Annotated in this window: 58 protein-coding genes, 1 tRNA gene and 1 other RNA gene (2 of these 60 running past the window's edge); 34 read left to right on the top strand and 26 right to left on the bottom strand. The window is 61.7% G+C overall.

The window, feature by feature from the left end; translation table 11 throughout:
* From GYM54_RS12500 to GYM54_RS12470, 7 genes are all read right to left on the bottom strand, one after another.
* Positions 1-752 carry the 5' portion of a D-hexose-6-phosphate mutarotase gene (locus GYM54_RS12500; RefSeq protein WP_197445311.1) on the bottom strand. Its footprint begins 145 nt before the window's first position, so the window shows 752 of its 897 coding nt (coding positions 1-752); it begins with the start codon at positions 750-752; the stop codon falls past the left edge of the window.
* A 105-nt stretch (positions 753-857) separates the two neighbouring features.
* Entirely contained in the window at positions 858-1,547 is a 690-nt protein-coding gene (locus GYM54_RS12495) for an ABC transporter permease (protein WP_131651291.1), read from the bottom strand.
* Entirely contained in the window at positions 1,544-2,239 is a 696-nt protein-coding gene (locus tag GYM54_RS12490) for an ABC transporter permease (RefSeq protein ID WP_131651292.1), read from the bottom strand. Before GYM54_RS12490 ends, GYM54_RS12495 begins: the two co-directional genes overlap by 4 nt.
* A gap of 62 nt (positions 2,240-2,301) precedes the next feature.
* Positions 2,302-3,057 (bottom strand): ABC transporter substrate-binding protein, encoded by a 756-nt coding sequence (locus tag GYM54_RS12485; RefSeq protein ID WP_197445310.1) that lies wholly within the window; start codon positions 3,055-3,057, stop codon positions 2,302-2,304.
* A 14-nt stretch (positions 3,058-3,071) separates the two neighbouring features.
* Positions 3,072-3,845, bottom strand: coding sequence for an ABC transporter ATP-binding protein (locus GYM54_RS12480; protein WP_131651294.1), 774 nt, complete (start codon positions 3,843-3,845; stop codon positions 3,072-3,074).
* 223 nt (positions 3,846-4,068) lie between these two features.
* Positions 4,069-6,123 (bottom strand): BCCT family transporter, encoded by a 2,055-nt coding sequence (locus GYM54_RS12475; RefSeq protein WP_181103133.1) that lies wholly within the window; start codon positions 6,121-6,123, stop codon positions 4,069-4,071.
* Positions 6,124-6,337: 214 nt separating this feature from the next.
* On the bottom strand, positions 6,338-7,114 hold the full coding sequence (locus tag GYM54_RS12470) for an ABC transporter substrate-binding protein (protein WP_197445309.1): 777 nt from the start codon (positions 7,112-7,114) through the stop codon (positions 6,338-6,340).
* A gap of 265 nt (positions 7,115-7,379) precedes the next feature.
* Between GYM54_RS12470 and GYM54_RS12465 the strand changes: the two genes are divergently transcribed.
* The 4 genes from GYM54_RS12465 to arsH are packed head-to-tail and all read left to right on the top strand — an operon-like array spanning position 7,380 to position 10,225.
* Complete coding sequence (locus tag GYM54_RS12465) at positions 7,380-7,724, top strand: metalloregulator ArsR/SmtB family transcription factor (RefSeq protein WP_181103129.1); 345 nt, start codon at positions 7,380-7,382, stop codon at positions 7,722-7,724.
* A gap of 19 nt (positions 7,725-7,743) precedes the next feature.
* Positions 7,744-9,027, top strand: a complete 1,284-nt coding sequence (locus tag GYM54_RS12460; protein WP_197445308.1) for an arsenic transporter — start codon at positions 7,744-7,746, stop codon at positions 9,025-9,027.
* Between the two features lie 26 nt (positions 9,028-9,053).
* A complete protein-coding gene (locus GYM54_RS12455; RefSeq protein WP_181103124.1) occupies positions 9,054-9,542 on the top strand; it encodes an arsenate reductase ArsC in 489 nt (162 codons plus the stop codon).
* On the top strand, positions 9,539-10,225 hold the full coding sequence (arsH, locus tag GYM54_RS12450; protein WP_131651299.1) for an arsenical resistance protein ArsH: 687 nt from the start codon (positions 9,539-9,541) through the stop codon (positions 10,223-10,225). The genes GYM54_RS12455 and arsH overlap by 4 nt, the downstream gene beginning before the upstream one ends.
* Positions 10,226-10,427: 202 nt before the next feature.
* Here the strand turns inward: arsH and GYM54_RS12445 are convergent.
* The 5 genes from GYM54_RS12445 to panM all read right to left on the bottom strand — a co-directional run bounded on the left by GYM54_RS12445 (position 10,428) and on the right by panM (position 14,760).
* Positions 10,428-10,503 (bottom strand) — tRNA-Phe (locus GYM54_RS12445).
* A gap of 166 nt (positions 10,504-10,669) precedes the next feature.
* Entirely contained in the window at positions 10,670-10,942 is a 273-nt protein-coding gene (locus tag GYM54_RS12440; protein ID WP_131651300.1) for an oxidative damage protection protein, read from the bottom strand.
* Positions 10,939-12,006 carry an A/G-specific adenine glycosylase gene (gene mutY / locus GYM54_RS12435; RefSeq protein ID WP_197445377.1) on the bottom strand — a complete coding sequence of 356 codons (1,068 nt, stop codon included), beginning with the start codon at positions 12,004-12,006 and terminating at the stop codon, positions 10,939-10,941. Before mutY ends, GYM54_RS12440 begins: the two co-directional genes overlap by 4 nt.
* A gap of 11 nt (positions 12,007-12,017) precedes the next feature.
* A complete protein-coding gene (locus tag GYM54_RS12430) occupies positions 12,018-14,243 on the bottom strand; it encodes an AsmA family protein (RefSeq protein WP_197445307.1) in 2,226 nt (741 codons plus the stop codon).
* Between the two features lie 118 nt (positions 14,244-14,361).
* Positions 14,362-14,760: an aspartate 1-decarboxylase autocleavage activator PanM gene (panM, locus tag GYM54_RS12425; RefSeq protein WP_197445376.1), complete on the bottom strand. Its 399-nt coding sequence runs from the start codon at positions 14,758-14,760 to the stop codon at positions 14,362-14,364.
* A 260-nt stretch (positions 14,761-15,020) separates the two neighbouring features.
* Between panM and hisB the strand changes: the two genes are divergently transcribed.
* The 7 genes from hisB (at position 15,021) to GYM54_RS12390 (ending at position 20,004) form a co-directional block, all read left to right on the top strand.
* A complete protein-coding gene (hisB, locus tag GYM54_RS12420; RefSeq protein ID WP_131651302.1) occupies positions 15,021-15,614 on the top strand; it encodes an imidazoleglycerol-phosphate dehydratase HisB in 594 nt (197 codons plus the stop codon).
* Positions 15,614-16,252, top strand: coding sequence for an imidazole glycerol phosphate synthase subunit HisH (hisH, locus tag GYM54_RS12415; protein ID WP_197445306.1), 639 nt, complete (start codon positions 15,614-15,616; stop codon positions 16,250-16,252). The genes hisB and hisH overlap by 1 nt, the downstream gene beginning before the upstream one ends.
* Positions 16,252-16,512 (top strand): DUF2164 domain-containing protein, encoded by a 261-nt coding sequence (locus GYM54_RS12410; RefSeq protein ID WP_131651304.1) that lies wholly within the window; start codon positions 16,252-16,254, stop codon positions 16,510-16,512. The genes hisH and GYM54_RS12410 overlap by 1 nt, the downstream gene beginning before the upstream one ends.
* Before the next feature lie 36 nt (positions 16,513-16,548).
* A complete protein-coding gene (hisA, locus tag GYM54_RS12405; protein ID WP_131651305.1) occupies positions 16,549-17,292 on the top strand; it encodes a 1-(5-phosphoribosyl)-5-[(5-phosphoribosylamino)methylideneamino]imidazole-4-carboxamide isomerase in 744 nt (247 codons plus the stop codon).
* 66 nt (positions 17,293-17,358) lie between these two features.
* Positions 17,359-18,129, top strand: coding sequence for an imidazole glycerol phosphate synthase subunit HisF (hisF, locus tag GYM54_RS12400; protein WP_181103115.1), 771 nt, complete (start codon positions 17,359-17,361; stop codon positions 18,127-18,129).
* An 81-nt stretch (positions 18,130-18,210) separates the two neighbouring features.
* Positions 18,211-18,954, top strand: coding sequence for an ABC transporter substrate-binding protein (locus tag GYM54_RS12395; protein ID WP_197445305.1), 744 nt, complete (start codon positions 18,211-18,213; stop codon positions 18,952-18,954).
* Positions 18,955-19,257: 303 nt separating this feature from the next.
* Positions 19,258-20,004: an ABC transporter substrate-binding protein gene (locus GYM54_RS12390; RefSeq protein WP_197445304.1), complete on the top strand. Its 747-nt coding sequence runs from the start codon at positions 19,258-19,260 to the stop codon at positions 20,002-20,004.
* Here the strand turns inward: GYM54_RS12390 and GYM54_RS12385 are convergent.
* The 4 genes from GYM54_RS12385 to gpmI form a co-directional block, all read right to left on the bottom strand.
* On the bottom strand, positions 19,995-20,819 hold the full coding sequence (locus GYM54_RS12385) for a divergent polysaccharide deacetylase family protein (protein WP_197445303.1): 825 nt from the start codon (positions 20,817-20,819) through the stop codon (positions 19,995-19,997). The genes GYM54_RS12390 and GYM54_RS12385 overlap by 10 nt on opposite strands.
* A gap of 1 nt (position 20,820) precedes the next feature.
* A complete protein-coding gene (locus tag GYM54_RS12380; RefSeq protein ID WP_197445302.1) occupies positions 20,821-22,155 on the bottom strand; it encodes a S41 family peptidase in 1,335 nt (444 codons plus the stop codon).
* A 33-nt stretch (positions 22,156-22,188) separates the two neighbouring features.
* Positions 22,189-23,448, bottom strand: coding sequence for a murein hydrolase activator EnvC (locus tag GYM54_RS12375; RefSeq protein ID WP_197445301.1), 1,260 nt, complete (start codon positions 23,446-23,448; stop codon positions 22,189-22,191).
* Positions 23,449-23,571: 123 nt separating this feature from the next.
* Positions 23,572-25,110: a 2,3-bisphosphoglycerate-independent phosphoglycerate mutase gene (gene gpmI, locus GYM54_RS12370; RefSeq protein ID WP_197445300.1), complete on the bottom strand. Its 1,539-nt coding sequence runs from the start codon at positions 25,108-25,110 to the stop codon at positions 23,572-23,574.
* A gap of 327 nt (positions 25,111-25,437) precedes the next feature.
* On the opposite strand from gpmI, the gene GYM54_RS12365 reads away from it, so the two are divergent.
* From GYM54_RS12365 to secB, 3 genes are all read left to right on the top strand, one after another.
* A complete protein-coding gene (locus GYM54_RS12365; protein ID WP_181103102.1) occupies positions 25,438-25,851 on the top strand; it encodes a rhodanese-like domain-containing protein in 414 nt (137 codons plus the stop codon).
* A 2-nt stretch (positions 25,852-25,853) separates the two neighbouring features.
* Positions 25,854-26,108, top strand: coding sequence for a glutaredoxin 3 (grxC, locus tag GYM54_RS12360; RefSeq protein WP_131651314.1), 255 nt, complete (start codon positions 25,854-25,856; stop codon positions 26,106-26,108).
* A gap of 86 nt (positions 26,109-26,194) precedes the next feature.
* Positions 26,195-26,689 carry a protein-export chaperone SecB gene (gene secB / locus GYM54_RS12355; RefSeq protein WP_181103100.1) on the top strand — a complete coding sequence of 165 codons (495 nt, stop codon included), beginning with the start codon at positions 26,195-26,197 and terminating at the stop codon, positions 26,687-26,689.
* A 76-nt stretch (positions 26,690-26,765) separates the two neighbouring features.
* Here the strand turns inward: secB and GYM54_RS12350 are convergent, their stop codons facing one another.
* On the bottom strand, positions 26,766-27,743 hold the full coding sequence (locus GYM54_RS12350) for an NADPH:quinone oxidoreductase family protein (protein WP_181103098.1): 978 nt from the start codon (positions 27,741-27,743) through the stop codon (positions 26,766-26,768).
* A gap of 210 nt (positions 27,744-27,953) precedes the next feature.
* Here GYM54_RS12350 and GYM54_RS12345 point away from each other — a divergent pair, with 210 nt between their 5' ends.
* Positions 27,954-28,328, top strand: a complete 375-nt coding sequence (locus GYM54_RS12345; RefSeq protein ID WP_256681259.1) for a flagellar basal body-associated protein FliL — start codon at positions 27,954-27,956, stop codon at positions 28,326-28,328.
* A 22-nt stretch (positions 28,329-28,350) separates the two neighbouring features.
* On the opposite strand, the gene GYM54_RS12340 is transcribed toward GYM54_RS12345, so the two are convergent.
* Positions 28,351-28,800 carry an EVE domain-containing protein gene (locus tag GYM54_RS12340; protein WP_131651318.1) on the bottom strand — a complete coding sequence of 150 codons (450 nt, stop codon included), beginning with the start codon at positions 28,798-28,800 and terminating at the stop codon, positions 28,351-28,353.
* Positions 28,801-28,994: 194 nt separating this feature from the next.
* Here GYM54_RS12340 and GYM54_RS12335 point away from each other — a divergent pair, with 194 nt between their 5' ends.
* Positions 28,995-29,144 (top strand): hypothetical protein, encoded by a 150-nt coding sequence (locus tag GYM54_RS12335; RefSeq protein WP_165914258.1) that lies wholly within the window; start codon positions 28,995-28,997, stop codon positions 29,142-29,144.
* Positions 29,145-29,196: 52 nt separating this feature from the next.
* Here the strand turns inward: GYM54_RS12335 and GYM54_RS12330 are convergent, their stop codons facing one another.
* The 4 genes from GYM54_RS12330 to GYM54_RS12315 all read right to left on the bottom strand — a co-directional run bounded on the left by GYM54_RS12330 (position 29,197) and on the right by GYM54_RS12315 (position 30,538).
* Positions 29,197-29,799, bottom strand: coding sequence for a 5-formyltetrahydrofolate cyclo-ligase (locus tag GYM54_RS12330; protein ID WP_181103094.1), 603 nt, complete (start codon positions 29,797-29,799; stop codon positions 29,197-29,199).
* A gap of 6 nt (positions 29,800-29,805) precedes the next feature.
* Positions 29,806-29,984, bottom strand: a non-coding RNA gene (ssrS, locus tag GYM54_RS12325) — 6S RNA.
* A gap of 30 nt (positions 29,985-30,014) precedes the next feature.
* Positions 30,015-30,332, bottom strand: a complete 318-nt coding sequence (locus tag GYM54_RS12320; RefSeq protein WP_131651320.1) for a cell division protein ZapA — start codon at positions 30,330-30,332, stop codon at positions 30,015-30,017.
* Positions 30,329-30,538, bottom strand: coding sequence for a TIGR02449 family protein (locus GYM54_RS12315; RefSeq protein ID WP_131651321.1), 210 nt, complete (start codon positions 30,536-30,538; stop codon positions 30,329-30,331). The genes GYM54_RS12320 and GYM54_RS12315 overlap by 4 nt, the downstream gene beginning before the upstream one ends.
* Positions 30,539-30,662: 124 nt before the next feature.
* On the opposite strand from GYM54_RS12315, the gene GYM54_RS12310 reads away from it, so the two are divergent.
* From GYM54_RS12310 to gcvP, 9 genes are all read left to right on the top strand, one after another.
* Positions 30,663-31,217: a YecA family protein gene (locus GYM54_RS12310; RefSeq protein ID WP_181103092.1), complete on the top strand. Its 555-nt coding sequence runs from the start codon at positions 30,663-30,665 to the stop codon at positions 31,215-31,217.
* Positions 31,218-31,230: 13 nt separating this feature from the next.
* Positions 31,231-32,562 (top strand): Xaa-Pro aminopeptidase, encoded by a 1,332-nt coding sequence (gene pepP, locus GYM54_RS12305; RefSeq protein ID WP_181103090.1) that lies wholly within the window; start codon positions 31,231-31,233, stop codon positions 32,560-32,562.
* Positions 32,563-32,564: 2 nt separating this feature from the next.
* Positions 32,565-33,743: a 2-octaprenyl-6-methoxyphenyl hydroxylase gene (gene ubiH, locus GYM54_RS12300; RefSeq protein WP_181103088.1), complete on the top strand. Its 1,179-nt coding sequence runs from the start codon at positions 32,565-32,567 to the stop codon at positions 33,741-33,743.
* Positions 33,744-33,872: 129 nt separating this feature from the next.
* Positions 33,873-35,090: a 2-octaprenyl-3-methyl-6-methoxy-1,4-benzoquinol hydroxylase gene (locus GYM54_RS12295; RefSeq protein WP_181103086.1), complete on the top strand. Its 1,218-nt coding sequence runs from the start codon at positions 33,873-33,875 to the stop codon at positions 35,088-35,090.
* A 108-nt stretch (positions 35,091-35,198) separates the two neighbouring features.
* Positions 35,199-36,200: an extracellular solute-binding protein gene (locus GYM54_RS12290; protein WP_181103084.1), complete on the top strand. Its 1,002-nt coding sequence runs from the start codon at positions 35,199-35,201 to the stop codon at positions 36,198-36,200.
* A 150-nt stretch (positions 36,201-36,350) separates the two neighbouring features.
* On the top strand, positions 36,351-37,967 hold the full coding sequence (locus GYM54_RS12285) for an iron ABC transporter permease (RefSeq protein ID WP_181103082.1): 1,617 nt from the start codon (positions 36,351-36,353) through the stop codon (positions 37,965-37,967).
* Positions 37,968-38,105: 138 nt separating this feature from the next.
* Positions 38,106-39,188 carry a glycine cleavage system aminomethyltransferase GcvT gene (gcvT, locus tag GYM54_RS12280; RefSeq protein WP_131651328.1) on the top strand — a complete coding sequence of 361 codons (1,083 nt, stop codon included), beginning with the start codon at positions 38,106-38,108 and terminating at the stop codon, positions 39,186-39,188.
* 81 nt (positions 39,189-39,269) lie between these two features.
* A complete protein-coding gene (gene gcvH, locus GYM54_RS12275) occupies positions 39,270-39,659 on the top strand; it encodes a glycine cleavage system protein GcvH (protein WP_181103080.1) in 390 nt (129 codons plus the stop codon).
* A 60-nt stretch (positions 39,660-39,719) separates the two neighbouring features.
* The gene (gene gcvP / locus GYM54_RS12270; RefSeq protein ID WP_197445299.1) at positions 39,720-42,596 is read left to right on the top strand and encodes an aminomethyl-transferring glycine dehydrogenase; all 2,877 of its coding nucleotides are present in this window, start codon (positions 39,720-39,722) and stop codon (positions 42,594-42,596) included.
* A gap of 224 nt (positions 42,597-42,820) precedes the next feature.
* Here gcvP and yihA read toward each other — a convergent pair whose 3' ends face one another.
* Complete coding sequence (gene yihA / locus GYM54_RS12265; RefSeq protein ID WP_197445298.1) at positions 42,821-43,447, bottom strand: ribosome biogenesis GTP-binding protein YihA/YsxC; 627 nt, start codon at positions 43,445-43,447, stop codon at positions 42,821-42,823.
* Between the two features lie 255 nt (positions 43,448-43,702).
* Here yihA and GYM54_RS12260 point away from each other — a divergent pair, with 255 nt between their 5' ends.
* The 5 genes from GYM54_RS12260 (at position 43,703) to GYM54_RS12240 (ending at position 48,770) form a co-directional block, all read left to right on the top strand.
* Positions 43,703-44,335 carry a cytochrome c gene (locus GYM54_RS12260; protein WP_181103076.1) on the top strand — a complete coding sequence of 211 codons (633 nt, stop codon included), beginning with the start codon at positions 43,703-43,705 and terminating at the stop codon, positions 44,333-44,335.
* 178 nt (positions 44,336-44,513) lie between these two features.
* Positions 44,514-45,143 (top strand): thiol:disulfide interchange protein DsbA/DsbL, encoded by a 630-nt coding sequence (locus tag GYM54_RS12255; RefSeq protein WP_131651333.1) that lies wholly within the window; start codon positions 44,514-44,516, stop codon positions 45,141-45,143.
* Between the two features lie 7 nt (positions 45,144-45,150).
* Positions 45,151-46,020, top strand: a complete 870-nt coding sequence (locus GYM54_RS12250) for an endonuclease/exonuclease/phosphatase family protein (RefSeq protein ID WP_131651334.1) — start codon at positions 45,151-45,153, stop codon at positions 46,018-46,020.
* A complete protein-coding gene (locus tag GYM54_RS12245) occupies positions 46,017-47,846 on the top strand; it encodes a GGDEF domain-containing protein (protein ID WP_197445297.1) in 1,830 nt (609 codons plus the stop codon). The genes GYM54_RS12250 and GYM54_RS12245 overlap by 4 nt, the downstream gene beginning before the upstream one ends.
* A gap of 147 nt (positions 47,847-47,993) precedes the next feature.
* Entirely contained in the window at positions 47,994-48,770 is a 777-nt protein-coding gene (locus tag GYM54_RS12240) for an N-acetylmuramoyl-L-alanine amidase (RefSeq protein ID WP_197445296.1), read from the top strand.
* 7 nt (positions 48,771-48,777) lie between these two features.
* On the opposite strand, the gene GYM54_RS12235 is transcribed toward GYM54_RS12240, so the two are convergent.
* From GYM54_RS12235 to algB, 3 genes are read right to left on the bottom strand one after another with little or no spacing between them, the layout of a single operon-like run.
* Positions 48,778-49,185, bottom strand: a complete 408-nt coding sequence (locus GYM54_RS12235; RefSeq protein ID WP_181103063.1) for a DUF1330 domain-containing protein — start codon at positions 49,183-49,185, stop codon at positions 48,778-48,780.
* Positions 49,186-49,222: 37 nt separating this feature from the next.
* Positions 49,223-51,010: a KinB sensor domain-containing domain gene (locus GYM54_RS12230; RefSeq protein ID WP_197445295.1), complete on the bottom strand. Its 1,788-nt coding sequence runs from the start codon at positions 51,008-51,010 to the stop codon at positions 49,223-49,225.
* Positions 51,007-52,353 carry a sigma-54-dependent response regulator transcription factor AlgB gene (algB, locus tag GYM54_RS12225; protein WP_131651339.1) on the bottom strand — a complete coding sequence of 449 codons (1,347 nt, stop codon included), beginning with the start codon at positions 52,351-52,353 and terminating at the stop codon, positions 51,007-51,009. Before algB ends, GYM54_RS12230 begins: the two co-directional genes overlap by 4 nt.
* Before the next feature lie 309 nt (positions 52,354-52,662).
* Between algB and GYM54_RS12220 the strand changes: the two genes are divergently transcribed.
* The 4 genes from GYM54_RS12220 to GYM54_RS12205 all read left to right on the top strand — a co-directional run.
* A complete protein-coding gene (locus GYM54_RS12220) occupies positions 52,663-53,097 on the top strand; it encodes a PA2169 family four-helix-bundle protein (RefSeq protein WP_197445294.1) in 435 nt (144 codons plus the stop codon).
* Positions 53,098-53,309: 212 nt separating this feature from the next.
* On the top strand, positions 53,310-53,546 hold the full coding sequence (locus GYM54_RS12215; protein WP_131651341.1) for a hypothetical protein: 237 nt from the start codon (positions 53,310-53,312) through the stop codon (positions 53,544-53,546).
* A 74-nt stretch (positions 53,547-53,620) separates the two neighbouring features.
* Entirely contained in the window at positions 53,621-53,791 is a 171-nt protein-coding gene (locus GYM54_RS12210) for a DUF1328 domain-containing protein (protein WP_003282841.1), read from the top strand.
* 486 nt (positions 53,792-54,277) lie between these two features.
* On the top strand, positions 54,278-54,561 hold the beginning of the coding sequence (locus GYM54_RS12205; protein WP_131651342.1) for a nucleoside recognition domain-containing protein. 946 nt of this gene lie beyond the right edge of the window; the window shows 284 of its 1,230 coding nt (coding positions 1-284); the start codon lies at positions 54,278-54,280; the stop codon falls past the right edge of the window.

The raw sequence follows: 54,561 nt of genomic DNA, 5'->3' as shown, positions 1-54,561 counted from the left end.
TTGGCGATCCAGGGATTCCACAGCACGGCCGAGCGCGAACCCTGGGTTTGTAGAGTAATCCGGCGATTCAGCAGCGGGTCGCTCAGGCTCAGCGTAGGCGGTAGGTCCAGGTAGATGCGGTCTGTCTCGCCCTCGTAGCGCAGCTCGCCCTGCTGCTGGCGATGCTGCCAGTTTTCCAGGGTGTCGATATAGCGAGCGCCATCCAGGCCTTCCACGGACACCTGATGGATATCGCCAACGGCAAAATAGGTGTGCAGCGCCTGGCTGAGAGCGACGGGCTGAGCGCCCAGATTGCGGCTGATCAGTGCGATATGCAGGCGCTCGTCGAGGCGGATCTGCAGCGTCAGTTCGACCCTGTGGGGCCAGCCGGGCAGCGCTCCCTGGGCTTGCGGGCAAACGAATTCGAGGACGGCGGTGCCGCCTTCGCAGCGCTGTTGCTCCAGCTGCCAGTCCAGGCCGCGAACCAGTCCGTGGAAGGGTGCTTCGGCTTCGCCCTGATACATCGCTTGCACATCTTCGGGGTTGCGCCCCAGATCGCCGAACCAGGGCCAGCATATCGGCACGCCGCCGCGTACCGACTGGCCTTGCTGGAAGGCCGCTTCCTCGCTGAGCCAGATGAGGGGCGGCGCATCGCCCTGGCGGTAGCTGAGTATCTGCGCGCCCTGTTCGGCGATCAGCAGTTCGTCGTCGCCACGGCGGATGCGCCAGCAGGCGAGCTGGTCCTTTTCGATGCGTTGAATATCGACTGACATGGGCGATCTCGTGGTTGGTTCAGGTGTCCGTCTGACCGCACGGATAGGACAGGATTCAGCTGCGAAAGCCTCTTCGCTCCGTAGGCGAAGAGGCATGTATCGAGATCAGCGCCCCTGGCAGGCATCCACCCGCAGCCAGCGCTCGAGCAGCTTGAAGCCCTGCATCAGCACGAAGGCGATAACCAGATAGATCAGGCCGGCGGTGAGGAACATTTCCTCATGCATATAGGTGCGTGCGGCGATCTTGCGTGCCATGCCGGTCAGTTCCAGCAAGGTGATGGTGCTGGCCAGGGCGCTGGCCTTGAGCATCAGAATCACCTCGTTGCTGTAGGCCGGCAGGCCAATGCGTGCGGCGCGAGGCAGGATGATGTGCCAAAGGGCCTGGGGGCGAGACATGCCCAGCGCCCGCGCGGCTTCGACCTCGCCTGCCGGCACGTTCTGGATCGCGCCCCGCAGGATTTCGGCGATATAGGCGGCGGTATGTAGCGTCATGGTGATGATCGCGCACCAGTAAGGATCACGCAGATACGGCCAGAGCACACTCTGGCGCACGGCCTCGAACTGCGCCATGCCGTAATAGACGAGAAACAGCTGCACCAGCAACGGCGTGCCACGGAAGAAGAAGATGTACCCGTAAGGCAGTGCCCGCACCGCAAGCATGCGCGAGGACCGTGCGATGCCCAGCGGCAACGCGAGAATCAGCCCGGCGATGACCGAAACGCCGACCAGCTGCAGAGTAAGCCAGGCGCCTTCGAGAAAGTCTGGCAGCCACTTGATGAATAATTCCCAGCTCATGCCGCGCTCCTGACAAAGCCGCGTCCGGCACGTTTTTCGAGAAAGTACATGCCGGTCATGGCGATGACAGTCAAGCCGAGGTAGATGAAGGCGGCGACCACGAAGAAGGTAAAGGGCTCCTTGCTGGCGGTCACGGCGATCTGGGAGCTACGCATGATCTCTTCCAGGCCGATCACCGATACCAGCGCAGTGTCTTTCATCAGGATCATGAACAGGTTACCCAGGCCGGGCAGGGCCAGGCGCCACATCTGCGGCAGGATCAAGCGCATGAAGATCCGCCGCTTGCCCAGGCCCAGCGCCAGTCCCGCTTCGCGATGACCCTTGGGAATGGCCAGCAATGCGCCACGGAAGACCTCGGTGGCATAAGCGCCAAAGCAAAGGCCGAGGGCGATGGTGCCGGCGACGAAGGGACTGAGTGCGAGATTTTCGATACCAAAGATCTCACCGATGCCGCGTACCAAGCCGATGGTGCCGAAATAGATCAGCAGTACCCAGAGCAGTTCGGGGATGCCGCGTACGATGGTGGAGTAAGTGCCGCCAATCCAGCGCAGCGTCGCGAACGGAGAGGTCTTGGCGAGTGCACCAAGCAGCCCTAGCACAAGGCCGAGGGCCAGCGCCGCGAGGGCCAGCTGAATGGTCATCCAGGTGCCAGCGATCAGCGCCGGACCGAATCCATGAAGGTCGGGAATCATATGGGCTCAAACACCAAAGCCCGACCTACCAGATCTGGCGGTCGGGCTTCGGTTCAGACGGATCAGTAAATGTTGAAGGGGAAGTACTTGGCGTTGAGTTTCTCGTAAGTGCCGTCAGCGATGATTTCCGCCAGCGCCTTGTTCAGCTTCTCACGCAGTTCATCGTTGCCCTTGCGCACGGCCATGGCGATCTTGTCGTCATCGAATACCGGCTCGCCCTTGAATTCGAAGTCCTTGCCGGCATCGCTCTTGAGCCATTCCCACTGCACGAAGGAGTCGGCGAGGATGCCGTCGACGCGGCCGGAGGCCAGGTCGAGATAGGCGTTTTCCTGGGTGTCGTAGAGCTTGATGTCGACCACGTCGTCCATGTTGTCTTCCAGCCAGGTGCCGGCGATGGTTGCGCGCTGGGCACCGATCACTTTGCCGTCCAGGTAGTCCTTGTCGGTCTTGAAGTCCACCGACTTGGGCGCCACGAACTGCAGCTTGTTGGTGTAGTAGTGGTCGGTGAAATCGACAGCGTTCTTGCGTTCCTCGGTGACCGACATGGAGGCGGCGAGGAAGTCGAATTTGCCGGCGTTCAGCGCGGGAATGATGCCATCCCAATCGGAGGTCACTACTTCGCACTCGACTTCCATCTTGGCGCAGAGCGCGTGGGCGATGTCCAGATCGAAGCCGACCACCTGGCCGCTGGCGTCGATCAGGTTGAAGGGCGGGTAGGCGCCTTCGGTGCCGATGCGTAGCTTGTCGGCGGCAAAGGCATTGGCGCCGAGCATCAGGGTGGCGGCGGCAGTCAGCAGAATCTTCTTATAGCTTTTCATGCGGTGTTGCTCCATTAGCGATGACTGGACATGAACTGTTTACAGCGTGCCGATTGGGGGTTGTCGAACACCTGCTCCGGCGTTCCTTGCTCTTCGACCAGGCCCTGATGGAGGAAGACCACCTCACTGGATACCTGTTTGGCGAAGTTCATTTCATGGGTGACCAGCAGCATGGTGCGACCCTCTTCGGCCAGCGACCGAATCACTGCAAGCACTTCTTGTACCATTTCCGGATCGAGTGCCGAGGTCGGCTCGTCGAACAGGATCACCTGCGGCTGCATCGCCAGGGTGCGCGCAATCGCAGCCCGTTGCTGTTGGCCACCGGAAAGCTGGTTTGGATAGACGTGGCGTTTGTCGGCGATGCCGACCTTGGCCAGCAGCGCCTCAGCCACTTCGGTGGCTTCGGCCTTGCTCTGGCCGAGCACCCGGCGCGGTGCCTCGATGATGTTGTCGAGCACGCTCATGTGCGGCCAGAGGTTGAAATTCTGGAATACGAAACCGAGCTTGCTGCGCATCCGGTTGATCTGTTTGGCGTCTGCCGCAACCAGGTCGCCGTCTTTGGCGCGCTTGAGGTGCAGCTGTTCCCCGGCGACGAGAATTTCGCCTTCGTTGGGGTTTTCCAGCAGATTGATGCAGCGCAAGAACGTCGACTTTCCGGAGCCGGATGAGCCGAGGATAGAAATCACATCGCCGTCGCGCGCAGTCAACGAGATGCCCTTGAGTACTTCCAGATCGCCGTAACGCTTGTGCAGGTTGCGAATTTCCAGGGCGGGTATGGCCTCGGCCATTGAGCTTCCTCTTCTCGGACCAGCGCTGTGCCTGGTCTTTTCTGTGTAAATTGCGCTCCGGCCGACTGCTCGCCCTCCTGGCGAGGCGCAAACCTAGCATGGGCCGGGTCATGCGCCAAGCGTGGCGCCGTCGCCGGAACGGTGACCGTTTGGTCGCAGCCTTCCGGGTGGCAAGGCGAATGGCCCTGTATCTATATAGATGAACTTCCCCTGTTTTGCCGCGTCACGGGGTGGGTTTCGGCGCGTCGGGCTCGTTGCTGAGCATCTCGTCGTGTTCGCCCATCTTCCAGGGCAGGCTGCCGGGCGAGATATGCAGGAAGTTCAGGTACTTCTCGAACTGGTCGAGGATGTCGCTGATGATGTCCTGTTGGTCGTAGCCGTAGACGTCGTAGGACTGACCGCCGCGACGCAGGAAGACCTCGGCGCGGTAGTACTGCTCGTCGGTGTCTGGATCCTCGGTGAGCACGAAGGACGGCATGGCATAGCCCACCAGGCGAATCTCATAGATGAAATCGACCTGATCCTCCTTGAGGACCTCCAGATAGACCCGCGAATTGTGCTCGTCGGTATGTACCTCGGCGGGCCAGTCCTGTTCGGCCAGCGCGCGCTGCACCCGGCGCATACCCTTGAGCACGCTGGTGGCGATGAAGTTTTCCGATTCCTCGCGGCTGGGAAAGTTGACCAGTCCGGCCAGACGCTTTTTCCACAAGCCCGGCCCGGCATTGCTGGCCAGCCGGCTGCCGTGCATGTGGCTTTGCAGGCTGACCTCGTGGTGACCTTCGATCACAAGTGCACGCCACATACCCAGGGCGGCGATGATCATGATGATGGCGAACGGCAGCGCACTGGTGATCGCCATGGTCTGCAGGGCGCTCAGGCCACCGGCGACCAGCAGCGCGATGGCGACGAAGCCTGCCGTGGTTGCCCAGAACACCCTTTGCCAGACCGGCGTTTGCCCTACGCCGCCAGCGGCCAGCGAGTCGATCACCAGCGCGCCAGAGTCGGCCGAAGTGACGAAGAAGGTGGCAATCAGCACCACAGCGATGAACGAGGTGATGGCGCTTAGCGGCAGGCGTTCGAAGAGCTGGAACAAGGCGATAGAGTGGTCGCTCTGCACCTGGCCGATCAGCTCGGTGTAGCCTTCGACCATGATCAGGTGCAGCGCGGTGTCGCCGAAAATCGAGAACCAGAGGAAGGTAAAGATCGTCGGCACGAACATCACGCCGAAGACGAACTGGCGGATGGTCCGGCCGCGGCTGATCTTGGCGATGAACAGGCCTACGAACGGCGACCAGGCGATGGTCCAGCCGAAGATGAACAGCGTCCAGTTGCCGATCCAGTCGCTACGGCTGTAGGCCTGTAGGTTGAAGGTGCGCTCGATGATGTTGTTCAGGTAGCTGCCAGTGTTCTGCAGGAAGGTTTCCAGAATGAAGATGGTCGGCCCCACGGCGAACACGAACAGCATCAGCGTGATCGCCAGGATCATGTTCAGCAGCGAGAGATTCTTGATGCCCTTGTCCATCCCGGCCACTACCGAGCAGGTGGCGAGCGCCGTGATCAACACGATGGCAATGACCTGCACCGTGGTACTGACAGGGATTTGTGGCCACAGGTAGTTCAGACCGGCATTGATCTGGGTGACCGACAGGCCGAGGGTGGTGGCGATGCCGAACAACGTGCCGAGAATTGCGAATACATCCACAACGTGCCCGATGGGGCCATGAATGCGTTCGCCGATGATCGGATACAGCGCCGATCGCATCGACAGCGGCAGGCCGTGGCGGAACGAGAAATAGGCCAGCACCAGCCCCGTCAGGCCGTAGATCGCCCAGATGTGAAAGCCCCAGTGAAAAAAAGCGATCTGCATCGCCTGCTTAGCGGCGTCCACCGTCTCCGGTGCGCCGGCCGGTGGCGTGGAAAAGTGCAGCACCGGCTCGGCGACGCCGAAGAACAGCAGTGCGATACCGTAGCCGGCGGAGAACAGCATGGCGAACCAGGCCGGGAAGCTGTACTGCGGCTCGGCATGATCCGGCCCAAGCTTGATGTTGCCCCATTTCGTCAGCGCGATGCCGACGACGAAGACCAGAAAGAAGGCCACCGCCAACATGTAGAACCAGCCGAACGAGCGGGTGATGAAGGCCAGCGTCGAGCTAAATACCTCACTTGCCAGTTCGGGGTTGCTGATCGTGCCGATCACCAGCAGCAGCGTTACGACAACGGCTGGGATGAACACCGGGAAAAGGATGACGGCTTTGGGAAGTTTCTTCTCTGCTTCCATATGTCCTTCTGTTCTTGGCTGATCGAGGGGAACGGAAACGCGCCGTGGCTCCGAAATGAAACTGCTGACTGAAGGGTAGACGGTGTTCGGCGGAGGATTGCTCACGCAAAAAACGAGATCGAGCCGAGTTTGTCCGGACGTATAACGTCCTGTGGCTACTCAGGCATCGTCAGGAGGCGGTTGCCGTCCGGGTTGTTTGAGCGCGTCGGGCGGCTCAGTAAGCCGGTTCCAGTTGATGGCGGCGCAGGATTTCCGACACGGTGCCGTCGGCAATAAGCGCGTCCAAGGCTCGCTCGAAGATTTGGAACTGCGCCTCGCTGATCCGCTTGCGCGACAGGCCAATGCCGTAGGAGACCGACGTCAGCTCGCCGGCTTCACGGAGCTCATCGAGCTGCTCCTCTTCGATCAGATGCCAGGCCACATCCTGGTTGAGAACAGCCAGGCCGCCTTCACCGAAGCGGCCTGACTTCAGCATGCGCAGCAGACGACGGTTACTGGCAGTCAGATGCACCTGCGCTCCGGCAACCGGTTCGAGGTGTTGAGAGAGGACATAAGACGTGCCGGATGGGCCGTAGACGCCGATCAACCGACCGGCTAGATCACCCGGCTGGCTGTATACGAAACCACTGTCCTTGCGAGCGAATACGGCGTAGCGCGAAGTGACCAGCATGCGGGTGATATGAAACGCGCGCTCGCGCTGGGGTGAGCGAACCACGGTGAAAATACCTTCGACTTCCCCGTCTTCGGCCAAGTGCAGGGCGCGCTGCCATGGATGGAGCACGATCGGGCAATCCAGGTCCAGGCGCGCGCAGACCACCTGCACGATTTCCGCCAGCGGGCCGCCCGCTATTTGTACTTCATCGTTGGTCTGGGCCGAGGAACCCGCAGCGCGGCTGAAAGGCGGGAAATCCTCGGTGACGAATCGCCACTCTTCGGCGCTCGTCTGGGTGGCGAGTGTGCACAACCCTATCAGTAGAATCGAAGGAAACATCCGCACTGCTTATGCTCCTGCCTGGTCGGCCATCCATAGCGTTTCAACCTGCGTAGTCGAGAGTATCCGTAGTTCCGCTGGTTCGCCAGTTCACCCGGGCTCACGACGACAACGCGGGGTGCAACGGCTCGATGCCGGTTCGGTTGTTTCGGCGGGTGCATGTGAAATAGGGAAGCGGCGTCGGACAGGCGCAGAGCCACGCGCGCTTGCGCAGACATATGGAAATTCATATATTCGGACATCCATATATTCAGGTGATTCTTCCGTGACGCCTCCTGCGCTGTTCAAATGTCTGTCCGATGAAACCCGCGTGCGGGCCGCTTTGCTTGTTATTCAAGAGGGTGAGCTTTGCGTTTGCGAGCTGGTCTGCGCCCTAAATGACAGCCAGCCCAAGATATCCCGGCATCTCGCACAGCTTCGCGCTTGCGGCCTGCTGGTGGATCGGCGCAAAGGGCAGTGGGTTTATTACAGTCTCAATCCGGACCTGCCGTCCTGGGTCCAAAAAATTCTCCAGACGACCCTGCAAGCCAATACCGAGTGGCTGAAGCAGGATCAAGCTCGTCTCGACCAAATGGGCGATCGCCCAGTTCGTGTCGCTTCTTGTTGCTGAGCCGGGAGCGCCAGTCGTCATGCTTATCGCAGCCGCCATCTTCATCGTTACCATCGTTCTGGTCATCTGGCAGCCCCGTGGACTCGGGGTCGGCTGGAGCGCGTCCCTGGGTGCGCTCGCCGCGCTGCTGGCCGGCGTCGTCACGCTGGCTGACATCCCCACCGTGTGGGGCATCGTCTGGAACGCCACGGCAACTTTCATCGCGATCATCGTCATCTGCCTGCTTCTCGATGAAGCCGGATTCTTCGAGTGGGCCGCGCTCCATGTCGCGCGCTGGGCCAAGGGGCAGGGGAGCCGCTTGTTTGCCTTTACGGTCCTTCTCGGCGCCGCCGTCTCGGCCGTATTCGCGAACGATGGCGCGGCGCTCATCCTGACGCCCATCGTGGTCTCGATGTTGGTCGCCTTGCGCTTTTCGGCGGCGTCCACGCTGGCCTTCGTCATGGCGGCCGGCTTCATCGCCGATACTGCCAGTTTGCCGCTGGTCGTCTCCAATCTGGTGAACATCGTGACGGCTGATTATTTCAATCTGGGCTTCAGCGAGTACGCGGCCGTCATGGTTCCCATCAATGCAGTCAGCGTGGCGGCGACGTTGGTCGTCCTCTGGTTGTTCTTTCGGCGTGACGTTCCGGCGACCTATGACCTGGCGCTGCTGAAGGCTCCCGACATGGCCATTCGCGACCGGGCTGCTTTTCGGGTCGGTTGGTGCGTGCTCGTCGCGCTTTTGGTCGGTCTGTTCGCGCTCGAGCCGCTGGGCATACCCATCAGTGCCGTTGCGGCGGCCTGCGCGGCCGTGCTGTTTGTCGTCGCTGCCCGTGGACACGTGATTTCGACCCGACGGGTGCTGCGAGAGGCTCCTTGGCAGGTGGTCATCTTCTCGCTGGGCATGTACCTCGTCGTCTACGGACTGAAGAACGAAGGCCTTACCGACTACCTGACCGCCGCGCTGAATCATCTCGCCGGCTACGGCATCTGGGGTGCTGCGCTGGGTGCCGGATTCCTGACGGCGGGCCTGTCTTCGGTCATGAACAACATGCCCACCGTGCTGGTCGGCGCCCTGTCGATCCAGGCGACGGATACGAGCGGCGTGGTGCGTGAGGCGATGATCTACGCCAACGTCATCGGCTGCGATCTGGGGCCGAAAATTACCCCCATCGGCAGCCTGGCGACGCTCCTGTGGCTGCATGTTCTGAGTCGAAAAGGCATCCGCGTGACCTGGGGTTATTACTTCAAGGTCGGTGTCGTTCTGACCCTGCCGGTGCTGTTTATCACCCTGTCCGCCTTGGCCATCAGGCTGAGCATCTGAAACCGCCGCAGCGCGGAGGAGAAGTCGTGAAAGTTCTGTTCATGTGTACGGCCAATAGCTGCCGAAGCATCCTGTCCGAGGCCATGTTCAACCACCTCGCACCGAGCGGGTTCGAGGCGGTGAGCGCCGGGAGTATCCCTAGGGGGCAGGTTCTGCCACGCACATTGGTAACACTCCGCGAGGCCGGGCTCTCGACCGAGGGGCTGAGCAGCAAGGGCAACGACGCGTTCGAGGACAGCCCTCCGGACATCGTCGTCACCGTTTGCGACAAGGCCGCAGGCGAGCCTTGCCCGGTCTACTTCGGTCCGGCCCTGAAAGCCCATTGGGGTCTGGAAGATCCGTCCGACGTAAAGGGCGATGAAGCGGAAATCAGCGCAGCCTTTCATGCCACCCTGGCGCGTATCGAGGCCCGATGCCGCGCATTCCTGGCGCTGCCCTTCGAGCAGTTGGGCCGGGACGAGCTGAAGCACGAACTCGACCGCATCGGCAATCTGCAGCCTGGAGAAGCGCCATGACCCATGACCTCCCTAATCTCGACGATGCGCTGGTGCGCAACGACGACACCGGAACACACAAGCCGCGCATCCTTCTCCTTTACGGATCGACCCGTCCCCGTTCCTTCAGTCGTCTGCTGGTCGAGGAGGCCGCCCGGCTGCTGGAGCGTTTCGGCGCCGAGACGCGCATCTTCAATCCGTCCGGGCTGCCGCTACCCGACGACGCACCGGTAGACCATCCCAAGGTGCAGGAGCTCTTGCAGCTCATGCAGTGGTCGGAAGGGCAGGTTTGGTGTTCGCCGGAGCGACACGGCGCGATGTCAGCGGTCTTCAAGGCGCAGATCGATTGGGTTCCGCTGGCAATGGGAGCGGTACGCCCAACGCAGGGCAAGACCCTGGCGGTCATGCAGGTCTGCGGCGGCTCGCAATCGTTCAATGCGGTCAACCAGCTCCGCGTTCTGGGGCGATGGATGCGGATGTTCACCATCCCCAACCAGTCGTCCGTCGCCAAGGCTTATCTGGAATTCGACGGCCAGGACCGGATGAAGGCATCGCCCTATTACGATCGAGTCGTGGATGTGATGGAGGAGCTGATGAAATTCACCATCCTGCTGCGGGACCGACCGGATCTTGTCGATCGGTATTCGGAGCGAAAGGAATCGGCCGAACAGCTCTCCAAGCGGGTCAATCAGCGATCCATCTGAATATGAGTGCCCACCGGCAGCAAGCTCGCCCGGCTCAGGGAAGCATTGTCTTACGTCCTTTGGGGTCCGGTGGTAGATGTAATGGCGCTTCGTGGCGCCATAAACGTCGTCGTGAACCCGCACGTGTACTCAGTCGGGGCGGAAAGCCACTCCAAAACGACAAAACCCCTGAGACCTCGCGGAATCAGGGGTTTACAAGTCATGGTGCCCAGGGACGGAATCGAACCGCCGACACGGGGATTTTCAATCCCCTGCTCTACCGACTGAGCTACCTGGGCAACGGGGCGCTATTAGACGGATTTGGCTTTTGCCTGTCAAGCGCGACTGAGAAAATATTTAGTCAGAACGGGCGTTTAGCGTTGTGACTGAATTTTGAAGCAAGTTCCGATTGCGATCGAAGACTGCGGGCAGCAGGCCAACGGAGCGCGCTTCCCGCTAAGGTGATCACTGACTCGGCGGTACGTAGCCTTCGGCCTGGGCGTAATCCTCGCCGGAAAAGAACTTGTCCATTTCGGCCTGCAGGAACTTACGATCTTCGGTGTTCATCATGTTCAGCCGACGCTCGTTGATCAGCATGGTCTGGTGCTTCTGCCAATCGTCCCAGGCCTTCTTCGACACGTTGTTGTAGATGTCTTCGCCCTTCGGGCCTGGGTACGGCGGGCGGTCGAGACCTGGAAGTTCTTCTTTGTACTTGCGGCAGTTCACGGTGCGGGTCATGACATCTCTCCTGCGTTCAATTCTGCGGCGGCGCGCTTGAGCAGCGTCTTCACCGGGGCGGCGAGCCCCAGTCGCGGCGGGGTCGCGAGGTTATACCAGAGCCAGTCCGCCTCGGCCACGGCGTTGGCCTCGGGCTTGACTCTGATCAGCCAAGGTTCGATGGCAAGCTGAAAATGGCTGAAGGTGTGGGTCAGGCCGGGCAGTTCTTGGTGCTGTTGCAACTGCAGTGCATGACGTTCGGCGAGCGGACCGAGCGCGGCCAGGTCTTCCAGTTCCGGCAAACTCCACAGCCCGCCCCAAAGGCCGGTCGACGGGCGGCGATAGAGCAGGATGGCCCCTTCATGGTTGGCCAGTAACGGCATCAAGGTGCGCTTTTGTGGCAGCGCCTTGCGCGGCTTGGGCGCCGGAAAATCTGTTTCGCGGCCGAGCAGATGGGCGCGGCAGCCAGGTTTCAGCGGGCAAAGCAGGCAACTGGGTTTGCTGCGCGTGCAGAGCGTCGCGCCCAGATCCATCATCGCCTGGGTGTAATGGTTGACGCGGGCGTGCGGCGTCAGGCGCTCGGCCACGTCCCAGAGTTTTCTGGCCACTTTCGGCTCGCCCGGATAGCCATCCTGCGCGACGTAGCGGGCCAGTACGCGCTTGACGTTACCGTCGAGTATCGGCGCTCGCAGCCCCATGCTCAGGCTGGCGATGGCGCCGGCGGTCGATCGCCCGATACCGGGAAGTTCGGCGAGCTGATCAACCGACTTTGGAAACTCGCCGCCATGCTCGGCGACGATCAGCTTGGCGGTCTTGTGCAGGTTGCGTGCGCGGCTGTAGTAGCCGAGCCCGGTCCACAGGTGCAGCACTTCGTCTTCCGCTGCACTGGCCAGGGCCTGCACCGTCGGCAGCGCGTCCATGAATCGGTCGAAATAGCCGAGCACGGTGCTGACCTGGGTCTGTTGCAGCATGATCTCCGACACCCAGACCCGGTACGGTGTGATGCCCTGTTGCCAGGGCAGATCCTTGCGGCCGTGGCGGTCGTACCAGTCGAGCACGGCCGCGCCGAAGTGTTCGTCACTCAACACGTGCGGGTTCATCGGTTGAACAGGCCTTTCAGTGCGTCTTTCAATTCAGGGCTGACCTTGTCACCGAGCTTCTCTTCGATGGTCTCGTTGAGCTTTTCTCCAGCGAGGCGGGCGGCGATCTTGCCGAGACCGTCGTTGTCGAAGCGGCAGGCCTTGGCGCCAAGCTCCAGCGGCCCGCGGCAACGAAGCGGCCATTCGATACCGACGTAACGTTCGTTGACCGCGCAGGCCGGATCGGGCATGGCGCCCTTGTCGCCCTCGATGACGATGCCGACGCGATAGTCCATGCCCAGCACGCGCAGGTCGACATCACCGTTGCCGTTTACCGTCAGGCCGGGAATGCTGGCCTTCAGATCCGGGTTGCTGGCCACGCCGTCGCGCAGGGTCAGGTTGCCCTTGAGTTCGCGGAACGGCGTGTCCTTGCTGCGCGGGTCGCTGGTCAGTGGCTTGCGATTCAGCGTGGCGATGGCGCGACAGAGTTGCTGTTCCAGATTGGCGTCGACCAGGATGCCATTATCGATGATGAAGCCGATCTTGCCGTTGAGGTTGTCGATCCAGGCCTTCTGGCTGTTGCCCTGACTGCGAATGTCGCTGTCCAGATTGAGTAGACCTTTGACCACCATTTTTTCGCCTTGGCTTTCGAGCAGGCGCTCGACCGGGACGCGAGCGAAGCGGGTCTGAGCGGTTATCAACGGTATTTGTGGGCGTACATCGAGGCTGGCCGAGGCTTCCACGCGACCGTTGTAATAACCGCCGCGCATGTCTTCCAGGGTCAGCAAGCCGCCTGCGCTGCGTGCCCGGAGCGCGAAGCTGTCGAGTGGCAGTTTCATTGCGGTGAGGCTGCCGATGTTCAGATTGATTCGGGCATCCAGACGGCGCAGCGTGGCAATCGGCAGGACCGAGGCTTCGCTCCAGGCTTGCTGCGTGGGCTTGTCCGGCAACGGTGTGGTGCCGCTGCCGATCACGGCGGCCTCGGTGGCCTCTACCTCGCTCTGGCGGGCGGCGCCGGATGCATCTTCCTGGCTTGGCGGTGGCAGATAGCGGTCCAGATTCAGCTGGTCGCCCTTGAGGTCTACGCGCAGCGCCTGTTTGGCGAAATCACTGATGCCGATCTGCCCGGTAAAGGTGCTGCCGTCCAGTTTCAGGTCGAGTTCTTCGAGGGTCAGGCTGGTCGGCGTCCCGGTCAGGCGGGTGACCAGTTCGGCCTTGCCCAAAGCCGTTTTGTCGGCCATGGGCGGGAGTTGTTGGCCAATGCCTTCGAGGAACTCGCGCAGATTGAACTCGGCGATGGACAGCGTACCGGCGAGCTTCGGCTGCTCCTGCAGATCGCGCACCTTCAATTCGCCAAGGCCGCGCAATTGGTTGGCGGTGAACTTGAGGCCGGTCCACTCGGCGATATCCGCCGCCCGGTCGACGAGCAATTGACCCTGCGCGCTGAAAGATAGCGTCTTGCCTTCCAGAGGTTCGCCCGAGGCTTCGCCGCTCAGGCGCAGGTTCTCGAACTGATAACGCTGCAGTTCGTTATCGAAGCGCAGGTCGCCCTGCAGTTCGGTACGCGCCCGCATTACCGGCTGGTTGCTGCCGAAGAAGGCGTTGAGCTTGACCGGGATCGAGGTGGCTTCGCGGATGGCGCCCGTGCTGAGCTCGATACCTTCGGCGCTGAATTGCTGGCCGCTTTGAGCGTCGTGGTAGCTCACCCGGGCATCGCTGATGGTCAGGCTATCGATATCCAGCTGCAGCGGACGCCTTGGTTTTCCGGCTTGCGGCTCTTCATTCGCTGTCTCGGCCTGTTCCGCTGGGGCGGGTTCGCCGGGTTGCGCTTCGCCGCCGGCTGGCTGGCCTACGCCTTCCCAGTTGCTGCTGCCGTTTTCGTCGCGAGCCAGGGTCAGGTTGAGGCCATTGAGGGTGATGTCACTCATCTCCACTTCGCGGCTGAACAGCGGCAGCACCCGGACCGAGAGGCCGAGCATGCGCAGATCGGCGAACGGCTGCTCTGGCGTGCGCACGCTGGCCAGGGTGGTTTCGTGCAGTTCCAGGCCGAGCCACGGGAACAGGCTCCAGCCGATATCGCCGGCAATGTTCAGTTCCAGGCCGGCGTTGTCACGGGCAAGCGCGCGGATTTCATCCTTGTAATCGTTGGGGTCGAACAGATGAGTCAGGGCGAAGCCCAGTGCGACGAGGAGCAGCAGCAACCCGAGGATTACCAGGCCCAGGATCTTGCCGAGCGCTTTCATGACAGGTCCTTTGTTTTGGTATTTCAAAAGCAGCGAGTATAGCGCCACGAACGTCGGCTTTCGCCGCAGATGGCGTTGGAGTGGCTGTCTGCGCCTGGGTTCCTGTTATGGGGCGGAGCTAGATGGGATCCAGCGGCAGATGCGTCCTGGCGGCCAACGCCTGAGCTTCCAGATGCTCTCTCGGTGCGGCCAGGCGCAGGTCCGTTCCGGCTTCCAGGGCCAGGCGCAGGCTTTCCTCGAGTATCCGTTTGCCGACGCCGCGGCGGCGGGTGATCTTGCGCACGCAGAGATGCGACAAGCGCCAATGCGACGTGCCGCGCTGCAGCAGGGCGGCTCCGAGCAGGCGATCGTTGAAACGACCGGCGATCAGGCTGCGATCGGCCAGCCCTGCCTCGATCAGAGCCGTGGCATCCGCGTAGGGCGCCAACAGCCAGTCCGGGGCGTCGGCAAAGATCTTCGCAAGATCGATGCGATCCTGCGGGCTGGGCTCGGTGAGGGTTTCGACGAATACGGGCATGCTGACCTGACGCGCTGAATGGATGCCGGCAAGCATAACCGTGCCGGCTTTTCAGCGCACGACGGCTCGCGGTTCTGGCGATGGGCTGCTTCGTTGAGCGGTTGCGGGCGGTTTGCCGGGCGCGCGTGGTCGCTCCCCTGAACGCAAGACAGAGGCGCAGACCCGTTGGCGGCCGCCGAGCCGCCGCTCGCGTATCCCCGTAGGTTGGTTTGAGCCTATAATGCGGACCTTTTTTAGCCCCACGATCAGCGGAGCTGTCGATGTCCGAACGTACGGCATGCGTAGAGCGCAACACCCTGGAAACACAGGTCAAGGCCACCATCAATCTGGACGGCACCGGCAAGAGCCGCTTCGCCATTGGCGTGCCGTTCCTGGAGCACATGCTCGATCAGATCGCCCGCCACGGCCTGATCGACCTGGACATCGAGTGCCAGGGCGATCTGCATATCGACGACCACCACACCGTAGAAGATGTCGGCATCACCCTCGGCCAGGCGTTTGCCAAGGCAGTTGGCGACAAGAAGGGCATGACCCGTTACGGGCATTCCTACGTGCCGCTGGACGAAGCGTTGTCGCGCGTGGTGATCGATTTTTCCGGTCGCCCGGGCCTGACCATGAACGTGCCCTATACCCGCGCCACCGTAGGCGGTTTCGACGTCGACCTGTTCCAGGAATTCTTCCAAGGCTTCGTCAATCACGCCCTGGTCACTCTGCACATCGACAACCTGCGCGGGCACAACACCCATCACCAGATCGAAACCGTGTTCAAGGCCTTCGGCCGCGCGCTGCGTATGGCGCTGACGCTGGATGAGCGCATGGCTGGCCAGATGCCGTCGACCAAGGGTTGCCTGTAATGCAGACCGTAGCTGTCATTGATTACGGCATGGGCAACCTGCATTCGGTCGCTAAAGCGCTGGAGCACGTCGGCGCGGGCAAGGTGCTGGTGACCAGCGATGCGCAGGTCATCCGGGAAGCCGACCGCGTGGTATTTCCCGGCGTCGGCGCGATCCGTGATTGCATGGCCGAGATCCGCCGTCTGGGTTTCGACGAGCTGGTGCGCGAAGTCAGCGTCGACCGTCCCTTTCTTGGCATCTGCGTCGGTATGCAGGCGCTGATGGAGCGCAGCGAGGAGAACGGTGGGGTCGATTGTATCGGGCTGTTCCCGGGTCAGGTGCGCTTCTTCGGCAAGGATCTGCAGGAAGACGGCGAGCGCCTCAAAGTGCCGCACATGGGCTGGAACGAGGTCAAGCAGGCGGTCGATCACCCGCTCTGGCACAACATTCCGGACCAAGGCCGCTTCTACTTCGTGCACAGCTACTACATCGAGGCCGGTGACCCGCGCCACGTCGTCGGTCGCGGTCACTACGGCAAGGACTTTGCCGCGGCGCTGGCCGATGGCTCGCGCTTCGCCGTGCAGTTCCATCCCGAGAAGAGCCACACCCATGGCCTGCAGTTGCTGCAGAATTTCGCCGCCTGGGATGGCCGCTGGTAATGAGCCGGGCCAAGACGACGGCACCAGTACTGACGCTGGACCCCGCTCAGGAGCAGGCTGCGCAGCAGACCATCAAGCGTTTTCTCGAAGATCGTTTCGAGCTGGAGCTTGGCTCCTTCGAGGCGCAGGAAGTGCTTGATCTGTTTGCGCGTGAAATTGCTCCGCTCTACTACAACAAGGCGATTTTCGATGTGCAGACACACCTGAAAGACAGGTTCGAAAGCATCGAAAGCGACTTGTGGGCGCTCGAAAAGAGCTGACCTTTAACCGATTCCCGATTTGAACAGGTTCGAGCCATGCTGATTATCCCCGCAATCGATCTGAAAGACGGCGCCTGCGTGCGTCTGCGTCAGGGCCTGATGGACGACGCCACAGTGTTCTCCGACGACCCGGTGGCGATGGCTGCCAAGTGGGTCGAGGCCGGTTGCCGCCGTCTGCATCTGGTCGATCTCAACGGTGCTTTCGAGGGCCAGCCGGTCAATGGCGAGGTGGTCACGGCCATCGCCAAGCGCTACCCGAACCTGCCGATCCAGATCGGCGGTGGCATCCGCTCGCTGGAAACCATCGAGCATTACGTGCGCGCCGGCGTCAGCTACGTGATCATCGGTACCAAGGCGGTCAAGCAGCCGGAATTCGTCGGAGAGGCCTGCCGCGCCTTTCCGGGCAAGGTCATCGTCGGCCTGGATGCCAAAGACGGCTTCGTCGCCACCGATGGCTGGGCCGAAGTATCCAGCGTGCAGGCTGTGGATCTGGCGCGCCGCTTCGAGGCCGATGGCGTCTCGGCGATCGTCTACACCGACATCGCCAAGGACGGCATGATGCAGGGCTGCAACGTCGAAGCGACGGTGGCATTGGCTAATGCCAGCAAGATTCCAGTGATCGCCTCCGGCGGCATCCACAACATCGGCGACATCCAGAAGCTGCTCGACACCAATACCCCCGGCATCATCGGCGCCATCACTGGCCGCGCGATCTACGAGGGCACCCTCGACGTGGCCGAGGCGCAGGCGCTTTGTGATCTGAAGTTCAAGGACGAATAAACGTAGCGTGGGCGTAGCCCACCGTAATCGACGCACTCTTTGCACCCACCCTACGGGAACTCCGCTATGGCTTTGGCAAAACGCATCATCCCCTGCCTCGACGTGGACAATGGTCGAGTGGTCAAGGGCGTCCAGTTCGAGAACATCCGCGATGCCGGCGATCCGGTGGAGATCGCCCGCCGCTATGACGAGCAGGGCGCTGACGAGATCACGTTCCTCGACATCACCGCCAGCGTCGATAACCGCGACACCACGCTGCACACCGTCGAACGCATGGCCAGCCAGGTGTTCATTCCGCTGACCGTTGGTGGTGGCGTGCGCACCGTGCAAGACATCCGCAACCTGCTCAACGCCGGGGCCGACAAGGTCTCGATCAACACCGCCGCCGTCTTCACGCCCGAATTCGTTGGCGAGGCCGCTGATCGCTTCGGCTCGCAGTGCATCGTGGTCGCCATCGATGCGAAGAAAGTGTCCAAGCCGGGCGAAACGCCGCGCTGGGAAATCTTCACCCATGGTGGACGCAAGCCCACGGGGCTGGACGCGGTGCTCTGGGCGCAGAAGATGGAGGCGCTGGGTGCCGGTGAAATCCTGCTGACCAGCATGGATCAGGATGGCGTCAAGAACGGCTACGACCTCGGTGTCACCCGCGCCATCAGCGAGGCGCTGAGTATCCCGGTGATCGCCTCCGGTGGTGTAGGCAATCTGCAGCATCTGGCCGACGGCATCATCGAGGGCAAGGCCGACGCGGTATTAGCGGCCAGCATTTTTCACTTCGGCGAATACACCGTGCCGGAAGCAAAAGCCTATATGGCCAGTTGCGGCATTGTGATGCGTTGAGTCTGCTACCGATTCGATCGAGCAAACAACACTTAAAGGAACGCAACGGGCCATCCGTGCGGGAATAAAGGAATTAATGCCATGTTCAAATCCACGCTTCTTGCTTTAGCGACCTGTTTGATCTTGGGCACCACCGCCCAGGCCGCACCGGAGCAGATCGATCTGCTCACCGAAAATTTCCCGCCTTACAACATGGCCGTCGACGGCAAGAATTTCGCCCGTGACGAGAACATCAGGGGCATCGCTGCCGACATCATCCGCGAGATGTTCCAGCGCGCCGGCATCGATTACACCCTGACCTTGCGCTTCCCTTGGGAGCGGATCTACAAGATGGCTCTGGAAACGCCTGGCTATGGGGTGTTCGTGACAGCTCGGTTGCCCGAGCGCGAGGAGCTGTTCAAATGGGTAGGTCCTATCGGGCCGGATGACTGGGTGCTGCTGGCGCGCGGCGACAGCACCATCGAGGTCGACAGCCTCGAGCAGGCCCGGCAGTACCGGATCGGCGCTTACAAGGGCGATGCCATTGCCGAGCATCTCGTTGCACAGGGGCTGCAGCCGACCTTGGCGCTACGCGATCAGATCAACGTCGAGAAGCTGCAAAGCGGCGCGATCGACCTGTGGGCGACGGGCGATCCCGCGGGGCGCTTCCTGGCGAAGCAGCAGGGCGTGTCCGGTCTCAAGCGGGTGCTGCGCTTCGACAGCGCTGAGCTTTTCCTGGCGCTGAACCGGCAGGTGTCCGATGAGACGGTCGAGAAGTTACAGGCCGCTCTGGATCAAATGCGTGCTGACGGCACGATCAATACGATCACCGGCCGGTATTTCTGATCGGCCGCCTCGCTAGCTGCGTACATACATCGCAGACCGTTGGCGCTCCAGATGTGAGCGCCCCGCCGGTTCCCTGCGACCGAACAATCTCCTTCCCTTCTTAGTAAGCAAGCTTCGTGCAGGTTGGCGCCGCGAATGCGAATGCTGGCCAAATGATGTCTCAACCTGTGCGGTTCGTCCCAGTTCGGTGACGGTCTCCGTGCGTCTGGTTCCCCCGTTGCTACACATAACGGTGGCACGCATGACATCTGTTCATAGATGTCGGTGCGCCGCTTGGTATTAGCAGACGTAGGGGGAGGATCGATGAAACGAATTCTAGCGGCCGGCCTGCTGTTGCTCGCGGCCGCCTCGGCCAGGGCCGCATTGCCAGACGACTACAGAGTGGTGGTGCTGACGGAGAATTTCCCGCCGTTCAATATGGCGGCCGACGGCAAGAACTACGCAGCGGATCGCAACGTCAGCGGCATCAACGCCGACATCGTGCGCGAAATGTTCAAGCGTGCCGATATCGATTACAGCCTGACACTGCGCTTCCCCTGGGAGCGCATCTATAATCAGGTACTGGAAAAACCGGACCAGGGGTTGTTCTCCACCACCTATACGTCGGAGCGCGAACCACTATTCAAATGGGTCGGCCCGCTCGCCAGCACCGGCTGGGTGCTTCTCGCGCCGCCCGGCAGTCCGCTACGCCTGAGTTCGCTCGAGCAGGCCCGGCAGTATCGGATCGGCGCTTATCAGGATGACGCGGTCAGCCAGCACCTTGAGAGCAATGGTTTCGAGCCGATCAACTCGCTGCGTGACCAGGCGAATATCGGCAAGCTGCTCAAGGGGCAGATCGATCTGTGGGCGACGGCCGACCCGGTCGGTCCTTATCTGGCCAAGCAGGAAGGGGTAAGCGGGCTGGTAACGGCGTTGCGGTTCAACGATGCGCAGCTGTTTCTCGCGCTGAACAAGCAGACGCCGGACGATGTCGTGGCGCGGCTGCAAAAGGCGTTGGATGAGATGCGGGGCGATGGCTCCATCGACGCCATCATGCGTCGTTATCTCTGATCCAGAGCTGAGCGATAGATACCACGTGCGCCGTGGGCAACCATTGCGCGGTTGCCACGGGTAGCGATCATCTGTCCGATGTCCACCCAATCAATCCCCTGAGCCTGCAGACGCGGCAGTTCCCGCTCCAGCAGCGCCAGGGTGCTGGGGTGGGGGTGGCCGATGATCACCACTGAACCCTGCTTGCGCGCAAGCTCCAGGGCTGCGCGGAACTGCGCCGCAACGGCGTGAGGGCTGGGGTCGTCGTCGAGAAAAATATCACGTGACAGGCTGGCCAATCCGATCCGTTGAGCGGCGGCGGCTGCAACCGTTCCGGCATGGGTGCGGCTGTCGAGAAAGAACAGATGGCGCTGCTGCAGCTCGTGCATCAAGGCCGCCATCGGCTGCGCTCGAGCGGTCATCAGGCTGCCCATGTGGTTGTTTACACCGCTGGCATGGGGAACCTTTGCCAGTGCGCTGTCCAGTCGGTTTGTCAGCTCCGTCGGCCCCAGCTGCGGCTGCCAGGCGTAAGGGCCATCGGCCGGAGCCATGGGCAGATGCAGTATGACCGTCTTGCCTGCCGCGTTGGCCCGTTCGGCCAGCGGCGTGGCGTGGCGGCTGTCCGGCAGGATCGCCATGGCCACCGGGCCGGGCAGTGCCAGAACACGACCGTCACGAGCAGCGTTCTGACCGAGGTCATCCATTACCAGGGCTAACTTCGGCATTCGCGAAAGGGTAGTCAGGCGCTCCGAGTCGCCTGTTGCATCCGCGCCCGGAGCGCCGATTACCAGCAGCGGTGTTAGGAGTCCCACCAGCAGGACGGCAAGTCGGGACATCCTACTGGCCGCGGGTGAGGTTCAACCCCTTGAGCAGATTCAGTGCCTGGCCGAGCTGGAAGTCTTCGTCCTGCGGGCGTGGTGAGTCGCTGACGACCTGGGTGCTAGTGGGGCGTTCCGGGCCGCCGTTACCGTTGCCCAGATGGCCGGCCAGATCCGCCTCGCGTACGCCTTCGACCGCCTGCTCGCGGGTGAACTTGGCGCGGGCCACCTGGATATCCGGCTCGATGCCCTGGGCCTGGATGGAGCGGCCGTTGGGGGTGTAATAAAGCGCCGTGGTGAGCTTCAGCGCGCGGTCGTTGTTCAGCGGTAGGACGGTCTGCACCGATCCTTTGCCAAAGCTGTCGGTACCCATTACGACGCCACGCTTCTGGTCCTGCAGGGCGCCGGCGACGATCTCCGAGGCCGAGGCGCTGCCGCCGTTGATCAGCACCACCAGCGAAACGCCCTCGCTGGCATCGGCTGGATCGGCACTGAAACGCAGCTCGGAATTGGCGATGCGGCCTTTGGTGTAGACGATCAGGCCATCAGTGAGGAAGTGATCGGATACTTCCACCGCGGCCTGCAGCACGCCGCCCGGGTTGTTGCGCAGATCGAGTACCAAGCCGTTGAGCTTCTTGCCGTTTTCCTTGCGCAGGCGCGCCAGAGCCTTGCCAACTTCCTCGCCGGTATTGATCTGGAACTGGGTGACGCGCAGATAACCGTAGCCGGGCTCGAGCATCTGGCTCTTCACACTGGTGACCTTGATCACCGCGCGGGTGAGTTTGACCGTGAAGGGTTGGCCGCCCTCGCGTACCAGCGACAGCGAAATATCGCTGCCCGGCTTGCCGCGCATCATGCCAACGGCGTCCATCATCGACATGCCCTTGGTTGGCTTGTTATCGATCTTGACGATCAGATCGCCCGCCTCGATACCGGCCTTGGATGCCGGGGTGTCATCGATTGGCGATACCACCTTGATGAAACCGTCCTCCATCCCGACCTCGATCCCGAGACCACCGAACTCGCCGCTGGTGCTTTCCTGCAGCTCGGCAAAAGCTTCGGGTTCCAGATAGGCCGAATGCGGATCGAGGTTGCTGAGCATGCCTTTGATGGCGTTTTCCAGCAGGGTCTTGTCGTCGACAGGCTCGACATAGGCGGCCTTGATACGGTCCAGCACCTCGGCGAAGGTTCGCAACTCGTCCAGTGGCAGCGGCGCCTTGCTGGTCGAGCTTCCCAGTGAAATGGGTTCCGCCAGCTCCGGGGGCGGTTGCTGGGCCCAGGCGCTTCCGTAAGTCGCCAGCAGGAGGGCCAGGGACAGGGCGGATGGTTGGGCGAAACGGCGCAGGTGCAGCATGTCTGACTCCAGTGTGAGGGCGCGCTAGCCGGCTTATCCTTGCGCGCGGCACCATTGTGCCGGATCGCTTGGGCGACCCTGTTGACGAATGGCGAAATACAGTGCGGCAGATTCCTGCCCGCCACTGGTTCCTACGGTGGCGATCGGATCGCCGGCCTTGACGATTTCTCCGGCGTCGCGCAGCAGGCTCTGATTGTGACCGTACAGGGTCAGATAGCCGTTGCCGTGATCCAGAATCACCAGTAGGCCCGCGCCGCGCAGCCAATCGGCAAATACCACTCGGCCGCCATGCACGGCGCGCACTTGGCTACCCAGGCCTGCACCGATCAGCACGCCGTCCCACTTGGTTCGAGCGTCGCCGCCGCGTGGAGTGCCGTAGCGAGCGACCAATCTTCCATCCACCGGCCAGGGCAGCTTGCCCTTGGCGCTGGCGAAGGGTCCGCCAAAATTGCCGCCGGCACTTGAAACGGTGGGGCCGGTTGCTGCCGGAGCGGCGCTCCCGGCCTGCTGGCGTCGTGATTGTTCCTCGCGAGCCAGCGCAAGGGCGCGCTGACGCGCCTGTTCGGCTTCACGCGCCTGGCGCGCCAGGGTTTCCTCGATGGTCTTGAGTACGCGTTCGAGCTGCGCCTGCTCCTGTTTACGGGCCTTGAGCTTTTTATCACGGCTGGAATAGTCGCGGTCGAGTTTGGCCAGCGCCAGCTGACGCTCTTTGCTCACTTCGGCGAGTTGGGCGCGTCGTTCCTTTAGCCCGTCCTGCTGCTCGGCGAGGGTCGCCTGCTGCGCCTCGATGCCGGCTTCGACGTTGGCCAGCTGGCTGAGTGTTTCGTTGAAATTGGCGACCTGCTCGAAACGAGCTTTGCTGAGGTAGTCGTAATACGTCAGGGTGCGGCTGAATTTTTCCGGGTTCTGTTGGTTGAGCAGCAGCTTCAGGTATTCCTGACGACCGCTCTGATATGCAGCGCGCGCCTGAATGCCAATCAGGCGCTGCTGCTCGATGCGAGCGCCTTCGAGCGTGGTCTTCTCTTCGTTGAGCCGTTCCAGCTCCGCTTCGCTGCGGTCGATTTCCTGTTGCAGCGAGTCGACCTGCTTTTCCAGCTGGCCCATCTCGCTTTCGGTGGTTTGCAGCTGCTTCTGGACAGTGGATTTCTCCTGCTCGATCTGCTTGAGCAGCTTTTGCAGTTCGGCTACGTCCTGGCGGGCCGCTTCGATCTGTTTGCGAGCGTCGGCGCGCTCGTCCGCCATGGCCGAGCCGAGCAGGCAAAAAAACGCGAATGCGAGAAGAATACGAGGCATGAGAGGGTGTAACCGAGCGATCAACGACCGCCGTAGTATGCCTAAAAAAGCAGCCGGAAGCTTGAAGCCTAAGCTGGAAGCAAGAGCTTGGCTTCCAGCTTCCAGCTTCCAGCTTCCAGCCCTTCAGTCTTTCAGTTCGACGATCGAGCGCCCGGTCATCTCCGCTGGCACTGGCAGGCCGAGCAGCGTCAGCATGGTCGGGGCCACATCGGCGAGCACGCCGCCTTCGCGGATCGTCAGGTTGCGCTTGCCGTAATAAATGAACGGTACCGGTTCGCAGGTGTGGGCGGTGTGAGCCTGGCCGGTCATGGCGTCTTCCATCTGCTCGACGTTGCCGTGATCGGCCGTGATCAGCGCCTCGCCGCCCACCTTGTCCAGTGCTTCGACGATGCGTCCGATGCACTTGTCCAGACATTCGACAGCCTTCACCGCGGCATCGAACACGCCGGTATGGCCGACCATGTCGCCGTTGGCGTAGTTGACGATGATCACGTCGTGGCGCTGGTTCTCGATGGCATCAACGATGCGATCGGTCACCTCAGGTGCGCTCATTTCCGGTTGCAGGTCATAGGTGGCGACCTGTGGCGACGGAATGAGAATGCGTTCTTCGCCGGAAAAGGGTTCTTCGCGGCCGCCGGAGAAGAAGAAGGTGACGTGCGCGTATTTCTCGGTCTCGGCGATGCGCAGCTGGGTCTTGCCGTTGTTCGCCAGGTATTCACCCAGCACATTGGTCAGCGCTTCCGGCGCGAAGGCGGACGGTGCGGGAATGCTTGCGGCGTACTGGGTGAGCATGACGAAACCGGCCAGCTGCGGGGCTCGGACACGCTGGAACTCGTTGAAACCGGGCTCGACGAAGCAGCGGGTCAGTTCGCGGGCCCGGTCGGCACGGAAGTTCATGAACACCACGGCATCGCCGTCTTCCACGCGTACCGGCTCGCCGATGCCGGTGGCTTTGACGAACTCGTCGCTTTCGCCGCGCTCGTAGGCGGCGATCAGGCCGTCCACCGCGTAGTCGGAGCGATAAGCCGCGGCGCCCTCGACGATCAGGTTGTAGGCCTGCTGGACGCGATCCCAGCGGTTGTCCCGATCCATGGCGAAATAGCGGCCAATCAGGCTGGCGATGCGGCCTTTGCCCAGGCGGGTGAAGGTGCCCTGTAACAGTTCGATCGAGTGCTGTGCGCTTTTTGGCGGGGTGTCGCGACCGTCGAGGAACGCGTGCAGGTAGATATTCTCGGCGCCGCGCTTGGCCGCCAGCTCGGCCATGGCGACCAGATGATCCTGATGGCTATGGACGCCGCCGTCGGAGAGCAGGCCGAGGATATGCACCGCCTTGTTGGCAGCCACGGCCTTGTCGACCGCTGCGCAGATGTTCGGGTTTTCGAAGAAATCGCCATCGCGGATGGATTTGGTGACGCGGGTGAAATCCTGATACACCACGCGGCCCGCGCCCAGATTCATGTGGCCCACCTCGGAGTTGCCCATCTGGCCGTCCGGCAGACCGACGTCCATGCCGCTGCCAGAGATCAATCCGTGCGGCTGCGTCGCGCGCAAGCGGTCATAGACGGGCTTGTTAGCAGCGTGGATAGCGTTGAATTCCGGGCTGTCGCTATGTCCGAAGCCGTCGAGAATCATCAATACGAGAGGTTTGGGCGCGGCGGGCATCTACTTGGCTCCTTGTACGAGGGCGCAAAAATGGTGGCCAGTCTACTGATTGGCCGGTTTATGGTCACGATTGGCAGGCCGTTAAAGGATCACTGCGCTCGGCTACGCAGCGTCGAGTGAGCTCCGAACGCTCATGGCGACACTGCGCGTTTTGACTCTCTACTCGCTAAAGCCAGCCCTTCGGGCCAGCCGGGAGCTGTCATTCAACGGTCGTTTCGCCCGGTCTAGCCACCGATTGCGACATTTTTCAGCGGCTTGCAGCAGGGTTCAGCCTGGGAGAGGGGCTGTGTATACTGGCCCGCATTTTATCCTCCGGGTACCCTTTTGATGGTCGCTAACCTGATTGAATTTGTCTCTAACCACTATGTTCTAGTCAGCATCTTTCTGGTGCTGCTGGTTCTCTTAGCTGTCACCGAAGCGCGTAAAGGCGGCAAAAGTCTGAGCAATCGCGAGCTGACCGCTCTGGTCAACCGCGACGAAGGCGTGGTGTTGGACGTGCGCGCTAAGAAGGAGTTCGATGCCGGCCACATCGTCGATTCATTGAACATTCCCTACGAGAAGCTGGTCAGCCGAGTAGGCGAGCTGGAAAAGCACAAGGCCAAGACGATCGTCGTCGTCGATGCCATGGGTCAGCACGCCGGAACGGCCTGCCGTGAGCTGCAGAAGGCAGGCTTCAATGCCGCCAAGCTGTCCGGAGGGATTTCCAGCTGGCGCGGCGAGAATCTGCCAGTGGTCAAGTAACTATGCCTAAAGTCGTCATCTATACCACCGCCTGGTGCCCGTTCTGCATTCGAGCCAAGGGTCTGCTCGATCGCAAGGGCGTCAGTTACGAGGAAATTGCCGTCGACGGCAAACCCGCATTGCGCTCGGAAATGGCAAGCAAGGCCGGACGTACCTCTGTACCGCAGATATGGATAGGCGATGCGCATGTCGGCGGCTGCGATGAACTGCACGCGCTGGAGCGGGCAGGGCGGCTGGATGCGATGCTGCAGGCATGATCCGATTTCAGGCCTGTCGGACGGCCGACGAGCGTCGGTGCTGACAGGGCGATTACCACACGACATGCACAACAAGAAGGTTTCACATGACTGAACAAGCAAACAACGGCGCGGCTGCTGGTCAGGAAGAGCAGGGCGCGCAGTTTTCCCTGCAGCGGATCTATGTCCGTGACCTCTCCTTCGAGGCGCCCAAAAGCCCGGAGATCTTCCGTCAGGAGTGGAATCCGAGCGTTGCGCTGGATCTGAACACCAAGCAGAAGTCGCTCGAAAACGACTTCCATGAGGTTGTGCTGACGCTGTCAGTGACCGTCAAGACCGGTGAGGAAGTGGCCTTCATCGCCGAGGTTCAGCAGGCCGGCATCTTCCTGATCAAGGGCCTCGAAGCCCAGGCCATGAGCCACACCTTGGGCGCCTTCTGCCCGAACATCCTGTTCCCCTATGCCCGCGAAGCAATGGACAGCCTGGTGACGCGTGGCTCGTTCCCGGCGCTGATGTTGGCACCGGTGAACTTCGACGCGCTCTACGCTCAGGAAATGGCTCGCATGCAACAGGGCGGTGACGCTCCGGTTACTGCCCACTGATAGCTCCCTCGCTTCACTCTGCAGCAGCCCGGGTGGATGTACACGACATCCACCCTACGCTTGTTTCCAATTCGCGTTAACGCACCTTCACGACCAGTTTGCCAACAGCTCGGCGCTGGGCCAGGGTATTGATCGCGTCAGCGGTTTGCTCCAGCGCGAAAGTCTGCGAGACCAGAGGCTTGAGCTTGCCTTCGGCATGCCAGGCGAACAGTTGACGGAAGTTGGCCGCGTTGTCATGCGGCTGGCGCTGCGCGAAGCTGCCCCAGAACACGCCTATCAGCGAAGCACCCTTGAGCAGCGGTAGATTCGCTGGCAGCGAGGGGATATCTCCTGCGGCAAAACCGACCACCAGCATGCGGCCGTTCCAGGCAATGCTGCGGAAAGCCTCTTCGAACAGCTTGCCGCCTACCGGGTCGTAGATCACGTCCACGCCCTGGCCGCCGGTGAGTTCTTTCAGACGATCCTTGAGGCTGGTCTCGGTGTAATTGATCAGCTCGTCGGCGCCTGCCTTTTTTGCGATTTCGAGTTTCTCGGCAGTGGAAGCGGCGGCGATGACCTTCGCCCCCATCGCCTTGCCGATCTCCACAGCCGCCAATCCGACGCCGCCCGATGCGCCCAGCACCAGAAGCGTCTCTCCGGGTTGCAGGTTGGCGCGCTGAGTCAGTGCGTGCATCGAGGTGCCGTAGGTCATGCTGAAGGCTGCCGCCGTCTCGAAATTCATCTCTGGAGGAATCGGCAATACGTTGTTACCCGGCACGGCAACCTGCTCGGCAAAGCTGCCCCAGCCTGTCAGGCCCATGACGCGGTCACCGACCTTCAGATGGGTGACCTTCTCGCCGACGGCGGCGACGACACCCGCAGCCTCGCCACCCGGTGAAAACGGAAACGGCGGCTTGAACTGATATTTGCCTTCGATCATCAGCGTGTCCGGGAAGTTGACGCCGGCGGCATGCACGTCGAGCAGTACCTCGCCTTTTTTGATCTGCGGGCTGGCGGCTTCTTCGATGACGAGGTTTTCGGCCGGGCCGAACTCTTTGCACAGGACAGCTTTCATCAGGTTTCCTTTTGTCGTTTGGCTGAGCGTGGCCGTTTAGATGTGGGATCAGTCTAGAAGTCTGCACGCGTGGTGCAATGAGCATGGTCCGCCCTGATGGCGATACATAAGGCCAGGCTTGGGTCTGTGCCGGGCACTGGTTATGCTGGCGGCGTATCCCTTGGAGTAACCCCCGTGACGCGCATTCTTTCTGTAGTTCTCGCTCTTTGCATGGCGCTGCCGGCGCTTGCGGAAACATCCGAAGCCGACGCCGATGCGGCGGCGGTGAAAACCATTTATTACGCGCTGGTGCCTGCGTTGGTGGGTAACTACGGCTCTGATGGCAGGCTGAAGTATTACAAGGCCGATATTGCGTTGCGCGTCAGCGGCGCTGAGGCGGAAGCCAAGGTCAAGCATCACGAGCCATTGATCCGCAACCAGTTGGTGACGCTGTTTTCGCAGCAGACCGATGCCAGCCTCTCGACGGTCGAGGCCAAGGAGGCCCTTCGGCAGGAAGCGCTCAAGCAGGTGCAGGCGGTCCTCACGCAGGAAGAAGGCAAGCCGCTGGTGGACGATCTGCTGTTCAACAACCTGATCGTTCAATAGCCGCCGCAACGGGCCGTCTGGCTCAGCGCATCGCCAGGATGGTTTGCCACTCGCTCTCGCTGACGGGCATCACCGAGAGCCGACTGCCCTTCTGCACCAGCGGCATTTGCGCGAGCGCCGGTACCGCCTTCAGCCGAGGCAGCGTAAGCGTGGCGGCGAAGCATTCGACGAAGCCGACATCGACTGCGTTCCAGGGGTTCTTCGCCTCGTTGGCCTTGGCGTCGAAGTAAGGGCTTTGCGCGTCGAGCGCGGTCGGGTCTGGGTAGGCCGCGCGCGTGATGCTGCCGATTCCAGCGATGCCTGGCGTTGCGCAACTCGAGTGATAGAAGAAGAAACAGTCACCTTCGGCCATCTGGCGCAGGAAGTTGCGGGCCTGGTAGTTGCGAACGCCATCCCAGCGCCCCGTCCCTAGTTGCTGCAGATCCTGAATTGAAAACTCATCGGGTTCGGACTTCATCAGCCAGTACGGCATGGTCTTTGCTCATGTCAATTTCGTTCGGAAGGGTTCTTGACGCCATTCCCCGACAACCGGTCGCAGGGCTGTTTGCGCTGCGCCGGGGCTTGGCGGAGAATGCCGCGCTTGAGATGGGCATTGTCGAGTCTGGAAAACGAAAACGATACTGACTCGACGGCAACTATTCGCCTGGCAGGGGGAGGCGAAATACTATGAAACGCAAACCAGATATTCTTTGGGTCCTGGTGCTGATTTTCGGTCTCGGCGTCGTAACTACGGGCTATACCCAGGGATTATGGGAACGACCGGATGACAGTTCTTCGATGGTGCCGATCAGCCACTCGCAACAACTCCAGCGCTGATTCGATGGGCCGCATGGATGCGGCCGTTGCCCCAGTTTCAATGCCTTCCGTTTCACTTCGCATACCAGCCCTGGTCCGTCACTGTCGCTTGCAGCGGCACATCCCAGCGAGCAAGAGGAAGTCGGTCGACTTTCTGGCAATCATGGGCGAGCCCCAATAGCGTCGGTTTGTGACCATTTTTGCGCCTGCTACGATACGCCAGGCTGCGATCGTAAAAACCGCCCCCCATCCCCAAGCGACCGCCGTGCTCGTCGAATCCCACCAATGGCATCAGCACCACATCGAGCGTCCAGATCGGTCGCTGCCGTGCGGGCCGAAAACCCGGCTCGGCAATGCCGAAACGGTTCGGCTTCAGATGCTCGTTCGGCTTGATGCGCTGGAAGGCCATGCGGGTGCGCGGCCAGGCGTTCAATACGGGTAGATAAGTCGCCTTGCCGCGGCGCTGCGCTTCCAGCAAAAGCGCACGAGGATCGATTTCGCCGTCGTTGGGCAAATAAAGCGCGATGTGGCGGGCGCGACGAAACAGTGGGTGCTGGGCCAGCTGTCGATAGAGATTCTTCGCAGCCTGGCGTTGTTGGATGGGAGAAAGCTGACGGCGCGCTTGCCGCAGTTGGCGTCGCAGCGCCGGGCGTGAAAGGCCGGTGGCTACGATCATGAAATAAGGCTCCCCAGCATGCCGCTGCCCGCGTAGGCCCTTGAACCCGAGAGTTCAAGGTGGCGACTACAGAGTACCTTAAGGCTTTCCGTCAGGCGGACATGCACACCGGCACTACGTGTAGCCTCCATGGTGTTGCTTATCGGGAGAGGGTCATCGCCGACTGGCGAACATGCCAGGGAGTTGCCGGGATTATAACTCAATCTGCCTGCCGTTCATCGGTTACCGGAAGGGTTTGGATCGGCGGCCAATGCGCTGTCGACCCGCTCCAGCAAAACACGCACATGCTCACGCGCACTATTGGCTTCCGCATCGAGGCGATCGTGTTTGTGAAGCAGCTCGTGTGTGATGTTGAGCGCAGCCATTACGGCGACGCGGTCGGCGCCTATGACTTTACCGCTGCTACGGATTTCACGCATCTTGCGGTCCAGGTAGTGGGCGGCGCCTTCAAGATTGCTGCGTTCTTCGGGCGGGCAGGAAATGCAATATTCCTTGTCCATGATGTGCACGGTAACGGTGTTCGGCTGGGTCATGAGTCCTGCTCCAGGGCTTTCAGGCGCGAAATCATCGCTTCGACCTTCACCCGCGCCATTTCGTTCTTCTCGATCAGATGAGCGCGCTCTTCGCGCCATGTCTGCTCGCTGTGAAGCAGCAAGCGATTCTGCGCCTTGAGTTGCTCGATGTGCTGAATCAGCTGTTCCAACTTGGCGGTCAGCAATTTCAGGTCGGCGTCTTCCATGGGATTCCCGGGGTAAATGGCGCGAGCGTTGGGCAGTCCGGCTTCGATGGTCTTGGCTCGCGTGCCGATGCTAGGATACGAGGCCTTCATTCTAGACATTAGCGCCGCCGCGCGCCTAGCCGCCATGCCCATTCAGAACTCGCCGTACGCTGCTTTCGCCACCTTGCTGGCCAGTAGTGCTCAATCTGTCACACCTGCCGAACTGCACGGCTTTCTGCTCGGGCGCAGCTGCGCCGGGGCTGGTTTCGATTCCGAATCCTGGCTGGCCGATGCCGCCGAGTTGCTCGGCTCCGCTCCCGAAGAATCGGTGCGCCAAGCGCTCATCGGCCTGCAGGAGATGGTCAAGGGCGAGCTCGCCGGTGATGACATCGCTATCGTTTTGCTGTTGCCGTCGGACGATGCGCCGCTCGCCGAGCGCGCGCTTGCCCTGGGCCAGTGGTGCCAGAGTTTCCTGGCTGGCTTCGGCCTGGTCGCCAGTGATCGCGCGCTGAGCGGCGAGGCCATGGAAGTCCTGCAGGATCTGGCCGCTATCGCGCAGATCCAGGATTCGCTGGACGAGTCCGAAGATGGTGAGAGCGATTACATGGAGGTCATGGAATACCTGCGCGTCGCGCCGTTGCTGTTGTTCACCGAGTGCGCCAAGCCAGTGCCGCCGGCACCCAAGCCTTCCCTGCATTGAGGACCGTCCGCCCATGACCCGCATCCCGAAATCGGAATACGCCCGCCGGCGCAAGGTGCTGATGGCGGAGATGGAACCCAACAGCATCGCGATCCTGCCGGCCGCGCCGATGTACATCCGCAACCGCGATGTCGAGCACATCTACCGCCAGGACAGTGATTTTCAGTACCTTTCCGGCTTTCCCGAGCCGGAAGCGGTGATTGCGCTGATTCCCGGTCGCGAGCATGGCGAGTACGTGTTGTTCTGTCGCGAGCGCGACCCGGCTCGCGAGTTGTGGGACGGTTTGCGGGCCGGCCAGGATGGCGCCATCGCCGAATACGGCGCGGACGATGCCTTCCCCATCGGCGATATCGACGAGATTCTGCCGGGCCTGATTGAGGGTCGTTCGCGCGTCTATTACGCCATTGGCAGCAACCAGGAGTTCGATCACCGCTTGATGGAGTGGATCAACACCATCCGTTCCAAGGCTCGCCAGGGTGCACAGCCGCCGAACGAGTTCGTCGCCCTCGATCATCTGTTGCACGACTTGCGTCTGTACAAGTCGGCCAACGAAGTGAAAGTGATGAAGCACGCCGCTGAAATCTCCGCCCGTGCCCATATCCGCGCCATGCAGGCCAGCCGTGCCGGCCTCTACGAATACCACCTGGAAGCGGAGCTGGATTACGAGTTCCGCAAGGGTGGGGCGAAGATGCCAGCGTACGGCTCGATCGTCGCGGCCGGAAAGAACGCCTGCATCCTGCATTATCGCGAGAACGATGCCGCGCTCAAGGATGGCGATCTGGTGCTGATCGATGCCGGCTGCGAAATCGATTGTTACGCCAGCGATATCACCCGGACGTTTCCAGTCAATGGCCGCTTCTCGCCCGAACAGAAGGCCATTTATGAGCTGGTACTGGCCGCCAACGAAGAAGCCTTCAAGCACATCGCGCCCGGCAAGCACTGGAACGAGGCGCACGAGGCGACCGTTCAAGTCATCACCGCCGGGCTGGTCGAGTTGGGGCTGCTGGAAGGTGATGTCGACGAGTTGATTGCTGCCGAAGCCTACAAGCCGTTCTACATGCACCGCGCCGGTCACTGGCTGGGCATGGACGTACACGATGTCGGCGACTACAAGGTCGGTGGCGAGTGGCGCGTGCTCGAGCCCGGCATGGCGATGACCGTCGAGCCTGGCATCTATATCGCCGCCGACAATCAGGACGTGGCGAAGAAATGGCGCGGTATCGGCGTACGCATCGAAGATGATGTGGTGGTGACTCGCACCGGTTGCGAAATCCTCACCGGCGGCGTGCCCAAGGCCGTCGCCGAGATCGAGCAATTGATGGCGGCTGCCGCCGAGGTCGTGTGAGCATGAGCGCGCTGGCGATCATTGGCGGTGGACTGGTCGGTGCCAGCCTGGCGCTGGCGCTGCAGAAAGGTGCGAAGGCGCGTGGCTGGACGATTGAGCTGATCGAGCCGTTCGAACCGGGCAGCGAATATCAGCCGAGCTACGATGCGCGCTCGACTGCGCTGTCCTATGGCACCCGGCTGATCTACCAGCGTCTGGGCGTCTGGGAGCAGATTGCCCAGCGGGCCGAGCCCATCACCCAAATCCAGGTTTCCGATCGCGGCCGCGCTGGCGCTGCCCGGCTCGATGCCAAAACGGAGCATGTACCGGCGCTGGGATACGTCGTGGAAAACGCTTGGATCGGCCATTGCCTGTGGCAGGCGCTGGACGACGAGGTCGTGGTTCGCCGCTGCCCGGCCGAGGTCGAGCGCATGCAAGCGGTGGTCGATGGTTTTCGCCTGACTCTGACCGACGGCAAGCAGCTCGATTGCAACTTGGCCGTGTTGGCCGATGGTGGCCGCTCGGCGTTGCGCGAACAGCTCGGTATCGATATCAAGCGCACGCCCTATGGCCAGACCGCGCTGATCGCCAACGTGACGCCGGGCAAACCCCACGGCGGAAATGCATTCGAGCGCTTTACCGACGAAGGTCCGATGGCGCTGTTACCGCTGCAGGACAATCGCTGCGCGCTGGTCTGGACGCGCCCGGAACAGGACGCGGCACGCCTGGTTGCGCTCTCCGAAGCGGAATTTCTTGGCGAATTGCAGCAGGCGTTCGGCTATCGCCTGGGCGGCTTTCAGCAGGTTGGAGCGCGGCATCTCTACCCACTGGAATTGATCGAGGCCGAGGAGCAGGTTCGCTCCAGTTTGGTCGTATTAGGTAACGCCGCTCACAGCTTGCACCCGATCGCCGGCCAGGGTTACAACCTGTCGCTGCGGGACACCGAGGCGTTGGCGGCCGCGTTGTTGGCTAGCCCGGCACGACCGGGCGATTTGGCAGTGCTGCAGGCTTATCACCGGCAGCAGCGTTCGGATCAGTGGCTGACCGTGGGCTTTTCCGATCGGGTGACCCAGTTGTTCGGTGATTCGGGAAATTTATCCGTTGCCGGGCGCAATCTTGGTCTGCTGGGGCTGGATCTGCTGCCGCCGGCCAAGACGTGGTTCGCGCGGCAGGCAATGGGATTGGGCGTGCGCGAACGCTGAGACTTGGCGGAGCCGCCAACGTCGGCAGGACGGACCCTTGCGAACCAGACGCCAGCGATGCGCGCGAACCGGCAAGCAGACCCATTAGACATGCCGTAAGCCACAGGCTCGGCGCGCAGGAGAGCAGTAATGCAAGCGGACATCATCATCGTTGGCGCTGGGATGGTCGGCAGCACCCTGGCGCTGGCACTGCAAGACGCCGGTCTCACTATCAAGCTGGTCGATGCCGGTCCGCTGGACGTTCAGCCGTTCATTCCAACCGATCCCTTCGAGCCGCGTGTCAGTGCGCTGTCCGCCGCGAGCCAGCGGATCCTCGAACGCGTCGGTGCCTGGCCCGGAATTGTCGAGCGCCGCGTCAGCCCCTACCGCGACATGCATGTCTGGGATGGCTCTGGTACTGGCCAGATCCATTTTTCCGCTGCGTCGGTGCATGCCGAGGTGCTCGGCCACATCGTCGAGAATCGCGTGGTCCAGGATGCGTTGCTGGATGCCTTGAAAGGCTGCGATTCGATCGAACTGATTTCCGCACGTCTGGAGCAGCTGCGCCAGACCGAAAGCGGCTGGACCCTGACCCTCGATGATGGGCAGCAACTCAGCGCCGGCCTCGTGGTTGCGGCCGATGGCGCCAATTCAGCGGTTCGCCGTCTGGCTGGCTGCGAAACCCGTGAATGGGATTACCTGCATCACGCCATCGTGACCAGCGTGCGCTGTGCCGAGCCGAATCAGCAGACCGCCTGGCAGCGTTTCACCGACGACGGCCCGCTGGCATTCCTGCCGCTGCAGCGTGAAGGCGACGAGCATTGGTGCTCGATCGTCTGGTCGGTCACCGAAGGCGAGGCGCAGCGCCTGATGGCGCTGGATGACGAAGGGTTCCGTCAGGCGCTCGGGCGGGCTTTCGAACACCGCCTGGGCGAGGTGCTGGAAGTCGACCCGCGGTTGTGCATCCCGCTGCGTCAGCGGCACGCCAAGCGCTATGTGCAGCCTGGTCTGGCATTGATCGGCGATGCCGCGCACACCATCCACCCGCTGGCGGGGCAGGGCGTCAATCTCGGCTTGCTTGACGCGGCGGTGCTGGCTGAAGTGCTGCTCTCAGCAATCGGGCGCGGAGCGCCGCTGGGCGATCCGCGTGTACTGGCCCGTTTCGAGCGGCGCCGGATGCCGCACAACTTGAGCATGATGGCGGCGATGGAGGGCTTCGAGCGGCTTTTCCAGGCCGACAATCTGCCGCTGCGCTGGTTACGCAACGCCGGATTGAAAGGCATTCAGGCGCTTCCTGAAGCCAAGGCCATATTCGTGCGACAGGCCTTGGGCTTGAGCGGTGACCTGCCGGACTTGGCGCGGTTGTGATCGACGGATCGCCTTGATCCCAGGTGAATGACGCGAATTGTCGCGTTGAGAAAGTAAATGACATTCACTACTATTTGGCCTCTTTCACGGATACAAGAGGCATGACCCATGCAGGCAAGCAAAGGTTTACTCGCCGCTCTGACGCTCACCGCGCTGTCAGGCGCTGTGCAAGCTGCCGATGAAGTAGTGGTTTACTCCTCGCGGATTGACGAGCTGATCAAGCCTGTTTTCGATGCGTACACGGCGAAAACAGGCGTCAACGTCAAATTCATCACCGACAAGGAAGCTCCGCTGATGGCCCGTATCAAGGCCGAAGGCGAGAACACTCCGGCAGATCTGCTGCTGACGGTGGACGGCGGCAACCTGTGGCAGGCCGAAGAAATGGGCATCCTGCAACCGCTCGATTCGCAGGTTATTAAAGACAATATTCCCGCCCAGTACCGCTCCTCTACCGATGCCTGGACAGGCCTGTCGCTGCGCGCGCGGACCATCGTCTATTCGCCGGAGCGGGTCGAAGAGGGCGAGCTGACCACCTACGAAGCGCTGGCGGACGAGCGCTGGGAAGGCCGTCTGTGCCTGCGCACGAGCAAGAAGGTCTACAACCAGTCGTTGACGGCTACCCTGATCGAAACCCACGGTGCCGAGAAGACCGAAGAGATCATCAAGGGTTGGGTGAACAATCTCGCAACCGACGTCTTTGCCGATGACAACGCTGTGATTCAAGCGGTCGACGCGGGGCAGTGCGATGTGGGTATCGTCAATAGCTACTATTACGGCCGGCTGCATGCGCAGGATCCGAATCTGAAAGCCAAGCTGTTCTGGCCGAATCAGGAGGGCCGTGGCGTTCACGTCAATCTCTCCGGCATCGGGCTGACCAAGCACGCGCCTAACCCGGAAGCCGCGCAAAAGCTGGTGGAGTGGATGACGACCCCCGAGGCGCAGAGCATCTTTGCCGGCACTAACATGGAATTCCCGGCCAACCCGAATGTAGATCCGTCGGCGGAAGTGGCCGCGTGGGGCGATTTCAAGGCAGACACCATCCCGGTCGAAGTCGCTGGCAAGCGTCAGGCTGAAGCCATCATGCTGATGGATCGTGCGGGCTGGAGATAAGCAGCCATAAGCCACAGGCTGCAAGTAGAAGAGCCTCTGGCTTTCGGCACCAGCCGCTAGCCTGATTAGCTTGCAGCTTGCAGCTTGCAGTCCCGATATACTCGACGCCCCCGCTTGCCGGGGGCGTTGTTTTCTGCTTCCGAGGTCTGCGTGTCCCACCCCGTCGAGCGCCGTTGGTATCCCATCTCCTTTGCAGTCGCCGCGCTGGTGCTGTTGCCGCTGAGTGTCCTGCTGTTCAGTTGGGGTGATATCGACACCGGTATCTGGTCGCATCTCTGGCAGACCCAGATACCGCGGCTGTTGAGCAACACGCTGACGCTGGTGCTGGGCGTCGGGGTAGGGGTGACGGTGCTCGGGGTCAGTCTGGCCTGGTTGACCTCACTGTGTGAATTCCCGGGGCGGCGCTGGTTGGATTGGGCGTTGATGCTGCCTTTCGCGATTCCCGCCTACGTGCTGGCATTTGTCTTCATCGGCTTGCTGGATTTCTCCGGCCCGGTGCAGACGCTGGCCCGCGAATGGTTCGGCACCGGGGTGCGGTTTCCTCGGGTCCGTTCCACGGGCGGTGTGATCATCGTGCTGGTGCTGGTGTTCTACCCTTACGTCTATCTGCTCGCCCGTTCGGCATTCCTCGCCCAAGGCAAAGGATTGATGGAGGCGGCGCGGGTGCTCGGGCAGTCGCCCTGGAAAGCATTCTGGAGTGTCGCGTTGCCCATGGCGAGACCGGCGATCGGCGCCGGCTTGGCACTGGCGCTGATGGAGACGCTAGCCGATTTCGGCGCTGTGGCGGTGTTCAACTTCGACACTTTCACCACCGCCATCTACAAGACCTGGTATGGCTTTTTCAGCCTCACCAGCGCGACTCAGCTGGCCAGCCTTTTGTTGTTGGCGGTGATGCTGGTGCTCTATGGCGAACGCCGCGCGCGCGGCGCAGCCCGGCCTGCCAACGACCGGGCCCGGTCTGCCGTGCTGTATCGCCTTCGCGGTTTCAAGGCCTTTGCAGCCTGCGCCTGGTGTGGCCTGGTATTCCTCTGCGCGTTCGTCATTCCGGTGCTGCAATTGCTGGTCTGGCTCTGGCAGCGCGGGCGTTTCGACTTCGATGAGCGTTATACCGCGCTGATTCTGCACACGCTCTACCTAGGCGCGTTGGCCGCGTTCATCACTGTCGCGGTGGCGCTGCTCCTGGCTTTCGCCAGGCGCCAGGCGCCGGTGCGCTCGGTTAAAGCAGCGGTCGGCCTGTCGAATCTGGGTTATGCGCTGCCCGGATCGGTGCTGGCCGTCTCGATCATGCTCGCGTTCAGCTATCTCGACCGTGAGCTGGTCATCCCACTATCCGGTTGGCTTGGCGGTGCTGGAAAACCGATTCTGCTCGGCAGTCTCGGCGCCTTGCTGCTGGCCTATCTGATCCGCTTCATGGCGGTGGCGTTCGGGCCGCTGGAAAGCGCACTGGCCCGGATTCGACCTTCGCTGCCGCAGGCATCGCGCAGCCTCGGCGTGGGTGGGGCGGGGCTGTTTGTCCGGGTTTACCTGCCGTTGTTACTACCCGGCACGCTGAGTGCCGCGTTGCTGGTGTTCGTCGACGTACTGAAAGAAATGCCGGCTACGCTGTTGATGCGGCCGTTCGGCTGGGACACGCTGTCGGTAAGGATCTTCGAGATGACCAGCGAGGGTGAATGGGCGCGTGCTGCGCTGCCGGCATTGACGCTGGTGTTGGTCGGGCTGCTGCCGGTGATCCTGTTGATTCGCCGTTCGGCCCGCCGGATCGGCTGAGTTCGTTCCATCGCCTCACCGTGACCTGTCTCAACCTTGAAGCTACAATGCGCCATCCAAAAATCGTCGGGCTTGTCTGTCCGGCTCTAATGAGCTTCACCCACGCCGCTTCGGCGACCTGCCCGGAAGGAGAAACCCATGGGTCAGCGTACTCCCCTCTACGATCAGCACCTCGCACTTGGCGCCAAAATGGTTGATTTCGGCGGCTGGGATATGCCGCTGCATTACGGCTCCCAAGTGGAAGAACATCATCAGGTGCGGCGTGATTGTGGAGTGTTCGACGTCTCCCACATGACGGTCGTCGATGTCGCTGGTACTGACGCCAAGGCCTATCTCCAGCATCTGCTGGCCAACGATGTGAACCGCCTGGGGCAGGTGGGCAAAGCGCTGTATACGGCGATGCTCAATGAGCGCGGCGGGGTGATCGACGATCTGATCGTCTACCTAACCGATTGGGGCTATCGCCTGGTCGTCAACGCCAGCACTCGCGACAAGGATCTGGGCTGGATGCAGGCGCAGGCCGAGGGCTACTCGGTCGAGGTAAGCGAACGCCCGGAGCTGGCGATGCTGGCCATTCAGGGGCCCAATGCGCGAGCCAAAACAGCCGAGCTGGTCAGCCAACCTCGCGCTGCGCTGATTAACGAGCTCAAACCTTTCCACGGCCGGGCCGTTGGTGAATGGTTCATCGGTCGCACCGGCTATACCGGTGAGGACGGTCTGGAAATCATCCTGCCGGCCGAACAGGCTCCGGATTTCCTGAGTGAACTGGTCGGAGCTGGCATTTCCCCGATTGGCCTGGGCGCGCGTGACACGCTGCGTCTGGAGGCCGGACTGAACCTCTACGGCCAGGACATGACCGAAGACGTGTCGCCGCTACAGGCCAATATGGGTTGGACCGTAGCCTGGGAGCCAGCCGAGCGCGAATTCGTCGGACGCGCAGCGCTGGAGGCGCAGAAAACCCAAAGCGACCTGCAGAAGCTGGTGGGACTGGTGCTCGAGGAGCGCGGCGTCCTGCGTGCGCACCAGACCGTGCGGGTCAATGGCTCTGGCGAAGGCGAGATTACCAGCGGCAGTTTTTCGCCTACGCTTGGCAAAGCCATCGCGCTGGCGCGTGTCCCTGCCGCAGCTGGCGACCGCGCCGAGGTAGAAATCCGCGGTAAATGGTATCCCGTGCGCGTGGTGCAGCCGACTTTCGTGCGTCACGGCAAAGTACTGGTGTAAATTCGGCCGACTGCTTCATTGCAGCGGGCCGTTAGAGCCTGCTTCGTGCCCGCAAACCGACAGTTTCTCGAGGACATAAGAATGAGCGACATCCCCAGCGATCTGCGTTACGCCGCCAGCCACGAGTGGGCCCGCCATGAAGCCGACGGCAGTGTGACTGTCGGAATCTCCGATCACGCCCAGGAAGCGCTGGGCGACGTCGTGTTTGTGGAGCTGCCGGAAGTCGGCCTGCAGCTCGCAGCCGGCCAGCAGGCGGGCGTGGTGGAATCGGTGAAGGCCGCTTCCGATATCTACGCTCCGGTTTCCGGGGAAGTGGTGGCCGTCAACGACCAGCTCACCGACTCGCCTGAAATGGTCAACAGCGAACCCTACGGTAGCTGGTTCTTCAGGCTCAAGCCGAACGATGCCGCGGAGCTGGACAAGTTGCTCGATGCAGAAGGTTACAAGGCCTCCTGCGACGCTGACGCTTAAGCGTTCCCTATCACGAAGCCCCGCTATGTCGGGGCTTTCCTTTTTTCGAGAGTAGCTGTCATGTCGCAAATGCCGCGCCTTTCCCAACTCCAGCAACCTGACGCCTTTCTGCGTCGTCATCTCGGTCCCGATGCGGCTGAGCAGCAAGCCATGCTCGACCTGCTCGGGCTGTCCAGCCGTGAGCAGTTGGTCGAGCAGACAGTGCCGCCGGCGATTCGTTTGAAGGGCGAGCTGGCGCTGCCGCCGGCGCTGGACGAGCAGGGCGCGCTGGCACGGCTGCGTAGCTATGCCGAAAAGAACGAGCTCTGGACCAGCCTGATCGGTATGGGCTACCACGGCACCATCACGCCGCCGGTCATTCTGCGTAACGTGCTAGAAAATCCGGGCTGGTACACCGCCTATACGCCTTATCAGCCGGAAATCGCCCAGGGCCGCTTGGAGGCCCTGCTGAATTTCCAGCAGCTGACCATCGACCTGACCGGGCTGGACTTGGCCAACGCATCGCTGCTCGACGAGGCGACCGCTGCGGCCGAGGCGATGACCTTGGCGCGGCGCATGGCCAAGAGCAAGAGCAACCGCTTCTTCGTTGACGAGAACTGCCATCCGCAAACGCTATCGGTCATGCAGACTCGCGCCGAGGCTTTCGGCTTCGAGCTGGTAATCGGCGCGGTCGAAGAAATCGACGGGCAGGATCTGTTCGGCGGGCTGCTGCAGTATCCGGATACCCACGGCGAGATTCGCGATCTGCGTCCGGCCATCGAGCAACTGCACGCCAAGCAGGCGCTGGCGTGCGTCGCGGCCGATCTGCTCAGCCTGTTGCTCTTGACCCCGCCGGGTGAGCTTGGCGCAGACGTGGTGCTCGGCTCGACTCAGCGCTTCGGTGTGCCGATGGGCTATGGCGGTCCGCATGCGGCCTACTTCGCCACGCGTGATGCGTTCAAGCGGGCGATGCCGGGGCGGATCATCGGTGTGTCCAAGGATGCCCGCGGCAACACGGCGCTGCGCATGGCGCTGCAGACGCGCGAGCAACACATCCGGCGCGAGAAGGCCAACTCCAACATCTGTACTGCGCAGGTACTGCTGGCCAATATCGCCAGCTGCTACGCCGTGTATCACGGACCCGAGGGGCTCAAACGCATCGCCCAGCGTACCCATCGGCTGACCTCGATCCTGGCCAGCGCGCTGGAGAAGAACGGCATCAAGCGCGTCAATCAGCATTTCTTCGACACCCTGACCCTGGAAGTCGGCGGCGCGCAGACGGCGATTCTCGAAAGCGCGCGAGCGGCACGGATCAACCTGCGCATTCTTGGGCGTGGCAAGCTCGGCGCCAGTCTTGACGAGACCTGCAGCGAGGCGACGGTCGAGCAGTTGCTCGCTGTCTTTCTCGGCGCCGATCACGGGCTGGAAATCGCCAAGCTGGATGAGGGTGACATCCCCAGCGGCATCCCGTCCGAGCTGCAGCGCAGCAGCGCCTACCTGACGCACCCGGTCTTCAATACCCATCACAGCGAAACCGAGATGCTGCGCTATCTCAAGCAGCTGGAGAACAAGGATCTGGCGCTGAACCAGGCGATGATCCCGCTCGGTTCCTGCACCATGAAGTTGAACGCCACCAGCGAGATGATCCCCATCACCTGGCCGGAGTTCGCCAACCTGCACCCCTTCGCGCCACGCGAGCAGGCGCAGGGTTACAAGTTGATGATCGACGAGCTGGAAGCCTGGCTCTGCGTTATTACCGGCTTCGATGCGATCTCGATGCAGCCGAACTCCGGTGCGCAGGGCGAGTACGCCGGACTGGTGGCGATCCGCAAATACCACGAGAGCCGCGGTGAAGGGCAGCGCGACATCTGCCTGATCCCATCCTCCGCTCACGGCACCAACCCGGCCTCGGCGCAGATGGTCAGCATGCGCGTCGTCATCGTCGAGTGTGACAGGGCGGGCAACGTCGATCTCGAAGACCTCAAGCGCAAGGCGGCCGAAGCGGGTGACAAGCTCTCCTGCCTGATGATCACTTATCCGTCGACCCACGGCGTTTACGAGGAGGGCATTCGCGAGATCTGCGAGGCGATCCATGCCCAGGGCGGCCAGGTCTACATGGATGGCGCCAACCTCAACGCCCAGGTCGGACTGGCGCGGCCGGCGGACATCGGTGCCGACGTCTCGCACATGAACCTGCACAAGACCTTCTGCATTCCGCATGGCGGCGGTGGCCCGGGCATGGGGCCGATCGGCATCAAGGCGCATCTGCTGCCCTTCGTTTCCAACCATCCGGTGATCGAACTGCAAGGGCCGAATCCGGAGAATGGCGCGGTCAGCGCGGCGCCATGGGGCAGCGCGAGCATTTTGCCGATCAGTTGGATGTACATCGCGATGATGGGCCCGCAGCTGCGTGACGCCACGGAAATTGCGATCCTCAGCGCGAACTATCTAGCGGTGCGTCTCGATGAGGCATTCCCGGTGCTTTACAGCGGACGTAACGGTCGCGTGGCGCATGAGTGCATCATCGATTTGCGGCCGTTGAAAGCGCAAACCGGCATTACCGAAGAAGATGTCGCCAAGCGCCTCATCGACTATGGCTTCCACGCACCGACCATGTCCTTCCCCGTGCCCGGCACCTTGATGATCGAGCCTACCGAGAGCGAATCGAAAGTCGAGCTGGATCGCTTCGTCGAGGCGATGCTGCGTATTCGTGCGGAAATTGCCAAGGTCGAGAGCGGTGACTGGTCCGCCGAGAACAACCCGCTGGTGCATGCGCCGCATACCTTGGCGGATGTGACTGGCGTCTGGGATCGTCCCTACAGCATCGCCGAAGGCGTGACGCCGAGCGCCCACGCTCAGGCGCACAAGTACTGGCCGGCGGTGAATCGGGTCGACAACGTCTTCGGCGATCGCAACCTGTTCTGTGCGTGCGTGCCGGTGGATGACTATCGGGAATGAGGCAGGGCTGATACCAGCACAAGCGTAGGGTGCGCTCCGCGCACCAATGGGCGTATACGAGGCCTGCCGTGCGCGGAGCGCACCCTACGGCGCGTCGGCGGCCCGCCGGTCGGCGCCAGGTAGTTTCGGCGTTGTCGAGGCGCCGCGGCGTAGCGGTGGATGTCACTATTCACGTCTACCGTGGCTCACCCGCGGATCGGTAAAGCGTATTTCCAGCCTGCGGCCTATTCCGCTTCGAGCATGCCCAGCAGCTCGGCCAGTTTGAGCTGCGCTTCTTCCACGCCTTGACGCTTGGGCGCCGAGAAAAGCTGCACGCTGACGCCATCTCCCCAACCCTTGCGGATGTCCCGCTGGATTGCCAGCAGTGCGTTCTTCGCCGCGCCGAAGGCCAGCTTGTCCGACTTGGTCAGCAGGATATGCAGCGGCATGTCGCTGGCGGTGGACCAGTCGAGCATCATTCGGTCGAACTCGGTCAGCGGATGGCGGATATCCATCATCAAAAACACGCCGGCGAGGCTTTCGCGGCTGCTCAGGTAGGCCTCCAAGTGGCGCTGCCAGTGCTGCTTCAATGGAATCGGCACCTTGGCGTAACCGTAGCCAGGGAGGTCGACCAGTCGGCGATCGTCATCGAGACGGAAAAAATTGAGCAGCTGAGTGCGGCCCGGGGTCTTCGACGTACGGGCGAGGCTGGCGTGAGTCAGGGTGTTCAGCGCGCTGGACTTGCCCGCATTCGACCGGCCGGCGAAAGCGACTTCAAGGCCCTCGTCAGCCGGGCATTGGTCGACCTTGGCGGCGCTGGTCATGAACGTGGCTTGCTGGCAGAGGCCGAGAATCGGGTTTTTGGGGAGCATGGGCTTTCCGGTGGGCGCGCGGGGTGCGGCAATGGTTCATTTCCGTTTCAGGACCGCCAGTATATAATGCCGCAGATTTTGTGTGCGCTTTGGTCTCGAAAGAGCCTATACAACGGCTCGCTGGCTGTGGCGGGAGTTATCGCTAACGCGCTCGGTGCGAGACCGGATGCCACCTTCAAACGAGCATGCCATGGCTCAATAGCTGGCCTGCCGAATAAGATTTTTTTTAACCCTTAGCCGTAGTTGGATGAGCTGATGAACAAAGTACTCGTGAGTCTGCTGTTGACCCTTGGCATCACCGGTATCGCCCACGCGGCTGGAAATGCCGAAGCCGGTCAGGAAAAGATTGCCGTCTGTGGCGCCTGCCACGGTGCCGATGGCAACAGTCCCGCACCGAACTTCCCCAAACTTGCAGGCCAGGGCGAGAGTTATCTGCTCAAGCAGCTACACGACATCAAGGCCGGCAGCAGTCCTACCGCCGAGCCAGGTGTGGGGCGCAAGGTGCTGGAAATGACCGGCATGCTCGACCCCTACAACGATCAGGATCTTGCCGACATCGCCGCTTATTTCGCCAGCCAGAAGATGACCGTTGGCATGGCCGATCCGGCGCTGGTTGAGCAAGGTGAACAACTGTTCCGCGGTGGCAAACTGGACCTGGGCATGCCGGCCTGCACTGGTTGTCACGCGCCGAACGGGGTTGGTAACGACCTGGCGGGCTTCCCGCAGCTGGGTGGTCAGCATGCTGCCTACACGGCCAAGCAGCTGACCGATTTCCGCGAAGGCAACCGCACCAATGACGGTGACACCATGATCATGCGGACCATCGCTGCCAAGCTGAGCAACAAGGACATCGAAGCGCTGTCCAGCTACATCCAGGGTCTGCACTGATAGCATCGGCGCAACCGATACGGAGGGCGTTCAGGTGAGAGCCTGAGCGCCCTTTTTGTTTTGCGCCGCTACAATGATTGTCAAGATATTGAAAAGCGGCGAAAAGCGCTGGCGAGCACGAATGATTTGCTGCAGCCTGTGGCGCTATCGGTCAGCCGTCCAAGCCAAGGGAGTCACCATGCGTAAACTCGTTCTCAGTGCCGTTCTCGTAACCGCCAGCCTGTTCGGCTTGCCGGCCCACGCGGCGGAATTCCAGGCGGGCAAGGAATATGTCGAACTCAAGACTCCGGTACCGGTAGCCGAACCGGACAAGATCGAGGTCGTCGAGCTGTTCTGGTACGGCTGCCCGCATTGCTACCAGTTCGAGCCGATCATCAACCCGTGGGTCGCAGAGCTGCCGGATGACGTGGATTTCAAGCGCATTCCGGCCATGTTCGGTGGCGTCTGGAACGTCCATGGCCAGATGTTCCTGGCGCTGGAATCCATGAACGTCGAGCAGAAAATTCACGACGCGGTATTCAATGCCTATCACCGCGACGGCAAGAAGCTGGACACGCCGGAAAAGATGGCTGAATTCCTAGCCGGGGAAGGCGTTGATCAGGAGGCGTTCCTTAAAGCCTATAACTCCTTCGGTGTGAAGAGCCGCGCCGAGCAGGCCAAAAAGCAGGCCATGGCTTATCAGATCACTGGCGTACCGGTCATGATCGTCAACGGTAAGTACCGTTTCGATATCGGCTCCGCAGGCGGCCCGGAGCGCGCGCTGAAGGTCGCCGACTTCCTGATCGAAAAAGAACGGGCAGCTCGGTAAGCGCCAAATGTTGCGCCGTTGGAGTTCACCACGCCTGGCCGGACCCGGTCAGGCGCGGGTCAACCCACTCTGCCTGGACTCCAGTGGGCTACCGTGCAATGGCCGGTTGCGCCTGCTCAGCTTCAACATCCAGGTCGGCATCAGTACCGAGCGCTACCATCATTATCTGACTCGCAGCTGGCAGCACCTGCTGCCGCATCCGGGGCGAACCGGAAATCTACAGCGCATCGGCGAATTGCTCGGCAACTACGATCTGGTGGCGTTGCAGGAAGCAGACGGTGGCAGCATGCGCTCCGGCTATATCAATCAGGTGGAACACCTCGCGCAGCTCGGGTCCTTTCCTTACTGGTATCAGCAGCTGAACCGCAACCTGGGTCGTTTTGCTCAGCACAGTAACGGCGTACTCAGCCGTCTGGAGCCGCAGGGGCTGGAAGATCACCCGTTACCCGGTCCGTCCGGCCGCGGCGCTATCTTGCTGCGGTTTGGTGAAGGCGAGGATGCGCTGGCGGTGGTCATCATGCATCTGGCGCTCGGCGGTAGCACCAGAACGCGCCAGCTGGCCTATATACGAGACCTGGTCGGGAGCTACCGTCATCAGGTATTGATGGGCGACATGAATACCCATGCCAGCGATCTGCTCGAAAACTCGCCGTTGCGTGACCTTGGGCTGCAGGCCCCGCAGATCGAGGCGACCTTTCCCAGCTGGCGTCCGCAGCGCTGCCTCGACCACATATTGCTGAGTCCGAGCCTGACACTGGAGCGCGTCGACGTGCTGGCGAAAATCAGTTCGGATCATCTGCCCGTAGCCGTGGAGATTCGCTTGCCCGACTCGCTGCATGGGGATGCCCTGCCAATGCCGGTAGGCACGCCGACATGAGCGACGACACGCAGCGCTGGAAGGAAAAGTACCTGCAATTGGTGGAGCAGCAGGAACAGCTCGAAGAGCGTTGGCGCTCGCATCTCGATTTGCTGCGGCGCAGCCTGGTGCGCAGCAGCTATGCCGTGGATGGCACCGACCCGGTCGTCGAGCAGTGCATGCATGAGCTTCGCGAAGTTCTGCGCGACGATGTGCCTGAAGATCGCCTGGCGGCGCTGGTGCCGCGTCTCGAACGCGCCGTGCTGGACACCGAGCGGCGCAAGAAGGAGCGTCTGGAGCATCTGAGCCGGTCGTTGCACCGTCTGGTAGCGCAGTTGCTGGCATTGCCGTTGCCCCGCGAGGTTCGCCAGCCATTGAAGCGTTTTGCGCGACAGCTCGATGATCGGGCCGCACAGCCGTTCGAGTTGCCGGCTTTGCTCGGTGAGCTGGGTGAGTTCCAGGATCGAGCGTTGACCCTGCAGCTAGCCGAGACAGGCGGCTCGGTGGGGTTACTCGGCAGGCTGTTCGGCCAGCGGGCACGGAGTACGGAACGACTCCAGGATGCTGACGCCGTGGTTTCATCAGACGTGATCGAAACCGCTCGGGAGGTCCAGCCGGAGCCCGACGAAACAGCGGCGACACGGCGAATCGAGCCGTTGACCGATAAAGGCCGCCAATTGTCGGTCGAAGCTGATCGTGGTGATGCGAACGAGGCGCTCTGTTTGGAGGCGGCCATCGCGCCGGTGGCTTCTGCTGCTCCGGCGGCCGAGGTGCACGTTCTTCCTGCCTCGCCCGAGCAAGCCTACAGCGCCATCGCCGAGCGGGTGGAGTCTGCGTTGTATAACCTGCTCGATGGCCTGCAATTGCCAGAACACCAGCAGCCGCAGTCGGTGGCACTTCGAGAGCGAATCGAGCAAGGGCTGAACTGGTATGAATTAGTGCCGCTTCTGGACGATCTGGCGCAGCTGATAATCGCGGCGGCTGATCAGGGGCAACGCGAGTTCGAGAGTTACCTGAAACTGCTCAATGAGCGCTTGGCGACCATGCAGGACAACCTTCGCGCCGCCCATGAAGGCCACGCGCAGAGCAGGGAAACCGCGCAAGCGCTGGATGAGCAACTGCGTTACCAGGTCGACGGCTTACAGCACAGCATGCTCAGCGCCAAGGACCTGCCGACCTTGAAACAGGCCGTTCAGGCCCGAATCGACCGCTTGCTCGAGACCGTCGACACCTATGAGCAACAGCGCGGCGAGCATGAGCAGACGGTGAGCGAACGGCTTAACTCCCTGGTCGGGCGGGTTGCAAGCCTTGAGCAGGCTGCCAGCACCATGCGAGATCGTCTCGAAGAACAGCGGCAAATCGCCTTGCGTGACCCGCTGACCGAACTTCCCAACCGCGCTGCATGGGATGAGCGCCTGGAGTTGGAAGTGGCGCGTCAGCAACGCTACGGCGGCCAGCTGCTGCTGGCCGTGCTGGACGTCGACCATTTCAAGCGCATCAATGACAGTTTTGGCCATCTCGCCGGCGATCGCGTGCTCAAGATCGTCGCCGGTGAGCTGCGCAAACGGCTGCGCAAGACCGATTTCATCGCTCGTTTCGGTGGAGAAGAGTTTGCGCTGCTGCTGCCTGAAACACCGGCAGAGGCGGGCCTGAATTTGCTTGAAAGTCTGCGTACGGGCATTCAGAACTGCCCGTTCCACTTCAAGGGAGAGCGCATCCAGGTAACGCTATCGGGCGGGTTCGCAAGTTTCGCAGACGCCGATCAGCCCGAGCAGGTGTTCGAGCGCGCCGACCGCGCGCTCTATCGGGCCAAGGATGCCGGGCGCAACCGTATCGAAGCGGGCTGACCAGCCGCTCTGGGAGCGGTTCGGGCGCCTCGGTATAATCCCTTTCCCTTATTCCAGCACCAACTCGCGGTGCTGCGCCGAGGCCGCTGCGTACTGTCCGTCCAACGGCCGATGTCTGGGTCATTTCGCTGTCGACCAGAGGTACCGATGAAAGCCTTGATTTTTGCCGCGTTTGCCTTGCTGCTCGCAGGCTGCGCCAGTGGCCCGCGTATCGATACCAGCCATACGTCCATTGGCCAGGACAGTAGGGTGCAGTTCATCGTCCTGCATTACACATCAACCGATCTTCAGCACTCGCTCGATATCCTCAAGGGTGACGGCGTCAGCAGTCATTACCTGATCGCAGAGGCGCCAGCGACTATTTACCAGTTGGTCGACGAGGATCGCCGCGCCTGGCATGCCGGCGACAGCCAATGGAATGGCCGCACCTGGCTCAACTCCAGCTCCATTGGCATCGAGTTGGTCAACCGCGGTTATATCGAAAGCGAGAGGGGGCGGCTTTGGTATCCCTATTCCGAGCAACAGATCGACGCGCTGATCGTGCTGCTTAAGGACATGATGCTGCGCCATGGCCTGAAGCCGGGCGCCATCGTCGGCCACAGCGATATTGCCCCGCAGCGAAAGGTCGATCCCGGCCCGTTATTTCCCTGGAAGCGCCTGGCCGACGCCGGACTGGTGCCTTGGCCGGACGCCGCCGAAGTCGCACGTCAGCGCAGCCTGTTCGCCATGCAATTGCCGGATGTGGCCTGGTTCCAGGAGCAGCTCGTCAGGCAGGGTTATCAAGTGCCGAAGCACGGCCATCTCGATCTTGAAACGCGCAACGTGATCGCGGCCTTTCAGATGAAGTATCGCCCGACACGCTTTGACGGCGAACCGGATGCCGAAACCGCCGCGATTCTCGCCGCGCTAGGTTCTCAGCGTTGAGCTGCACTCAGGCGCTTGGAGTGCAGCCGATTAGCCGCGAGTCGGCCAGCGCAGCGGTGCGATGGATGGCTGCCGCCTGGTATTCCTCATCCGCCAGCATTGCCAAGAAGGCCTCCGGCGAGGGATATCGCACCAGCAACATTTGATCCCAGCGCTCTTGGTCCGGGGCTATCAACGCGAACTGAGCTCTGGCGGCTACCTGTACCTCACCCCCGGCCGCCCGCACCTTGCGTAGCGCAGTGCGGCTGTAGCGTGCATAGGCCTCCGTGCCGCTGCATGGTGCTTGTTCGCTGTCGACGGGATAGGCCGCCTCGTGGTTGAAGCGCAGCAGGTTGAGCATGAGGATCGGCTCGCCGGCCGGCATCTGCTCGGCGAAGCGCTTCAGTTGTTCGACGCTGGGATTGAGGCTGGGCATGCGCGGCTCCTGATTGTTCTTCTAGGCCCTGCTTGGCTCAGATCGGCAGGGCGATGTAGAAGATGGTGCCGTGACCGATTCGCGAATGCACGCCGATACGACCACCATGCAGTTGGGCAATTTCCTTGCATAAGGCCAGCCCCAGTCCGGCACCACCGCGGCGGCGACCAATCTGCACGAACGGCTCGAAAATCCTCGCCTGCTGGCTGTAGGGAATCCCTTCGCCATTGTCTTCGACGCTGAGGATGACCCGCTCGCCGTGGTGCCGCGCCAGCAGGCGGATTTCGCCACCCTCGGGCGTGTGCCGCAGTGCGTTGCTGAGAAGATTGTCGAGCACCCGCTCCATCTGTTGTCGGTCCAGCAGCAGGTTGGGCAGCGGCTCCTGCAGTTCCAGCTCGATATCGATATCGCTCTGCGCCGCGGCGGCCTGGAAGCGCTGGCGCGCTTGCTCGAGAAGCTCGGTCGGGTCGCATGGCTCGCGCTCGAGTTTTTGTTGGCCGCTCTGGTAACGCGAGAAATTCAGCAGATCGTTGATCAGCGTGACCAGACGCTGCATTTCTTCATGCACGGTGCTGAACAGGTCGGCCTCGCGGCTACTGTCCGGATAGTGCGTCCGCTCGCGCAGCAGGCTGAATGCCATCTGCATGCCGGTAACCGGAGTACGCAGCTCGTGCGAAGCGCGCAGGACGAACTCGTTGCGTACGCGCTCGAAGGTGCGCTGGTCGGTGACATCGTGGAGGACCATCACAGCACCGCTGATGCGTCCGTCGTGATGATTCACCGGGCTCAAGCGCCACGACAGCAGCCTGCGCTCGCCGTCCGCCTCGATCACCAGATCTTCCGGCGGGCCGGATAATGGCTTGTCATCCAGCACCTGTTGCGCGGCCTCATCCAGCTCCGGATAACCGAGGGCCTGACCGAGTGTCGAACCCAGGTGCTCGTTTTCCCACGCCAGCTGCCGTTGTGCGACCGGATTGGCATGCTCCAGCCGGCCCTGGCGATCGACGATCAGCAGGCCGTCATCGATGCTATCGAGCAAGGCTTGCAGGCGCTGTTGGCCATTGACCAGCGCCTCGACATTGGTTTGCTTGAATTGGTGCAGGGCCTGCGCCATCAGACCGAAGCGGCGGATCAGCGAGGACAGTTCGGCAATGGGCGAGGAGGGCAGGTCGATGCTGAAATCGCCGCGACCGATCTGGTCGGCCACACCGGACAGCTGTTCGATCGGATCGCCAAAGCGGCGGGCGAAGCTGTGCGCAGTGATGAAGCCGATCAGCAATACCGCAATCCCGGTCAGACCGAGCAGCCCGGCCAGCAGTTGCGCCCGTTCACGGCTGCGAATCTCGGTGTCGCGAATCTGGGCGTATGCACTGTGCTGCATCTCGACCATCAGTTCACGTACGCGATTGAAGGACTGGCTCAGGGCATTGTCTTCCAGCAGCGTCCAGTTCAGGCTCGCGGGCGTCTCCAGTTCGTTGATGAAGCTGGCGTATGCCTCCCCGATCGCCCGGTACGCCTGTTGGTCTGTCGCCTTCGTTGCCTGGGACAACCCGCGTGACAATGCCGTCTGGAACACCTCGCGCGATTCTGCGAACGCGGCGCCGTCACGCTCCTCGCGTACCAACAGCAGCAGATGATTGCTCAGGGCCTGGCGTAATTGCTGGTTGACCTCGATCACGCCGAAGTTGTCGCGGATGAGCTTTTCCTGGCTCTGGGCCATCTGCACCACGCTGACCAGTGCCAGCACCAGCCCTAGTAGTGCGACGGTCATCAATGCCGAGAAGCCCAGGAAGAGACGGGTTCTCAGCTTCATCTGGATTTTCATAAGCCGTATTGCTTGCGCTTTCGGTAGAGCGTCGAGGCGTCGATGCCGAGAATTCGGGCGGCCTGTTCAAGGGTGTCGCTGGTGCTCAACACGCCAGAGATATGCGCTTTCTCCAGATCTTCCAGACTGAGCGGCTCACCGATGCGCGGTGCGTTGTTGATGTTCTGATCAGCCAGCCCGAGATGGCTGACTTCGATCATCTCCTGCGGGCAAATGATGCTGGCGCGCTCGACCACGTTGCGCAGTTCGCGCACGTTGCCGGGCCAGCGATAGGTTCGCAGTGCCGCGATGGCACTGTCGCTGAAGCCACGCGCTGGGCGTCCGTAGTTCTTGACGAAGAACGCGAGGAAGCGCTCGGCCAGCGCAATAACGTCTTCCGGACGCTCGCGCATCGGCGGCAGGTTCAAGGTGATGACGTTCAGGCGATAGAGCAGATCCTCGCGGAAGCGTCCTTCACGCACCATTTCCTCAAGATTCAGGTTGGTCGCGGCGAGGATGCGCACATCGGCACGCCGCGTGACCGGATCACCGACGCGTTCGTATTCCTTGTCCTGAATGAACCTGAGCAGCTTGGGTTGCAGGGCCAGAGGAAAGTCGCCGATTTCGTCGAGGAACAGCGTGCCGCCGTCAGCCTGGTTGACGCGCCCGAGAGTGCTTTCGGTCGCGCCGGTGAAGGCGCCGCGGTTGTGCCCGAACAGCTCGCTTTCCATCAGGTCCGCCGACAGCGATGGACAGTTGATGGTGATGAAGGCTTTCTTTGCACGGCGGCTCCAGTTGTGGATCGCCCGCGCCAGTTCCCCCTTGCCGGTACCGGATTCGCCGAGAATCAGGATGTTCGCATCGGTGTCGGCCACCTGTCGGCCGGTCTCCAGGACGCTCATCATCGCCGGGCTATAAGATCCCAGCGCGTCACTGCGCTTCTGCACCTCGCCTTCCAGCGCTTCCAGCCGCGCCGCCATCTGGCGGACCTCCAACTGCTTGGCGGCTGACAGGCGCAATTGCTCGGGGCTGCACGGCTTGACCAGATAGTCCGCAGCGCCGGCCTGCATGGCGTCCACCGCGGTATCCACGGCGGAATGAGCGGTGACGATCACGACGCGCATCCAGGGCGCGAGTACACGCATCTGTTGAAGGACGTCGAGGCCGTTGTCTTCGCCAAGGCGTAAATCGAGGAAGCACAGGTCGAACACCTGACGTTGCAGAATCGCTTCGGCCTGCGAGGCGCTGGCGGCCGTGACCACTGTGTAGCCCCGATCCTCGAGGCAGTAGCGGAAAGTACGCAGGATCGCGGCTTCGTCATCTACCAGGAGAATGCGCCCACCGCTGTCGGTCGTTTGGTCCATGGATGCTCCAGTCAGGCAAAGGCGGTCTTTGCTGGCGAATCGGGTGGATAGTCGTGTCTCGTCGAGTGCTCGGATCGCCGAGCCTATGTTGGCGCCTGCTTTAGTCTACGAAAAGGCTTGCAAGTTGCACGGTGTCATTGGGCCTTTCCTGCACCCTGCAATCAATCATCAAGCGGAACGCTCGCGCAAGTGTTTGATTATGAAGGCACCGGGCTTTGCGTTCGTCTGGCACGCCGCTTGCGGCCAAACCTTCGGAACGCGCTCGACCGGCTTCGGTTCGCGCATCGTAGCAGTCATCCCGGAGGCCATATGAACCAGAACATGAGTCAGCTCAACGAGCTTATCGAGATCACCCGCGACGGCCAGCATTTCTACCAACACGCGCTTGAGGTCGTAAAGGACGTCGAGTTGCAGCATCTGTTCCGTGACCTCGCGCAGGCCAAGACCCACATCATTCAGGCGCTGTCGGTGAAAGTCGCTGCCAACCAGGAGCAACCGGCCCAGGGCGGCACCACCGCCGGCAAATTACGCGAGATGTATGCCGACACCAAAGCGCGCCTCGGTGATGCCGATGCCGTGTACATCGATCAGCTGGATCAGACGGAGGAACGCATCCTCGCCGCGTTCGAGGATGCCTTGAAAACCGCCGAACCGGATGTGAGGGCGTTGCTGGCCATCGAGCTGCCGAAAATACGCGCCTGCCACGAGAAGGTTCACAGACTCAACCACGGCTCGGCCCATTGAGCGTGAGGCCGGGATTAGTCCGTCATGCAAATCGCACGGTGATCGAAGCAGGCATCGTGCAATATAAGTTGACGATCGGACTAATAGGCAATCTAACTAATTGAAAACAAAGCACAAATTAGATCTTTTAAGGCTGGCATGACGTCTGCACTGTAATAAGCAAGACAGAGGGTAAGACAGACATGCCCCGCATGCTTAGAAGGAGTTTGAGGATGAATCGTCAGGCGCGTTTCTCACTGGTTGGCAAAGGTTTCCTAACCGCAGCTGTAGTTACTCTCATCGTTGGTGCCGAGCGTCCGATGTCGCAACCGCTCAGCCAGGCACAGCATGAGTCAGCGGAACGAATCCGGATGTATGACGCTCAACCAGTAGGGATCGTGCAAACCGGCCCTGCACCGAAGACGATTGATTACATGCAGGTGCGGTCGGAGCAACGCTGGGTTTTTTAGTGGTAAACCGCGAGCTGATCCATTGCTGATATCGGTCCCGCAAAAGATGTCTTGAACCGAAGAGAGGTAACACCATGCTGAGCTGGGCTATTACATTTCTGATCATCGCCATCATCGCCGCGGTACTGGGCTTCGGTGGTATCGCTGGCACTGCAACGGGTATCGCCAAGATCCTGTTCGTGGTTTTCCTGGTGCTGTTCGTCGCTTCGCTGATCTTCGGCCGAGGTCGCGGTCCGCGTGTCTGATGCAGTGATGCCGCCCGCGAGGGCGGCTGCAACGCCAACGGATGTAGTAAAGGCGGGATGCCAGAATTCAGTGCCTTCGCACGGTGGTTGCGCGGGCCTACAAAGACTGAGGTGATTCGCCCAGCGAACACCAGTCAGCCCGCGTAGCGGGGGAGCCAAGGGGTCGGGACGCTCTGTTCGACGGAGTGACCTAAGGGTACATGGAGTGCCCTCTTCAGGGACCAGGCTCAGCAAAAGGCAACCGAAGGTGGAGTCACCACCTTCGGCTTGCAATCGCTTCAGCGTTCGCACTCCCTTTCGAGATATCGGTTCAGGATCGACCGGCGTTCATGCCAGCCGATTGTTCGGGCGCAGCGTAGTTATCGTCATCTCCCTTGGCCTGTGCCGCAGCTTCCCCCTCGTTCCTCCGAACGTCTCAGACGTGTGCGCATGGCTGTTCACCAGCCGCACCGCTATCATCGCGTGCAGTCAAAATCGGAGACTCACATGCTCAACGGCCTCTGGCTGGGCTTTTTTCTGATCGCCACCGTTGCCGCGCTTGGACGCTGGCTGCTGGGCGGCGATCCGGCGGTATTCGCCGCACTGGTCGAGAGCCTGTTTGCCATGGCCAAGCTGGCCGTGGAAATCATGATCGTGCTGTTCGGCACCCTGACACTCTGGCTGGGTTTCCTGCGCATCGCCGAGAAGGCGGGTCTGATCGACGTGCTGGCGCGCATGCTAGGGCCGCTGTTTCGCCGGCTGATGCCCGAGGTGCCGGCTGGGCACCCGGC

Source organism: Pseudomonas sp. MTM4 (assembly GCF_019355055.1).
In the GTDB taxonomy this organism is placed as follows: Bacteria; Pseudomonadota; Gammaproteobacteria; order Pseudomonadales; family Pseudomonadaceae; genus Stutzerimonas.
This window is presented reverse-complemented; position numbering and strand designations above follow the sequence as displayed.

Bases quoted from the DNA above. Each gene is read 5' to 3' on its own strand.
- ubiH (WP_181103088.1), top strand. From the start codon at position 32,565: ATGAGCGCGCTGGCGATCATTGGCGGTGGACTGGTCGGTGCCAGCCTG.
- GYM54_RS12490 (WP_131651292.1), bottom strand. From the start codon at position 2,239: ATGATTCCCGACCTTCATGGATTCGGTCCGGCGCTGATCGCTGGCACC.
- GYM54_RS12380 (WP_197445302.1), bottom strand. From the start codon at position 22,155: ATGCTGCACCTGCGCCGTTTCGCCCAACCATCCGCCCTGTCCCTGGCC.
- panM (WP_197445376.1), bottom strand. From the start codon at position 14,760: ATGCCCGTATTCGTCGAAACCCTCACCGAGCCCAGCCCGCAGGATCGC.
- GYM54_RS12250 (WP_131651334.1), top strand. From the start codon at position 45,151: ATGTTGCGCCGTTGGAGTTCACCACGCCTGGCCGGACCCGGTCAGGCG.
- GYM54_RS12440 (WP_131651300.1), bottom strand. From the start codon at position 10,942: ATGACCCGCACCGTGAACTGCCGCAAGTACAAAGAAGAACTTCCAGGT.
- GYM54_RS12495 (WP_131651291.1), bottom strand. From the start codon at position 1,547: ATGAGCTGGGAATTATTCATCAAGTGGCTGCCAGACTTTCTCGAAGGC.
- GYM54_RS12365 (WP_181103102.1), top strand. From the start codon at position 25,438: ATGGTCGCTAACCTGATTGAATTTGTCTCTAACCACTATGTTCTAGTC.
- GYM54_RS12345 (WP_256681259.1), top strand. From the start codon at position 27,954: ATGGCGCTGCCGGCGCTTGCGGAAACATCCGAAGCCGACGCCGATGCG.
- gcvP (WP_197445299.1), top strand. From the start codon at position 39,720: ATGTCGCAAATGCCGCGCCTTTCCCAACTCCAGCAACCTGACGCCTTT.
- GYM54_RS12310 (WP_181103092.1), top strand. From the start codon at position 30,663: ATGCCCATTCAGAACTCGCCGTACGCTGCTTTCGCCACCTTGCTGGCC.
- GYM54_RS12210 (WP_003282841.1), top strand. From the start codon at position 53,621: ATGCTGAGCTGGGCTATTACATTTCTGATCATCGCCATCATCGCCGCG.
- GYM54_RS12390 (WP_197445304.1), top strand. From the start codon at position 19,258: ATGAAACGAATTCTAGCGGCCGGCCTGCTGTTGCTCGCGGCCGCCTCG.
- GYM54_RS12230 (WP_197445295.1), bottom strand. From the start codon at position 51,010: ATGAAAATCCAGATGAAGCTGAGAACCCGTCTCTTCCTGGGCTTCTCG.
- hisH (WP_197445306.1), top strand. From the start codon at position 15,614: ATGCAGACCGTAGCTGTCATTGATTACGGCATGGGCAACCTGCATTCG.
- GYM54_RS12245 (WP_197445297.1), top strand. From the start codon at position 46,017: ATGAGCGACGACACGCAGCGCTGGAAGGAAAAGTACCTGCAATTGGTG.
- GYM54_RS12395 (WP_197445305.1), top strand. From the start codon at position 18,211: ATGTTCAAATCCACGCTTCTTGCTTTAGCGACCTGTTTGATCTTGGGC.
- hisB (WP_131651302.1), top strand. From the start codon at position 15,021: ATGTCCGAACGTACGGCATGCGTAGAGCGCAACACCCTGGAAACACAG.
- GYM54_RS12255 (WP_131651333.1), top strand. From the start codon at position 44,514: ATGCGTAAACTCGTTCTCAGTGCCGTTCTCGTAACCGCCAGCCTGTTC.
- GYM54_RS12330 (WP_181103094.1), bottom strand. From the start codon at position 29,799: ATGATCGTAGCCACCGGCCTTTCACGCCCGGCGCTGCGACGCCAACTG.
- GYM54_RS12240 (WP_197445296.1), top strand. From the start codon at position 47,994: ATGAAAGCCTTGATTTTTGCCGCGTTTGCCTTGCTGCTCGCAGGCTGC.
- GYM54_RS12220 (WP_197445294.1), top strand. From the start codon at position 52,663: ATGAACCAGAACATGAGTCAGCTCAACGAGCTTATCGAGATCACCCGC.
- gcvT (WP_131651328.1), top strand. From the start codon at position 38,106: ATGGGTCAGCGTACTCCCCTCTACGATCAGCACCTCGCACTTGGCGCC.
- GYM54_RS12215 (WP_131651341.1), top strand. From the start codon at position 53,310: ATGAATCGTCAGGCGCGTTTCTCACTGGTTGGCAAAGGTTTCCTAACC.
- algB (WP_131651339.1), bottom strand. From the start codon at position 52,353: ATGGACCAAACGACCGACAGCGGTGGGCGCATTCTCCTGGTAGATGAC.
- GYM54_RS12460 (WP_197445308.1), top strand. From the start codon at position 7,744: ATGCTTATCGCAGCCGCCATCTTCATCGTTACCATCGTTCTGGTCATC.
- GYM54_RS12315 (WP_131651321.1), bottom strand. From the start codon at position 30,538: ATGGAAGACGCCGACCTGAAATTGCTGACCGCCAAGTTGGAACAGCTG.
- GYM54_RS12340 (WP_131651318.1), bottom strand. From the start codon at position 28,800: ATGCCGTACTGGCTGATGAAGTCCGAACCCGATGAGTTTTCAATTCAG.
- hisF (WP_181103115.1), top strand. From the start codon at position 17,359: ATGGCTTTGGCAAAACGCATCATCCCCTGCCTCGACGTGGACAATGGT.
- GYM54_RS12480 (WP_131651294.1), bottom strand. From the start codon at position 3,845: ATGGCCGAGGCCATACCCGCCCTGGAAATTCGCAACCTGCACAAGCGT.
- gpmI (WP_197445300.1), bottom strand. From the start codon at position 25,110: ATGCCCGCCGCGCCCAAACCTCTCGTATTGATGATTCTCGACGGCTTC.
- GYM54_RS12260 (WP_181103076.1), top strand. From the start codon at position 43,703: ATGAACAAAGTACTCGTGAGTCTGCTGTTGACCCTTGGCATCACCGGT.
- secB (WP_181103100.1), top strand. From the start codon at position 26,195: ATGACTGAACAAGCAAACAACGGCGCGGCTGCTGGTCAGGAAGAGCAG.
- GYM54_RS12485 (WP_197445310.1), bottom strand. From the start codon at position 3,057: ATGAAAAGCTATAAGAAGATTCTGCTGACTGCCGCCGCCACCCTGATG.
- yihA (WP_197445298.1), bottom strand. From the start codon at position 43,447: ATGCTCCCCAAAAACCCGATTCTCGGCCTCTGCCAGCAAGCCACGTTC.
- GYM54_RS12320 (WP_131651320.1), bottom strand. From the start codon at position 30,332: ATGACCCAGCCGAACACCGTTACCGTGCACATCATGGACAAGGAATAT.
- GYM54_RS12470 (WP_197445309.1), bottom strand. From the start codon at position 7,114: ATGTTTCCTTCGATTCTACTGATAGGGTTGTGCACACTCGCCACCCAG.
- pepP (WP_181103090.1), top strand. From the start codon at position 31,231: ATGACCCGCATCCCGAAATCGGAATACGCCCGCCGGCGCAAGGTGCTG.
- GYM54_RS12235 (WP_181103063.1), bottom strand. From the start codon at position 49,185: ATGCCCAGCCTCAATCCCAGCGTCGAACAACTGAAGCGCTTCGCCGAG.
- GYM54_RS12385 (WP_197445303.1), bottom strand. From the start codon at position 20,819: ATGTCCCGACTTGCCGTCCTGCTGGTGGGACTCCTAACACCGCTGCTG.
- GYM54_RS12375 (WP_197445301.1), bottom strand. From the start codon at position 23,448: ATGCCTCGTATTCTTCTCGCATTCGCGTTTTTTTGCCTGCTCGGCTCG.
- GYM54_RS12295 (WP_181103086.1), top strand. From the start codon at position 33,873: ATGCAAGCGGACATCATCATCGTTGGCGCTGGGATGGTCGGCAGCACC.
- hisA (WP_131651305.1), top strand. From the start codon at position 16,549: ATGCTGATTATCCCCGCAATCGATCTGAAAGACGGCGCCTGCGTGCGT.
- GYM54_RS12410 (WP_131651304.1), top strand. From the start codon at position 16,252: ATGAGCCGGGCCAAGACGACGGCACCAGTACTGACGCTGGACCCCGCT.
- GYM54_RS12335 (WP_165914258.1), top strand. From the start codon at position 28,995: ATGAAACGCAAACCAGATATTCTTTGGGTCCTGGTGCTGATTTTCGGT.
- GYM54_RS12475 (WP_181103133.1), bottom strand. From the start codon at position 6,123: ATGGAAGCAGAGAAGAAACTTCCCAAAGCCGTCATCCTTTTCCCGGTG.
- GYM54_RS12290 (WP_181103084.1), top strand. From the start codon at position 35,199: ATGCAGGCAAGCAAAGGTTTACTCGCCGCTCTGACGCTCACCGCGCTG.
- arsH (WP_131651299.1), top strand. From the start codon at position 9,539: ATGACCCATGACCTCCCTAATCTCGACGATGCGCTGGTGCGCAACGAC.
- gcvH (WP_181103080.1), top strand. From the start codon at position 39,270: ATGAGCGACATCCCCAGCGATCTGCGTTACGCCGCCAGCCACGAGTGG.
- GYM54_RS12430 (WP_197445307.1), bottom strand. From the start codon at position 14,243: ATGAAAGCGCTCGGCAAGATCCTGGGCCTGGTAATCCTCGGGTTGCTG.
- GYM54_RS12350 (WP_181103098.1), bottom strand. From the start codon at position 27,743: ATGAAAGCTGTCCTGTGCAAAGAGTTCGGCCCGGCCGAAAACCTCGTC.
- grxC (WP_131651314.1), top strand. From the start codon at position 25,854: ATGCCTAAAGTCGTCATCTATACCACCGCCTGGTGCCCGTTCTGCATT.